This window comes from Ruegeria sp. BC5, from assembly GCF_056539205.1.
In genome coordinates this window covers 278,054-333,872 of sequence record NZ_JBQFUN010000003.1, presented here as the reverse complement: position 1 = coordinate 333,872, position 55,819 = coordinate 278,054, and the positions used below count along the sequence as shown (strand labels likewise).

Sequence of the window (55,819 nt, the reverse complement as noted above, 5' to 3'; positions counted from 1 at the left end):
TCGCCGTGCTTGAGATTTTGACCTCGGACCAGACTGACGTGATTGCAACGGCGCGGGTAAATTATGCCGTGAAGGCGACTCAGGTCCGATTCTATCACCCCAAGGACGCGCAAATTGCGGAACTGACAGCAAGTTTGCTTGGCGGTATCTCTCGGGACTTTACGAAGTCCGGTCCAAAAACGCGACCGGGTCATATTGAGGTTTATCTGGCCGGTAAGGGAGGTGGAAGAAAACGCCAACCAAATCGAGGGCCAGATTCAGTGGAACGGTTTGTTGCCCGAATTATTGAAGAGTTCCAATAAAAATGCGGGAAGGTTCCGACGATGCAGAACCTTCCCTACCCCCGCGTGCTCCCTACTCACCACACGCGTCTGGAAATCTTTGGCTCTGACCGTACTGGTCACTCTTAGATATTAGTAGAGTTCTGGTGGTCAGCACAAACACCAAGTGCTTAAAATTGAAAACGCCCGCCAGTGGCCTGACGGGCATCAAGGGATCAGCCGTAGACCGACTCTTTGCCGAAATGCTTGGTCAGCATGTAATAGACAACGGCGCGGTATTTGTTACGCTCAGACATGCCATAGGTTTCAAGCGCAGTGTTGATTGCGCCCGTCAACTCTGGCCCGTCTGACAGGCCCAGCTTCTTGATCAGAAAGTTGTTCTTGACCGTCTCGATCTCACCTTCCTGCGTGGCAGCCACGGTCGACGCGTCGGCGTCATAGATCGCCGGACCACATCCGATTGTGACCTTGGTCAGCAGGTCCATATCAGGGTCCATTCCGCATTTGTTTTTCAGATCATCTGCGTATTTTGCGATCAGCTCGTCGCGTTTTCCCATGTCCCAATCTCCCTAAGTTACAATGAAACGGCACCCTTACCGTCTTCATTAAGGTTAGCCGCGACGGATATTTTTCCGAAAGGAAAAAATTAAGGGATTTCTCCCCCTAATGCCGATAAGGGCGCAAAGCGGCCCGGCTAGCCTAGCGGCAAAAGCCCCAACCCGGACCCTGCAGGTGGAAATGGTCGGCGTGCAAGCGATTGTAATCTGGCCCTAAAACAACCCGGAACCAGTCACAAGCACCACGTCCAATCCGATGCAAAAAAGCGGCCTCGGGTCCGGGCGTGTCCCAATCTGTCAGCAGGATCAGGGATCGGCCATCCCCCAGTTGCAGACCGATTATATCAATCGCGTCCGCGGTGGCGTGGCTGCTCCAGCCGCTGTCCTGCCCCTGCGCAGTGCGCATCCGGCGGCAATTGTAGCTGCCCACGTGGCGTAAGGTGCGCACGTCGGTGCCCAAGATCTCGCGCGCGGCGGGCTGCACCACGTGATGTTCCCATAAGGCCAGCCGCAATGTTGTGGTGCAGCTGGTTTCGACCGCCTCGATCCGTGCGGTGGTCAAACCAGACAGCAGACCCCGACCGGCAATGCCACAGTTCCGATCCACCACCAGCTCGTCCATCGGCTCAAAAACCACTTCGGCTGCGGACAGGGCGGCCCGGCACTGTGCCTCGTCCCCCAAGGCGCGGCGCAGCTGATACGCGGTGACCGGCGTAACCGGTGCTGTCACGGTCAAGTCCCGCAGTGGGTTCCAATGTGGCGGCACCGGAGTTTGCGGATGCGACAACACCCACCACCCGCCGCCGCCCACGACGATCAGCAAGGCAACGAGTGTAAAAAACAAAGACGCCGCCAGATACAAAATCCGGCGGCGTCTTGTGCGTTTGGTCATCCCCGTTCCGCAATCAATAGCGGTAATGCTCGGGCTTATAGGGGCCTTCGGGTTTCACGCCGATATAAGCCGCCTGTTCACTGTCCATTTGGGTCAGCTTCACACCGATGCGATCCAGATGCAGGCGCGCGACCTTCTCATCCAGATGTTTGGGCAGGATGTAGACGTCGTTTTCATACTGATCACCCTTGGTGAACAGCTCGATCTGCGCCAGAACCTGGTTGGTGAACGAGGCCGACATCACGAATGAAGGATGCCCGGTGGCGTTGCCGAGGTTCAGCAAACGACCTTCGGACAGCAAAATGATGCGGTTGCCCGAGGGCAGCTCGATCATATCCACCTGTTCCTTGATGTTGGTCCATTTGTGGTTCTTCAGGCTGGCCACCTGAATTTCATTGTCGAAGTGACCGATGTTGCCAACGATGGCCATGTCCTTCATCTCGCGCATATGCTCGATGCGGATCACGTCCTTGTTGCCGGTGGTGGTGATGAAGATATCAGCGCTGGCGACTTCGTCTTCCAGCAGGGTGACCTCGAACCCGTCCATTGCGGCCTGCAGGGCGCAGATCGGGTCAACCTCGGTCACTTTTACACGGGCACCCGCACCGCGCAGCGACGCGGCCGAGCCTTTGCCCACGTCACCATAACCACAAACGACAGCAACTTTACCGGCCATCATGGTGTCGGTGGCACGGCGGATGCCGTCGACCAGCGATTCCTTACAACCGTATTTGTTGTCGAATTTCGACTTGGTGACACTGTCGTTCACGTTGATCGCCGGGAACGGCAGGTGGCCGTCCTTCACCAGCTGATACAGGCGGTTCACACCGGTGGTGGTTTCCTCGGACACGCCTTGGATCTGATCCCGCATCTTGGTGAACCAGCCAGGGCTTGCAGCCATTCGCTTGGCGATCTGGGCCTTAATGACTTCTTCCTCTTCCGAGCCCGGAACGGGGATGATGTCTTCGCCGGCTTCGGCACGTGCGCCCAGCAGGATATACAGCGTTGCGTCGCCGCCATCATCCAGAATCATGTTCGGGCCGTCTTCGAACAGGAAAGATTTGTCCAGATAATCCCAATGCTCTTCCAACGTCTGGCCTTTGATCGCAAAGACCGGAATACCAGCCTCGGCAATGGCTGCCGCCGCGTGATCCTGGGTTGAGAAGATGTTGCACGACGCCCAGCGCACATCCGCGCCCAACGCCACCAATGTTTCGATCAGAACAGCCGTCTGGATGGTCATGTGCAGCGAGCCGACGATCCGCGCACCTTTAAGGGGCTTTGCGTCACCGTATTCCGCGCGCAGGGCCATCAGGCCCGGCATCTCGGTTTCGGCGATGTCCAGCTCTTTGCGGCCAAACCCGGCCAGCGCAATGTCTTTGACGATATAGTCCCCGGCCATCATATACTCCATTCCGGTAAGCAGGTCCGGGCTGCCCCCTAGCATCCCTTGGGGCAGGTAGCAACGCAGATGGCCGAAAACAGATTATTTGGCAGCAAAAATCAGCTGGGCTCACCCTTTAGTGTAATCTTCGGGATCGCTTCAAAAAAATCGGTGCCAACGGCGACAATACAACTAATGCCGTTCGCTTGGGTCACCAGAACCGTGTAGCTTCCGGTTTCCTTCGAGGTCCAAACCTCCATAACCGCCTGCGCACCACGCGTTTTCTGCAATCCACCAAAGACCAGCTCTTCTGAATAGCTGTCTTGCAGCTTGGCGATCACATGCTCGCGTTGCGCACAACCTTGGGCAAATGCAGGGGGGGCAGTGGCGGCCATTCCAAAGGCCAGGGTAATTCCAAACAGTCGCTTAAACATAGTAGCTCCCTTCGATACGAGTTACGTTCCGAGAGGGGCACACCAGGAGGAGCATGCACCCCCCTCAGCACAGATGTCGGTATCACCACGCGCCAATTCAAAGCACGTCTGGTCAAGAAAAAGTTGGCAGCTGGTGATCTCGACAGGTACATCATAACACAAAAACCCAAAACTTACGTGAGCGACTTCACAGGGCATGGCATAATGGCAACACAAGCACGAGCGTGGCAAAGAATGCTGTCGGGGCGCAGGCTGGATCTGCTGGATCCGACCCCCGTGGACATCGAAATCGAAGATATCGCCCACGGATTAGCCTTTGTGGCCCGTTGGAACGGCCAAACTGCAGGTGATTTCGCCTATTCCGTGGCCGAACATTCCCTGCTGGTCGAAGAGCTTTTTGGCCGGATTGCACCCAAAGCACCGGTGAAATGGCGCCTCGCGGCTTTGTTACATGATGCGCCGGAATATGTGATCGGAGATATGATCTCGCCGGTCAAATCCGCCGTCGGCCCCGATTACGGCGCTTTGGATGATCGTCTGGCGGCCGCGATCCACATTCGGTTCGGGTTGCCTGCTGCAGTGCCGAAAACGGTGAAACGGCAGATCAAGAAAGCCGACAAGATCAGCGCCTGGATGGAGGCAACGCAAATCGCGGGGTTTTCCGAGGCCGAGGCGACGAAGTTCTTTGGTCGTCCGGATAAGTCGGTGATGGAAGGATTGACGATTACGTTACGCCCGCCGGTTGAGGCACGCGAGGCGTATATGGCGCGGCATGAGAATCTGATCCAGAAGATTTAACAAAGGATGGCGTGTTCTCGGATCAATTGGTCCAATCAATAGGAAATGTACAAAAATCCGATCACAGACAGACCGATCAGAGTCAACCAGCCGATAAGTTGATATAGAAACCTCAATTTCTCCGCATTCATCTCACCGGTATCAAAGGGCTCCAGAGATGAACGGGTTTGCTTGGCCCCAATAAGTTTGGGGAAAAGTGCCGACAAAGCATGGGCGATGCCGAAGAAGGTCAAAAGAGAACAAGTTGCTAGTCCAAAGACACTCGCCGTTAAGCCGGTCATAGTCCATGGTCCATTCCAAGTTTGAAAAACAATGGATCCCACAACGATCAGAGCTCCGAGGGAACAGACGCCAAAAACCAAAGCGCCTAGACGTTGCACCCAAGTTTCAGGCGCGGTTTTCGCCAATAGCTGCAACACCATTCGAACTGAGTCTGTAGCCTACCTCGGACTGCGCTTCGCCAAAATTCGCTGCAACGTTCGGCGGTGCATGTTCAGGCGACGGGCGGTCTCGGAGACATTCCGGTCGCACAGCTCATACACCCGCTGGATATGCTCCCAGCGCACGCGGTCCGCGCTCATGGGGTTTTCCGGCGGTGGCGGCAGTTCGTCACCTTTGGCCAGCAGCGCATTGGTGATGTCGGTGGCATCGGCGGGTTTTGACAGGTAGTCGGTCGCGCCGATCTTGACGGCGGCCACGGCGGTGGCAATCGCGCCATATCCGGTCAGAACCACAACCCGGCTGTCGGGGCGTTTTTCGCGCAAAACTTCGACCACATCCAGACCGTTGCCATCCTCAAGCCGCAGGTCGACAACGGCATATGCAGGGGGGCGGGCTGTAGAAATGGCGCGGCCTGCGGCGACGGAACCTGCGGTCTCAACTTCGAACCCGCGCTTCTCCATGGCTTTGGCCAGACGTCTCAGAAACGGCTCATCATCATCCACCAAAAGCAGGGATTTATCGGGGCCGATATCCAGGTCAGAGCTGTCCGCCATATTCTGTTCTTTCCGTAATTTTACGTCTTTGGCTTAAACATGAGTAATAGCAGCGCCATTTCAAAGGTCAAATCGACTGTGCGCCCTACATCTGATCCAGGAAGCACCCGACCTTGTCGGCCATCTGCTCCGCCGTGTCGTCGCGGTTGAAGAATTCCAGGAATCCACGCTCGGGCGTCATCAGGTAAGTAAAGGTGGAATGGTCGACCAGATAGAATTCGTCGCTTTTGTCATGAGCCTTGTAATAGGTCTTGTAGGTTTGGCTGGCGGCCTTGACCTGCTCGGGCGTGCCGGTCAGAGCGATGGTTTTGCCGCCCAGATTGAACGCATAATCAGCCATCACTTCGGGTGTGTCGCGATCCGGGTCGATCGAGATGAACAGCGGCGTCACAGACTGGCCACGCTCGGCCAGAATATCCACGGCCTCGGCATTGCGCGACATATCGAAAGGGCAGACATCGGGGCAGAAGGTATAGCCGAAATAAACCAGTGTCGGCTCGGTGATCACATCTTTGTCGGTAACGGTCTCACCCTTGCCGTTGATCAGCTCGAACGGGCCGCCAATCGCGGCTGAGCCACCGGCGATCTGGCCGGAACGGCATTGCGCGAACTGATCGTCCGACCGGCCCCCCAGCGTCAGCAGCCACATGGCGCCCAGGCCAACGGCCAGAACAACGGTTGCGAGGATGGCATAAAGGCGGGTCATGACATCAATCCTGAAATGAGAGGGGTTGTTGATCGTTTTCGCCGGGACACCTATCAAGATGAACAGCCGATGCAACAGGACATAATAGACCGATGGCAAATTCCAACATCACTTCGTGGACCGGTCAGGAAGGCAGCAACTGGATTCGGCTGCGCACGCTGATCCTATTGCGCTGGGTGGCCATCATTGGCCAGTTCACGGCCATCACTGTGGCACAGCGATATTATCACGTGCAGCTGGAACTGGCCCTGTGTTATCTGGCCATTGGTGTTTCGGTCATGGGCAACATGACGGCCATTCTTCTGTTCCCGCAAAACAAACGCCTGACCGAGTTCGAGAACTTCCTGATGGTTCTGTTCGATTTGCTGCAGCTGGCCATTTTACTTTATCTGACCGGTGGTCTGAACAACCCGTTTGCATTGCTGCTGCTTGGGCCGGTGACCATTTCGGCCAACGTAATGAGTACGCGTTCAACCCTGATCGTGGGGGGTGTTGCGATTGTTGTGGCATCCTTGCTGGCTGAGTTTCATCTGCCGCTGCGCACGGATCAGGGCGAGGCTTTGCTAATCCCCGACATGTTATTGTTCGGAAACTGGGCCGCGATCGTTATCGCAATTGTATTCATCGGTGCCTATTCGCACCGCGTCAGTTCCGAGGTCCGATCCATGTCCGAAGCGCTTGCAGCCACCCACATGGCCCTGGCGCGCGAACAGAAGCTGACCGATCTGGGCGGTGTGGTCGCCGCCGCCGCGCATGAGCTGGGAACGCCATTGGCCACGATCAAGCTGACCAGTTCCGAGCTGATCGAAGAGCTGGATGACCGCCCCGACCTGAAAGACGATGCCGCGCTGATCCGCGAACAGGCCAATCGCTGCCGCGATATCCTGCGCGATATGGGCCGTGCCGGCAAAGATGATCTGCATCTGCGGCAGGCTCCTCTGTCCACCGTGGTGCATGAAGCCGCCGAACCGCATATTCATCGCGGCAAGACGGTGCATTTTGACGAAGGGCCTGCCGGGGACGGTGATGTGCAGCAACCCTCGATCCTGCGCAAGCCCGAGATCATTCACGGATTGCGCAACCTGATCCAGAATGCGGTGGATTTCGCCCGCGCCAATGTCTGGGTCGAGGCCGAATGGACCACCGATCAGATCACCATCAATATCATGGATGACGGGCGCGGGTACCCTTCGCAGATGATTGGCCGTATCGGTGATCCCTTCATGCGCCGCCGCCGAGCCGAATCCGATCAGCGGACCCGCCCGGAGTATGAAGGCATGGGGCTGGGGTTATTCATTGCCAAAACCCTGCTGGAACGCAGCGGGGCAGAGCTTCAATTCGCCAACGGGTCAGATCCCTATCAGAACCTGAGCGACAAAAAAGACCGGCGGGGCGCAATCGTACAGGTTTCCTGGCCGCGAAATCTGATCGACGCGCAAACCGGCGACACGCCTGTCCCGTCGGGTGCGAACCAGCGTATCCAGGTCTGAGTTAAGACCCCGTTAACCATTAACGCGCATAGTTCCTTCTCGTGATATCAGTACCGAGGAGAGCATGGTCGACTGGATCATTCTGGCCGCTATCAGCCTGGTATCCGCTAGCCTGGCGGTGCAATGGCTTTTGCCCCGTCGTCGGCAGCGGGGCGATAGTTTCGGTCTGTCCTCACCCGCGTCGCTGTTCGATGCAGTGTTTCTGTTCGATGAGGACCGCCTTATCAGCCATTCCGATATTGCTCTGGAAGGGTTTCAGGCAGTCCGCGACTGGCCTGATCTGCGCCGCCTGCTGCAACGGGACTTTCCGACCTTTCCGGAAACACCAGACCGTATTCGACGCGAAGGTACCCTGATCATTCCTGCCATCGACTGCACCATCGAACGCGATGTCCTGTGTGAATGGATCGACGGGATCGTGCGGGTGCAACTGCGCGACAGTACCGACCGCCCCGACCCGGTGCAGCGCGACCCCCAAGACCCGATCCGGCTGGCGATGGAACAGGCCCCCTATCCGGTTTGGCTGCTGGATCATCAAGGTAACGTGCGCTGGTGCAATGCCGCCTATGTCTTACTTGTGCGCAAGGTCCGCGGTCAGGATACTGATTTGACCGCACCGATGTTCCCCGGCACTGATGAAGACGCACGGTTGGGGGCAAAAAGCCGCATCTCAATTTCGTCCGAAGGCAGCGGCAACAAGCTGTGGTTCGATCTCACTCTGGTGGATCACCCCGAGGGGCACCTGTGCTATGCCGTCGATATCAATGCCATCGTCGCCGCAGAGACCGCTCAGCGCAAGTTCGTCCAGACCATGACGAAAACCTTTGCTCAATTGTCTATCGGGCTGGCCATATTTGACCGCAACCGACAACTGGCCTTGTTCAACCCGGCGCTGATCGATTTGACCACCCTGCCCCCGGATTTCCTCAGTTGCCGCCCCAGTCTGTCCAGCTTTTTTGACCGACTGCGGGATCAACACATGATGCCGGAACCCAAGAATTATCGCGGGTGGCGCAACCAGATGAACGACCTGCTCGAAGCGGCCGAGGACGGGAATTACCAGGAAACCTGGTCGCTGCCCTCGGGGTCAGTATATTCGGTCAGCGGGCGGCCCCATCCCGACGGCGCCGTGGCTTTTCTGTTCGAAGATATCACGGCCGAGATTACCCTGACCCGGCGCTTCCGCTCGGAAATGGATCTGATGCAATCGGTTCTGGATAAGTTGGCCGATGCCATCGCGGTGTTTGGTGATGACGGAACACTGGCTTTTACCAACCGCGCCTATCAACAATTGTGGGGGGATTCTGGTGAGGCCGGGTTCGAACCGGATTCCGTGCTGGATGTGACGCGTGGCTGGCAGGAACAATGCGTTGCCTCACCGATCCTCGGCGAGATTCGCGATTTTGTGGAAATGCGCGACAACCGTGTTGAATGGTCCAACGACCTAAAGCTGCGGAACGGCACCCAACTGTCCTGTACGGTCAGTCCCATGCAGAACGGCGCAACGATTGTGCGGTTCTCGGTCGAGGATGCGCCGTCAACCCTGCCGATCCGTCAAATCAGCGCCTGAACCGGGTTGCAGCCGCCCGGGCGTAAGGTCATTGTGGCGCCATGACGTTGCACGCCCGTTCGATCACCCTGAATTCGCCCGAAGAAACCGCCGATCTGGCCGCACGGCTGGGTGCAAAATTGCGCCCTGGCGACATCTTGTTGCTTGAGGGTGAGATCGGCAGCGGTAAGACCCATTTTGCGCGCAGCCTGATCCAATCACTGATGTCTGTGCCCGAGGACGTGCCTTCGCCCACCTTCACGCTGGTACAAGCCTATGACACCCTACCTGGCGAGATCTGGCACTGCGATCTGTACCGGCTAAGCGCCTTGGAAGAGATCGAAGAACTGGGGCTGTCCGACGCTTTTGAAACTGCCATTTGCCTGATTGAATGGCCGGACAAGCTGGGTCCGCTGACCCCTGCCACCGCCCTGACCTTGCATTTGAAAACAGACCCTAACACGACGGGTTTGCGATATCTGACCCTTTCGTGGTCCGATCCGAAATGGCCCCAAATACTGGAGAGTGCCGCATGACGAACCGGGCTGTGCTGGCCGAGGCGCTGATTGCACAAACACCATGGTCCAACGCCACGCGCGCACCGCTGGCCGGGGATGCCTCGAACCGCCGGTACGAACGTTTGACCGATCCCGATACTGGCCGCACGGCTGTTTTCATGGACTCACCTCCGGGCAAGGCCGAACCGGTTGAGGCTTTTGTCCGCATGGCTAACTATCTGCGGGAAATCGGGCTTAGCGCACCCGAAATCTATGCCGAGGACACAGAATTCGGCTTTCTGTTGCTGGAGGATCTGGGCGATGATCTGTTCGCCCGCGTCCTCAGGCAAAACCCTCGGATGGAGCGCGAGCTGTATGAGGCTGCAACCGACGTTCTGATCGAGTTGCACAAGGCACCTACCCTGTCACTGCCGTCTTATGATCCGACGATGATGACCGAATTGGCTGCGTTGTCCTTCACCAAATACGCCCAAGCGGTATTGGGGGAACATGATGCAGACGCTCGGATACGGTTTGAAAACCGCTTTGCGGATATTTTGCACCAAGAAACCTCGGGCCGCAAAGTGGTGATCCAACGTGACTATCACGCGGAAAACATGATCTGGTTGCCGGACCGTGACGGGGTCAAGCGGGTGGGATTGCTGGATTTCCAGACCGCGATGCTGGGCCACCCGGCCTATGACCTCGTGTCGATGTTGCAAGATGTGCGCCGTGATGTGGCACCGGGGACCGAGATGCGGATGGTAAACCGATACATCGCCGCAACCGGCGAAAAGGATCATGACTTTCGCACTGCCTACGCCGTGTTAGGCGCGCAGCGAAACCTGCGCATTCTGGGCGTGTTCGCCCGATTAGCGGTGGACTATGGAAAACCGCAATACATCGATCTGATCCCGGCCACATGGGCGCATCTGATGCGCGATCTGGACCATCCTGCGCTGGTCTCTGTTGCTGATCTTCTGCGCGGCGCCCTGCCCGCCCCAACCCCGGAAAACCTGGACAGGCTCAGACAGACATGACCCGACACCCCGACGCCGTGATGTTGTTTGCCGCCGGGTTTGGCACCCGTATGGGCACTTTGACCAAAGACCGGCCCAAACCCCTGATCGAGGTCGCAGGCCGCCCGCTGATCGATCACGCGCTGGATTTGACGGACGATCTGCCCGCTGATCGAGTGGTTGCTAACCTGCATTATTTGCCCGACCAGCTTGCAGCGCATCTGACCCCCAAGGGCGTGCTGACCTCTTTGGAAGAGCCGGAAATTCTGGAAACAGGCGGTGGGCTGCGTGCTGCTCTGCCCCTACTGGGGCTGGATCCGGTATTTACCTTGAATACGGATGCAATCTGGTCTGGGCCGAACCCTCTGACCCTTTTGCGCAAAGCGTGGGACCCCAACCGAATGGATGCGCTGCTTATGTGTGTTCCCATCGCCCAGACCATCGGGCATGCCGGACCGGGCGATTTCACGGCAGATGCCGAGGGCCGGATCACCCGTGGCCCCGGATTAGTCTATGGCGGGGCGCAGATCATTAAGACCGAAGGGCTGGCAGCCATATCTGAACAAGCATTTTCGCTGAACTTGCTGTGGGATCAGATGCACAAACAGGGCCGTCTGTTCGCGGCCACCTACCTCGGTCGCTGGTGCGACGTGGGCCGCCCCGAGGGGATCGCCCTGGCCGAGGGGCTAATTGCCGATGTTTGAACCCAGCGCTGCGCCCCGTGTCTTTGCCGTGCCTCCGGGCGCAGATTTTCCAAAGGCTCTGGTGGATGGCCTGCGTCAACGCGCCAATGACCAACCGCCCGAGGCGCTGGCCCGGGTCCAATTGGTGGTCAACACGCGCCGTATGGCCCGGCGCGTACGCGATCTGTTCGATCAGGGCCCGGCCTGCCTGCTGCCGCGCCTGTCGCTGGTGACCGATCTGGGCGAAAGCGTCGATCTGGCGCAAATCCCGCCCGCCATCCCCGCATTGCGACGCAGGCTGGAGCTGACGCAGCTGATTGCCAAGCTCTTGGAGCAACAGCCTGATCTCGCTGCGCGATCCTCATTGTTCGATCTGTCCGACAGTCTGGCGGCGCTGATTGACGAAATGCAGGGCGAAGGTGTTTCGCCAGACGCGATCCGGCAGCTGGATGTCAGCGACATGTCTGGTCACTGGGCACGGGCCCAGGCTTTTATCGGGATTGCCGACCATTTCATTGACTCTGGCCCTGATGCGCTGGACGCACAGGCGCGGCAACGGCGTGTGGTGGAAAATCTGATTGATCGCTGGCAGGTGGCCCCTCCGCAGCATCCGGTAATCCTTGCGGGCTCTACCGGCTCGCGTGGCACCACATTGATGCTGATGGAGGCCGTCGCCCGCCTGCCGCAAGGGGCGTTGATCCTGCCTGGTTACGATTTCGATCAGCCTGACCATGTCTGGCAGGGATTGGACGATGCGCTAGCCTCAGAAGATCACCCGCAATACCGGTTCCGAAAACTGATGACCCGGCTTGAAATGCAGCCTGACCAGATAGGGCAATGGACCGGTAACCCTACCCCGTCCCCTGCCCGTAACCGTCTGATCTCACTTGCCTTACGACCCGCACCGATCACCGATGCCTGGATGTCCGAAGGCCCCAGATTGACCGATCTGGATGGCGCCACCAAGGACCTCACCCTGGTTGAGGCGCAATCCCCCCGCGCCGAGGCATTGGCCATTGCCCTGCGTCTGCGTGAAGCGGCAGAAACCGGCCAGACCGCCGCGTTGATCACGCCTGATCGGATGCTGACTCGTCAGGTCAGCGCCGCATTGGATCGGTGGAACATCCTGCCGGATGACAGTGCGGGTCTGCCATTGCAACTATCGCCTCCGGGCCGGTTTCTGCGCCATGTGGCTGGGCTGTTCGCCCGGAGGCTCGAGGGCGAGGCGCTGCTGACCCTGCTGAAACATCCGCTTTGCCACGATGGCGGCGATCGCGGTGCGCATCTGCTGCATACCCGTGATCTGGAACTGGATTTGCGGCGACACGGCCCTCCGTTCCCCGACAGCGCCAGCCTGGCCGCTTTTGCCATCCGCAAAGAGGTGCCAGAGCAGTGGATGCAATGGCTGGTGGCGCAGTTCTGCGACCAGCAAGTGACGGGTGAATTACCTCTATCCGAATGGGTGACCCGCCTGCGCAATCTCGCCGAGGCAATATCGGCCGGTAGTGAAGGCGACGCCGGAACGCTGTGGGACAAGAATGCGGGCCAAAAGGCGTTGTCAATTCTGACCGCGCTTGAGGACGAGGCCGAACATGGCGGCCCGATGACGGCCCATGATTTCGCCGACCTGCTGGGCGCGCTGCTGGCGGGGGAAGAGGTTCGCGACCGGGACGCGCCACACCCGCATATCATGATCTGGGGAACGCTTGAGGCCCGGGTTCAGGGCGCTGATCTGTTGATTCTGGGCGGCCTAAATGAAGGCAGCTGGCCCGAGGCCGCAGCACCTGACCCTTGGCTGAACCGACAGATGCGCGACAAGGCGGGGCTGTTGCTGCCCGAACGCCGCATTGGCCTGTCAGCGCATGATTTCCAACAAGCCGTCGGAGCGCCCGAGGTCTGGTTGACCCGCGCAACCCGATCCGATGACGCCGAAACCGTGCCATCGCGCTGGCTGAACCGGATGACGAACCTGTTGCAGGGCTTGCCGGGGCAGGGTGGTCCCGAAGCGCTGGCTTCAATGCGCGCTCGTGGCAAGCAATGGCTGCGTTGGTCGGAACAGCTTGAGGTCGCGCCGAAGATCGAACCGGCCGCGCGTCCATCGCCGCGCCCGCCGGTCGCCGCACGCCCACGCCGTCTGAGCGTGACCGAAATCAAACGCCTGATCCGCGATCCCTATGCGATCTACGCCAAACATGTGCTGCGCTTGCGGCCACTGGACCCCATGGTCCAGGCACCAGACGCTTTGCTGCGCGGGATCGTCATCCACGAAATCCTTGAACATTTCGTCAAGGACAGTGTTTTGGACAGCGCTTTGCTGACACGCGAGAATTTCCTGAAACGCGCTGAGACGCTGTTGGACCAGCATGTCGCGTGGCCGACCGCCCGCAAACTGTGGCTGGCACGGCTTGAGCGGATTGCCGATGACTTCCTTACCGCTGAAACCGCCCGACGTGGCGATGGCGGGCCAGTGGCGTTTGAGGCCGCGATGAAGCTGGTGCTATCGCCACTGGATTTCACCATCGCAGGACGAGCCGACCGAATCGATCACAACAGACGTGGCGCGCTGCGGATCGTGGATTACAAGACCGGCACGCCTCCGACCGAAAGCCAGCAAGCCAAGTTCGACAAACAATTGCTGATCGAGGCCGCCATGGCCGAGCAAGGCGCCATCGAAGGCATCGATCCGTTACCGGTTGCCGAGGCTGTATTCATCGGCATGGGCGGTACTTACAAAGAGGTCGCGGCCCCATTGGCCAAGGAGCCGCCTGACAAGGTTCTGACCGAGCTGAAAGAGCTGGTATCTGCCTATTTAGAGCCTGATCAAGGCTTCACCGCGCGCCGGATGCTGCACAAGGACACGGATGTTGGCGACTATGACCACCTCGCCCGGTTCGGCGAATGGGACCGCACTGACAAAACCACACCCGAGGTGCTGAAATGAACGCCCGCAATGATGCAACCGAGCGGCAGGTGCAGGCGGCGCGCCCAGATGCCTCGACCTGGTTGGCGGCCAATGCGGGGTCGGGCAAGACGCGGGTTCTGACCGACCGGGTGGCACGGTTGCTGCTGGGTGGCGTGCAGCCGCAACATATCCTCTGCCTGACATACACCAAAGCCGCCGCCAGCGAGATGCAGAACCGGTTGTTCAAACGGTTGGGTGAATGGGCGATGCTGGAGGATGACAGCTTGCTGGCGCAGCTGACCGATCTAGGCGTGCCGGGCGTGATCGACCCTGACAGGCTGGCGCAGGCCCGCACCCTGTTTGCCCGCGCCATCGAAACGCCGGGTGGACTAAAAATCCAAACGATCCACTCATTCTGCGCTTCGCTATTGCGGCGATTTCCTTTGGAGGCCGGGGTTAGTCCTCAGTTTTCCGAGATGGAGGACCGGGCCGCAGCGCTATTGCGCGAAGAGATCGTCGAAGATTTTGCCGATGGTCCGCAGGCCGCACTGATTGAGGACGTCGCCCGTTTCGTCACAGATACCGGCTTTGACAATCTAACCGCCGCCGTCACGCATAAACGCAACCTCTTCTCTCAGCCAATAGAGTGGCCTGATCTGCTGCAACGTTTCGATCTGCCCGACGGGTTCGACGAAAACGCCCTGCTGGCCCGCGTGTTTCTGGGTGGTGAGGTCGACTTGATCCGCGCGATCCTGCCTGCACTGACCGAAAGTGGCGGCAACAATGCCAAGGCTGCGGCCAAACTGGCGGCGTTTACCGAGGCGCGCATCAACAGCTTGCCGCTGTTGGAGGGCGTGTTTCTGACGGGCAAATCGGCCAAAGAACCTTTTACCGCCAAGATCAACAGTTTCCCCACCAAAGCCCTGCGGGAAGGCGTGTTGGCTGGTCATATGCCTCAGCTGGAAGCCCTCATGCTTCGGATCGAGGCCGCACGCGAACACCGGCTGGCGCTGGTCGCGGCACGCAAAACACATTTTCTGCACCGTTTTGCTGCTGCCTTTTTGCCAGAATACGAACGCCGCAAGCTGTTGCGCGGCTGGCTGGATTTCGACGACCTAATCCTGCGCGCACGGCAGGTGCTTAACGATCCGGCCGTGGCGGAATGGGTGCTGTACCGCCTTGATGGCGGTATCGACCACATTCTGGTGGATGAGGCGCAGGATACCAGCCCAGATCAATGGGATGTTGTTGAAAAGCTGGCTCAGGAATTCACCAGCGGGGAAGGGGCCCGATCCGGGGTCGAGCGGACTATTTTCGTGGTCGGCGACAAGAAACAGTCGATCTATTCCTTTCAGGGCGCCGACCCGCAGGCCTTTGACCGGATGCAACAGGAATTTGGGCGCAGATTGGAAGAATCAGGCTCTAAATTGTGGGATTCGACACTAGAATACTCATTCCGATCCTCTAGTGCGATCCTGTCTCTGGTCGATATCCTGTTCGAAAACCGTGCCGAGGCTGGGTTTCACAAGGATAGCCTGCACCGCGCATTTAAGGCCGATTTGCCGGGCCGCGTTGATTTGTGGCCGGTGGTTGAAAAGGTCGACGACGATGATGATGGCGACTGGACCGATCCGGTGGATCGACCCGGCGCGCGGCACCACACGGTCATTCTGGCCGAACAGGTAGCCCGCTCGATCAAGACCATGATCGACACCGGCGAGACGATCCCCGAGGATGGTGACCGGCCCGGCACTTTCGTTCGGCGCAAGGTGCAACCGGGGGATTTTCTGATCCTCGTCCAACGCCGTTCAGACCTGTTTGCCGAGATCATCCGCGCCTGCAAGGCCGAAGGCCTACCCATTGCCGGGGCCGACCGTTTGAAAGTGGGCGCGGAACTAGCGGTCAAGGATCTGGCGGCGCTGTTGAGCTTTCTGGCCACGCCCGAGGACAGCCTGTCACTGGCCACAGTGTTGAAATCGCCTTTGTTCGGGTGGGGTGAACAACAATTGTTCGACCTGGCGCATCGGCGGCAGGAACAGTTTCTGTGGGCCGCTTTGCGACAACGGGCCGAGGAGTTTCCCGAAACGCTAGGCATCCTCAACGATCTGCGCGGCCAGATCGACTTTCTGCGCCCTTATGACCTGATCGAACGCATTCTGACCCGGCATGACGGGCGGCGGAAACTATTGGGCCGATTGGGGGCCGAGGCCGAGGATGGTATCAACGCACTGCTGTCACAGGCACTGGCTTATGAGCGCACCGATATTCCCAGTTTGACCGGGTTTCTGGTCTGGATGCAGACCGACGATCTGGAAATCAAGCGGCAGATGAGCGGTGTCGGCAACATGATCCGCGTGATGACGGTGCATGGCTCCAAAGGGCTTGAGGCCCCGATCGTGATCCTGCCGGATACCGGCAAGCGACAAGCCCCGCGTGATGCCGAGATCATGGTGGGTGAGGGCACACCGCTGTGGAAAGTACCCGCGGATGCCTCGCCAGCCTTGATCGCCCAGGCACGAGCCGAGGCACGGACGCGGGAAGAAAATGAACGGCTTCGACTGCTATATGTGGCTCTAACGCGGGCCGAAAAGTGGCTAATCGTCGGCGCCGCCGGGGATGTCGGCAAAGACGGAACCAGTTGGTACCAGATGGTCGAGGCTGCGATGGCACGGGCAGGGGCCGCACAGGTCCCTGGCTCGGAAACCCTGCGTCTGTCACATGCAGATTGGGACGCGTTACCTCTTGTCGAACATGTGGAGCCTGAGATTGCCGCGACTCCGCTGCCCAACCAGTTCCTTTCCCCAGCGTCCGTGCCAGAACAGGCGCCCGAGACGCTCAGCCCGTCTGATTTAGGTGGGGCCAAAGCGTTGCCCGGAGATACCGGCCACGATGAGGAGGCGGCCAAACTGCGTGGCACGCGCCTACACTTGTTGTTGGAACACTTACCATCCGTTGCGCCAGAGAATTGGCCGCAGCTTTGCGCCCGGGTTCTACCTGATATGCAACAACCTGACCGGCAGGAACTGTTGGATGAGGCGCAGGCCGTTCTGGCGGCTGACCATCTGAAATTCGTGTTCGCCAAAAACACACTGGCCGAGGTCCCGGTGACCGCCGATCTGAACAGGCGGCGCATGCATGGAGTGATCGACCGTCTGATCGTGACCGAGGCGGATGTGCAGGTGATTGATTTCAAATCAAATACCACGGTTCCTGAAAGCGCATCAGCTTGCCCCGAAGGTCTGTTGCGACAGATGGGGGCCTATGCCCAAGCGTTGGCGCAGATCTATCCGGGTCGACAAGTTCGCACGGCGATCCTGTGGACGCGTACAGCCGATCTGATGTGGTTGCCACACGATCTTGTGACGGATGCATTGACCCGCACCCAGATATCTTGACCTTGGGCGGTGCCGACCCTACGTTCTGTTCCCGAGTTTACCCCATTCAGGAGACAGAATATGTCGACCGTAGCCGTGACCGACGATACCTTTGACGCCGAGGTTAAGAATTCCGACATCCCCGTTGTTGTCGATTTCTGGGCCGAATGGTGTGGCCCTTGTAAGCAGATCGGCCCCGCCCTGGAAGAGCTGGCCGCTGAATACGGCGACAAGGTGAAAATCGCCAAGGTTGACGTAGACAGCAACCCGAACGCCGCCGCCGCCATGGGCGTGCGCGGTATTCCGGCCCTGTTCATCTTCAAGGACGGTCAGGTCGTCTCGAACCGCGCAGGCGCGGCGCCGAAGGCGGCACTGCAAAGCTGGATCGACGAATCCATCTGATCCAACGTGATCAGCAAGTCATCAAAGGCGCCTTGAACCGGGCGCCTTTTTTATTGCCGGGAGGATCAGATGGCAAAAACACGGGTACTTGTGGAGTTCGGCATGGGGACGTCTTTGCGCCGCGAGGATTATACCGAGGCCGCGCTGCGGGCGATCAAAGATGCACTATGGCACAATTCGGTCAACATGGCCGAGCTGTTCGATTTTCCGAAAGAGGCGATGATCATCGACGCCGAAATTGGGGTTCAGCAGCCCGAAAAGGTGGATCGAGGCGCATTGACTGCCATTTTCCCTTATGGACAGCCCAATATCACCATCACTCAAGGTGGGTTGGATATTGAAAAGCCGCATACCGAAGGTCGGACAGTCATTGCCAATGCGGCCATCATCGTTTCTTTCGATATGGAGCCCGTGACATGACCGAAAAACGTATCATTCTGGAAATGGGTACCGGCAACGACCTGTATGGGCAGGATTACACCAAGGCCGCACGCCGGGCGGTGCAGGATGCACTGCATCATTCGTCGATCACGCTGTTCTCAAAGCTGGGTGTGGATCATACTGACATGCGCGTTTGCGTCACGATTGGGGTACAGGACCCTGACCAGGTGAATTGCGATCTTGTTGCCGCCGATCTTCCCCGCGGACGGGCCGAGGTGCGGGCTGTCAAAGGTGGGTTGGATATCGAAGATATTGAGGCTGGCACGAGACATGTGGTGGCAACCGCCGCGATCGAGGCTTTCCTGCCCGACCTATCCGGCCAATACAAACTGTCCTGACAAAGAAAAAGCCGCTCGGACGAGCGGCTTGCATTCTTTTTGCACTGGGCGCGGATCAGACGTTTCTGATGTCCGCGCGGCACAGGCCGATATCTTCCAGCTGTGCGTCGCTCAGCTCCGACAGGGCCTTGCGTGTCTTGCGGGATTCATTCCACGCGATTGCTTTGTCATAGGTTCCGTAGAACGCGTCCACTACGTGCAGAATGGTAGCTGCTCCGAGCGGCGCATGGGTTTTAGCGATGGTTGCCATTTGCGCAGTCCTTATATGTGAAACAGCCGACCCGTTGTCGGTTGTGAGGCTCATGTAGGACGTCAGGCTGAGACTCACAATTGCTAGTCCGGTAACCCCGCATTGCGATTCCTGCATATCTTTTAGGCAGTTCGTGACCTGTTGCGCTGCGGACAGGTCCGGCCCATATAGGACGGCAGTTGAAAACGGAGGCTTTTATGGCGGATAGCGATTTTCCCGGATGGCACGGCACAACCATCATTGGCGTCAAAAAGGGCGGTCAGGTGGTGATTGCCGGTGACGGACAGGTCAGCCTGGGCCAAACCGTGATCAAGGGAACAGCACGCAAGGTGCGCCGCCTGTCGCCCGGCGGGTTCGAGGTTGTCGCCGGTTTCGCCGGGTCAACCGCCGATGCCTTCACCCTGCTGGAGCGTCTGGAAGCCAAGCTTGAGGCCACACCCGGCCAGCTGGCGCGCGCCTCGGTCGAACTGGCCAAGGATTGGCGCACAGACAAGTATCTGCAAAAGCTTGAGGCGATGCTGATCGTCACCGACGGCAAGGACCTGCTGGTGATCACCGGGGCAGGGGATGTGCTGGAGCCCGAACACAACGTGGCCGCCATCGGCTCGGGTGGGAACTTTGCCCTCGCCGCAGCCCGCGCCATGATGGACAGCGACAAACCCGCCGAGGACGTGGCGCGCGAGGCAATGGCAATTGCTGCCGATATCTGCGTCTATACCAACGGCAACCTGACGGTCGAGACGATCTCAGGCTAACAGCGCCTTGATCTCTTTTCCTTTCCAGCGCAGGTGCATGCCGACCAGCCCCATCAGGGCCGTCGCGATGACGATGTAATAGGGCAGGCGGATATCAAAGCTCATCAATCCGCCGCCGATCAGAGACATGACACCGCCCGCCAGACAGAAGACAGCGGTGGTCACACCCATGACCCAACCCTGATCGGTCTCGGCAACGGCCGAAGAAAACAGCCCCAACAGAGTTGGGTATGAGACGCCGAAAAAGAAATAGAAGAAGAAGACCGGCACGTAACTCAGCACACCGCTGGGGCTGAAGGCAAAACCGAACCCGCAAATCACCATCACCACCAGCGAAGTGTAGATGATCTGGTGCTTGCTGAACCTCTCTTGCGCAGGCTTCACCAGGAAGGTGCTTGAGAACGCCAGCGCAAAACCGATCACCACCATCGCCATGCTACCGCCAATGACTCCGTATCCCCAGGCGCTGGTCAGGAAATTATCAACGAAGACATAGAAGGTGACATTGGCGATCATGAACAGCGCATAGACTGGCAGGATTTTCAGAACCATCGGGTGTTCTCGCACAGCAATCAGGCTGTCGGTCACGTCCCGCGGGCGGAACACAAAAGCCGTACGCTCGGTCCGGGTGTCCTTGAAAAAGGTCAGCACAAGGAAGATGGCGATCAACACCAGAATAAATGCGCCATAGAACGGGGTTTTCAGCGTAGCAAAGCTGCCCAGCAGGTTGGCATCGGACAGAACCGCGCCAATGATTGGACCGCCGACAAGGCCAAAGCTGACACCGGTTATGATGTAACCCATGTTGCGGTCGCGATCCGCCGCGTCGGTACTGCCGTCAATCATCGCCGCCTGCGCGATGGGCTGGTTCCCTGCGGTGAACCCGGTGATCGAACGGCCTATGATCAGCAACAGCAAGCTGTTCATATACAGCGCCGCAATGGTCAACGCATACCCTACCAGTGCCCCGCTCAGACAGACCAGCAGCGCATTCTTACGCCCGATGGAATCCGAGACCTTGGACACATAGACCACACCCAGAAACCACGACAAAAAGAAACAACCAATTACCAGCCCGTAATACAGATGGCGGCGACCATCGGGCGTACTCTCGGGCAGGAATCCCGATTTCGTCTCCATGATCAGCGAGTTGATGATGGGAAACACCAGTCCTTGCCCGATCAGGTCCACAAACACCACGAACAGCAAGGTGATCTTGGCAATTTTCGTCACTTTCACACTCCTGACCGTCAACACCTTGAAATCACTGTAACAGAGGGCGCGCGTTTCACCTATGGAAAGCGTTTGCAAACCGGATGGGCCATTGCTAACCAACGCTGCCAATGAAAAGGGCTTGGTTGTTTTCGCGATTGCGGTGATTACCTAAGCCCAAGACTAGCCATGCCGACCGAAAGGACTGCCCCTGTGACCGACCTGACCCCGCGCGAGATCGTCTCGGAACTGGACCGCTTTATCATCGGGCAGAAAGACGCCAAGCGCGCCGTGGCCGTGGCGCTGCGCAACCGCTGGCGGCGCAAGCAACTAACCGATGACATCCGGGATGAAGTCTATCCCAAGAACATCCTGATGATTGGCCCCACCGGTGTCGGCAAGACCGAGATCAGCCGCCGTCTGGCAAAACTGGCCCGCGCGCCCTTTATCAAGGTCGAGGCCACCAAGTTTACCGAGGTTGGCTATGTCGGGCGCGACGTGGAACAGATCGTGCGCGATCTGGCGGATGCCGCCATCATCCAGACCCGCGAATACATGCGCGAAGACGTCAAGGCCAAGGCTCATCAGGCCGCCGAAGACCGCGTAATCGAAGCCATCGCCGGCACCGATGCCCGCGAAGGCACGCGCGAGATGTTCCGCAAGAAACTGAAAGCCGGCGAACTGGACGATACGGTGATCGAGCTGGAACTGTCCGACACCTCGAACCCAATGCCGATGTTTGACATTCCCGGCCAGCCTGGCGGCCAGATGGGGATGATGAATCTGGGTGATATCTTCGGCAAAGCGTTTGGCGGGCGGACCGTCAAGAAACGTCTGACCGTTGCCGAAAGCTATGATGCGCTGATCGGGGAAGAGGCCGACAAGCTACTGGATGATGAAACCGTCAACCGGGTGGCGCTGGAATCGGTGGAACAGAACGGCATCGTGTTCCTGGATGAGATCGACAAGGTCTGTGCGCGGTCCGACGCCCGCGGTGGCGATGTCAGCCGCGAAGGGGTGCAGCGCGACCTGCTGCCTTTGATTGAGGGCACCACCGTGTCAACCAAGCATGGTGCGGTGAAAACCGACCATATCCTGTTCATCGCCTCGGGTGCGTTCCACATTGCCAAACCGTCGGACTTGCTGCCCGAATTGCAGGGCCGACTGCCGATCCGCGTAGAATTGCGCGCCCTCACCGAAGAGGATTTCGTTCGCATCCTGACCGAGACCGACAACGCCCTGACCCGCCAATACACCGCATTGATGGGCACTGAAGAGGTCACTGTCAGTTTTACCGAGGACGGCATCGCCGCCCTGGCCAAGATCGCAGCGGATGTGAACCAAAGCGTCGAAAATATCGGCGCGCGGCGGCTGTACACAGTGATGGAGCGGGTGTTCGAGGAGCTTTCGTTCACCGCACCTGACAAGGCCGGGTCCGAGATCACCGTCAACGCCGATTTTGTCAGCGAAAATTTGGGCGAATTGACCAAGTCGACGGATCTGAGCCGTTACGTTCTGTAACGTCTTCAGCCGGAAATTGCCGCTGATCCTGCCCCATGTCGCTGGACGTGGGGCAAGAATTCGATAGCTTAGCGCAAAAGGCCGTTAGGACCCCGTTTGATGCGCTACCTGATTTTTCTATTTATGTCTTTGTCTCTGAGCGCCTGTGTTGACAGGACGGTCTCTGAAATTGTGCCGTCGGCTGCGTCCATAGGAACGACGAAAACCGTATTTGCCAGCACGACCAGGGCCCGCGAAGCAGACGGATCATTTGGTTTCAGGCGCAGTGAAAAACTGCAGTTTCTGGAAACCACCGTGTCCATACCGCCAACACACACGCCGGGAACCCTGAAGTTCTCTTATGCAAATCCCAACCCGCAAAAAGAGTTCGTGCTGGCTGATGTGACCGAATTGAACGGGCCTCAGGGACTGCGGCACCATCTGCGTGGGCAGGACGAAGTGACGATCTTTGTGCATGGCTATAACTCGACCCAAACCGAAACCATTTTTCGCGCGGCGCAGCTGTCGCATGACATTGGTCTGCCCGGATCGATCCTGGTGTATTCCTGGCCCAGCCGTGCGACGGGATATGGGTACGCTTACGATCTGGACAGCATGCTTTTTGCCCGCGACGGTTTGGAACAGACCATTCGTGAATTGAAATCGATGGGCGTAAACCGGGTTCTGCTTGTGGCGCATTCCATGGGCAGTGCCCTGACGATGGAGATGATGCGACAAACCGAATTGCAGGAACCGGGTTGGGCCAAAAGAAATATCGAAGGTGTGGTTCTGATCTCTCCTGATCTGGACGTGGATTTGTTCCGTTCGCAGATGGACAGGATCGACAATCCACCCGACCCGTTCATTGTCATGGTCTCGCAAAAGGACAAAATCCTGAACATTTCAGCCCGTCTGCGAGGCACGGATGAGGGCGAACGGCTGGGCAATATCAGTTCGATCAAAACGCTTGAGGACTTTCCTATCAACGTGATCGACACGACCGCATTCAACAGCGATGCCGAATCTTCGCATTTCGTTGCTGCTACATCTCCGGCTTTGCTGGCGATCCTCAACTCGATCCGGCGGGTCAACAATACATTTGGCCCTGACGAGCGTCCGGCTATCGACATTCTGGTCCCCCCCAGCGAACGCAACCCCACAGGCGCGACCGGGATCGTTTTGACGGAAACTGGCCAGGCGCAGGTGTCCAACCCGTGACACGGGTTAAATTGCGTCATTTTCTTTTTCAAAATGCCTCTTGGTTGAGCGCCGGGGTTCTGCTGACGTTTTTGTCCAGCTTTGGGCAGACCTTTTTCATCTCGGTCTTTGCCGGTGAAATCCGTGCAGCGTATGGGCTGAGTCACGGGGCCTGGGGAGGGCTTTATTCTCTGGGTACCACCGTTGCGGCTGTCGTGATGATCTGGGCCGGCGGGTTGACCGATATCTTTCGTGTTCGGGTTCTGGGGCCGTTGGTGCTGGCTGGTTTGACGCTTGCGGCGCTGTCGATGGCGTTGAACAATAGACTGTTCCTTTTGCCTATCGTGATCTTTCTGTTGCGCCTTTTCGGGCAGGGGATGAGTACCCATCTGGCGCAAGTGGCCATGGCGCGCTGGTTCACCGCGACACGTGGCAAGGCGCTGTCGATCGCCTCGCTGGGATACGCGGTCGGAGAGGCGCTGTTGCCGGTGATTTTTGTCGCCGCGATGGTGTTTCTCGACTGGCGATTGTTGTGGGTGGTGGCCGCAGGTGTGACGGTATTGGGTATCCCGGTTCTGATGCGTCTGCTGCGTCTGGAGCGCACGCCGCAAAGCCTGTCAGGGGATCACATTGCCACTGGCATGCAGGATCATCACTGGACCCGGAGCGAGGCGCTGCGCAATTCGCTGTTTTGGTTCATGGTTCCCGCGATCCTTGCACCATCTGCCTTCATCACCGCGTTTTTCTTTCATCAGGTCCATCTGGCGCAGGTCAGGGACTGGCCGCATATTCAACTGGTGGCGCTGTTCCCTGTATTCACCGGCGTTTCGATCCTGTCGATGTTTGCCGCTGGTTGGGCGCTGGATAAATGGGGCACCGCGCGGATCATGCCGTATTATCAACTGCCGATCGGTGTGGGCTTTGCTATTCTCTCGGTCACCAACACCATAACCGGCGCCCTGATCGGCCTGATCTTTCTGGCTCTGACGGTCGGTGCGAACAACACATTGCCTAGCGCCTTTTGGGCTGAGTTTTACGGCACTCGCCATATCGGCGCGATCAAGGCACTGGCGACCGCGGTCATGGTGCTGGGTTCGGCCATTGGTCCAGCTCTAACCGGGGCGCTGATCGACTACAACGTCACGCTTGGTACTCAGTTTATGTGGATCGCTGCGTTCTTTGTTGTAGTCAGCAGTTTGGTCTGGACCGGCATTCACCGCGCGAAAACCGCGTTTTAACGACCCCGGCGCAGATACACGTAATAGGCCCCGTCGCCGCCGTGGCTGATATGGGCGGGTGTTACCTGTAACACAGCCTGCGCCAGCGGTGGGATCGACAGCCAGTGTGGCACCTGATTACGCAGTACGCCGCGTGGGGTCGGAATGGGGCCGGGTTCGTCACGGTCCTTACCCTTGCCCGTAATCACCAGCACCAGCCGCTTGCCCTGTGCCTGCGCCGTCAACACAAACCGCACTAGCGCCGGATGCGCCGTGTCGATCCGCATACCGTGCAGATCAATCCGACCTTCGGGTTTCAGCTTGCCGCGCTTCATCCGTCCAAAAGCCTTGGTGTCCATCTGCACCGGGCTGGCGCGCAGGCTGTCAGTGACCGAGGGCTTCAATGCATGACGCGCCACTTTGGCGGGCGCGGTCTGGCCGATCTCGAACCCGTCCAGCCGCATCTTTGGTGTTTTGGTTGGTTTCGGTTTGGGCAGGGTGGTGGGATGAACCGATTGCGGCAGCTCAGGATGCAGACGTTCAGCCTGTTTGGTGACTTTGCGCCACAGCTCGATCTCTTCTTCGGTCAGTTTGCGCCGGGTCATCAGAACTCATCCGGGATCAGGGCATAGGCGCGTTGGATCGGCAACAGGATCACCATGCGGCCCGGATCTTTCAGACGCCCTGCTGCCTGCCCAGCGGCATCACCGGTGCCAAAGAAGATATCCGCCCGCTGAGCACCCTTGATGGCAGCACCCGTATCTTGCGCGATCATCAATCGGCGCATCGGGTCCTTGCCGTCTTTTTCCACCCAGACCGGAGACCCCAGCGGCGTATATTCAGGATCCGCGGCAATGCTGCGCATAGTGGTGACAGATCGGTTCATCGCTCCCAGCGGGCCAAGTTCGGGCGCAACGCGGGTGACTTCACGAAAGAACACGTAGGAAGGGTTGTGAAGTAACAGTTCAGACCCGGCCTCGGGGTTTTTGCGCACCCAGGCGCGGATCATCTGCGCGCTCACCTCATGCGCGCCTAACGCACCGCGGCGGATCAATTCGGCCCCGATCGACCGATACGGATGCCCGTTCGCGCCGCCATAGCCCACGCGTAAGCCACCACCATCGGGCAGACGAATACGGCCCGAGCCTTGGATCTGCAAAAAGAACAGCTCGACCGGGTCATCAACCCAGGCGATCTCAAGCCCCCGGCCAGTCATAGCATCCCCGGTAAGGATGTCCCGGCGGCTCAGCCAAGGCCCTTCGGCGCGTGCTTCGGGTGGCATTTTGTAGATAGGGTATTTGAACCGGTCGGTCCGGCTGCGCGATCCATCCAGTTCGGGCTCAAAATAGCCGGTGAACAGCGCATCTTTACCGTCTTCAACCAAAACCGGACGGAAGAACAGCTCGAAAAACGCCTGCGCTGCATCCCCTTCATAGGTTCGGGCCACAGCGCAAAGGGCACGCCAATCCGGATCATTCAGATCGCCGCACGTATTCAGAAATACCGAAAGGGCCGCCCCGTGATCGTCAGCGGCCCAGCCCTCAAGGTCATCAAACGACAGGATCGAGCGCGTCGCCTCAGCTCCGGCGGCGCTAGCGGTGGTCATCGCACCCACCAGAAAAAGCGACCGGAGTGCGGCAATCATGCGTCCGTGGCGACAAGCAGCCAGTTCGGATCGTCCGCGCCCATGACACGGGCAAAGGTCCAGCTGTCCTTTTGGCGTTTGACGGTGTTCGGGTTACCTTCGATGATATCGCCGCCGCGATCACGCACAACCGAGGTCAGCTCACCCACGAATTTCATGGTGATCTCGGCCTGATTGGTATCTTTGTCGAATTTCACGTCGGCCAATGTGGTTTCACGCACGCCGATAAACTCGGCCTCGATGGTCAGGCCCTGATCTTCACGCGCGGCCACAACGGACACGAACGTGTCGAACACCTCTTCGGACAGGAAGGGTTGGATTTCGTCCAGATTACCCTTTTCGAAACCCATGACGATCATCTCATAGGCACCGCGCGCGCCCTGCACGAATTCGGTGACGGAAAAGCTGGGCTCGATCCGCTTCATCGCGGCAAGCGTCTGTGCCTGTTCGCTGTCTTCGGCAACATGGTCTGTGATGTCGTAATCAGGACCACCTTCAATCACCTCAAACCCGCGGCGGGCACTGTGCCCGTCGGGTTGTTCCTGAACAGGAGGTTTCTCAAAACCTTCACGCGTACCCAGCACGCTTTTCAGGCGCAGGATCAGGAAAACGGCTATTCCGGCCAGGACCAGCAACTGGATCATCGGTTCGTTCATTTCATCCTCTTTTCAGACCGCGACTTTGTATACGCGGCCTCATGCCACTATGTAGGTGACAGTTCGTGGCAAGTCCACTGCCCGACCACTGGTAAAGGATAACGCATATGTACCTGTTCTTGGCATTTTTATTGGTTCCGATCATCGAGATTGCCCTGTTCATTCAGGTGGGTGGTCTGATCGGCCTTTGGCCAACCCTTGCAATAGTGGTGCTGACCGCTGTTCTGGGCACTGCGTTGGTCAGGACACAAGGTCGCATGGCGCTGGCGAACCTGCAGCGATCCTTTGCCGAGTTGGACGATCCGACAGAACCCCTGGCCCATGGGGCGATGATCCTGTTGTCCGGCGTTCTGTTGCTGACGCCTGGTTTTTTCACCGATGCGGTCGGTTTTGCCCTGCTTGTTCCGGGCATTCGCGTGGCCGTGTTCCGGTACCTGAAATCGAAGGTGACGATCACCCAGTTCCAGATGGGCAATGGGGCACAGTTCCGGTCTGGTCCTGCACCATTCGAGCAAGATGACGTGATTGACGGCGAATTCACCGAAGTTCGGCCCCGTCAGGACCCTTCGAAACCATCGAAATGGGTTGAAGGACCGTGACCTGCATTGAGGTGCCGCGCCCAACTTGCTAAGCAGTGTCGAATTTCATTTTTGGAGTAGATCCATGGCCGAAGAAAACGCTGCAGAAAACACGGCAGCCCAAGCCGCCCCCCAGGTACAAATGCGAGTGCTGGGGCAATTCATCCGCGATTTGTCCTTTGAAAACGTGATGGCACAAAAAGGTGTGTCCGGTGACGTTCAGCCCGAAATCGCCGTTCAGGTGAATCTGGATGCAAAAAAGCGGGCGACGGAACATCAGTACGAAGTTGCAGTCAAACTGAACCTCAAGTCGAAAGCCAAAGGACTGGAAGACGTTCTGTTCCTGTGCGAAATCGACTATTGCGGCCTGTTCCACATCGAAGGCGTGGCCGAGGACCAGTTGCATCCGTTCCTGATGATCGAATGCCCGCGCATGTTGTTCCCGTTCCTGCGCCGCATCGTCAGCGATATCACCCGTGACGGTGGCTATCCGCCGGTCAATCTGGACAATATCGATTTTGTCGCGCTGTACCGCAACGAACTATTGCGTCGTCAAGCAGAAGCGCAGAAGGCGAACGCCTAATCGATTTGACCCGCGCCGTGTTTCACCTCAGGCGCGGGTCCACAAGGCGTTTTCGCCCAGTTTCTCTACAAATGCTTTATGCGCCGCGCGTTCTTCGTCGGTGATCTTTGATGCCAATGGTGTCGGACGCGCCGCTGGGCGCCAATCGTCCTGACCGCCTGCGGCCGAGGAAGCAGTCGCGGTCAAGCCGAAGTCCGGCTGCCGCCCCCCGATCAGTTCCAGATAGACCTCGGCCAGAATTTCCGAGTCGAGCAACGCCCCGTGTAGCACCCGGTTCGTGTTGTCGATATTGAACCGACGGCACAGCGCATCCAGTGACGCAGGTGAGCCCGGAAACCGTTTGCGCGCAATTGCCAATGTATCCAGCGCCTGATCCATCGGAATCGACGGCAAACCCATCCATTTGAGCTCTGCATTCAGGAATTTCATATCGAAGGATGCGTTGTGGATCACCAGTTTCGAATCCTGGATGAAATCAACAAACCCCTGACCAACCTTGGCAAAGACCGGCTTGTCCTTCAGCGTCACCTCACCCTTTTCCGGCGGGCGCGGATTTTCCAGCAGGTCGGGGCCAATCCCATGCACGCCAAACGCCTCTTCCGGCATGGATCGTTCAGGATTGATATAGACGTGATAGGTCTCGCCCGTGGCCACGTGGTTCCATAGCTCGACCGCGCCGATCTCGACAATCCGGTCGCCGCTTTCGGGATCAAACCCCGTGGTTTCGGTATCGAGTACAATCTCACGCATCTGCTATCCCCGCCCGTATTTGCCTGACCACATCCTGCACCTGCGCGCGGGCGTGGTCCAGTGTATCGGTCACGATCACATAATCTGACCGCGCGCATTTTTCGTCATTCGGCATTTGCTTGGCGCGGATCTGTTCAAACTGTGCCTCAGTCATCGTCCCGCGCGCTATCACGCGACGCATTTGCTCATCCGCCGGGATCGAGACACAGGCCACCGCATCCATCGCTGCATCACCACCGGTTTCAAACAACAGGGGGATGTCGAACACCAGAATATCCGCGGTCGCGTATTCCCGAAAAGTAGCGCGATCTGCGGCAACAAGCGGATGTACGATGGCCTCAATCTGTTTCAGCGCGGCTGGGTGCTGCGCGATGACTTGTTTCAGGGCGTCACGACTGACAGACCCATCGATGATGGCATCTGGAAAAACAGCGCGCATCGGCGCGACGGCCGCTCCTTCCCTTGAATAGAGTCTATGTACGGCCGCATCCGCATCCCACAGCGCACAGCCTTCTTCGACGAACATCTGCGCCGTGGTGCTTTTGCCCATCCCGATCGAACCGGTTAAACCAAGCGCGAAACTCATCCCAAAACCGCCGCGCGCAGGTCATCGGTCACCTCGGGGCGGGTGCCGAACCAGCGTTCAAAACCGGGCACCGCCTGATGCAGCAACATGCCCAGACCATCGACCGTGGTACAACCTGCTTCCTCAGCCGATTTCAGAAGATGCGTTTGCAAAGGTGCATAGACCAAATCAGTCACAACCGCACCCGCTTGCAACCCATCCAAGGGCACCCGCAGTTCCGGTTGTCCCTGCATGCCCAATGAGGTCGTGTTGACCACCAGTTCAGCTTCTTCAATGACATTGCCGGCCTGTAACCAATCCACAACGGTGATGCGGTCGCCAAATTCATCTTTCAACTGATCCGCCCGGGCGCGCGTGCGGTTGGTCAGCATGATCTTGGGCACGCCCGCGTCCAACAAACCCTGCAACACCGCCCGTGCTGCGCCACCCGCACCAAACACCACCGCCGGGCCATCCGACGGAACCCAATCCGGCGCGCCGCTGCGCAGGTTCTGCATAAACCCATAGCCATCGGTGTTGTCCGCGTAGATTGTGCCATCATCCTGAAACACCAAGGTATTTGCCGCCCCGATGACCGATGCGCGTTCCGATACGTGATCAGCGATACGCAACGCCGCTTCTTTGTGGGGCACGGTCACATTCGCCCCGACAAACCCCGCCTTCGGCAGGGTGCGCAAAACCGTCTCAAGATCCTCGGGCGCCACGTCCACGGGAATGTAATGCCCGGCCAGCCCATATTTCTTTAACCAATGGCCATGCAGTTGGGGTGACTTGGAATGCGCAATCGGGTGTCCGATTACTCCGGCCAGCGGTATTCGGTTATGTCTCATTGGTCGATCACCCCTTTGACGGCCAGAAAATTGAGCAGTTCCAACAGGGGCATACCCAAGACATTAAAATAGTCGCCGTCAATGGTGGCGAACAGGCGCACGCCTTCTTCTTCCAGCTTATAAACCCCCACCGCGTGCCGGATACTGTCCCAATTGCGGTCGATATAGTCGCGCAGGTACGCGTCCGAACTCATCCGCATGCGCAAACGCACCTGCCCGACATGGCGCCAGATCGGCTCGCCATCCTGATAGATCACCGCCGCCGACAACAGCATGTGCCGCTTGCCCCGCATCGCCTTGAGCTGCGCCAGCGCCTCCTGGGGCGTTTCCGGTTTCGACAACAGCTTCCCGTCGAAATCCAACACCTGATCGCACCCCAGAACCATCGCACCTGGGTTTTTGTCGCTGACCTTGCGCGCCTTCATCTCAGCCAGTGCATCGGCGATGTCCCGAGGGGATGCTTCTTCAGCCAGCAACGCGCGTTTCATGGTATCCTCATCCACGCGCGCGACCTGAACGGAAAACGGCACGCCTGCGTTTTCCAGCAGCTGCGCACGTATGGATGAGCCTGAGGCCAGGATGATGGGGACAGACATGTGGACAACCCCGTGTGCAAATCGTTGAGCGTTCTTGAATGGTTTGTATGGTTTTCCGATTGACACGCAACCCCGGGATATTCGCGCAGATCTTCCCTGAGTCGCTCGAACGCTGTCCTTCCGGGACAAGGATAAGTCGGAATGACGGGATAAGCGGGAACTCCACATATACTCAGAAACTTATCCCCAGAGCATCTTTTGCAGACATACCTTAACAAACTGATTTAATTATATTATTTTTACTATTAACAGAATCATCGCTTTGACGCGTAGAAATGTCCACCTGGGGAAAACACATGTGTAAAAAAGTAATCCACGAATTTTGTTCGCCCTACAAAACCATCTTCCTTTTTCTTTTCTTATTTTTTTATTAGGGAGAGTTCCGAGCAACCCCCGGAGACAGGATGACCGATCTTCTTTTCACGATTTACCCGTGGGTGAAGTCTTTACATATCATGGCCGTGATCTCGTGGATGGCCGGTTTATTCTATTTGCCCAGACTGTTCGTCTATCACGTAGAAAAGGCGCAAGCCGTCGATGGTGCCGAAACCATTTTCTTTGAAATGGAAGAAAAACTGCTGCGCGTGATTATGCGCCCGGCAATGATCGTGGCGTGGGTGTGTGGCCTGATCATGGTATTCACACCAGGCATTGTCGGTTGGGATTTTGCATGGCCCTGGGTTAAAGGTTCTGCCGTGATCGGCATGACCTGGTTCCATCACTGGCTGATGGCGCGGCGCAAAGACTTCTTAGAGGGCCGAAATACGCTCACTGGGCGCCAGTACCGCATGATGAATGAGGTTCCCACCATTTTGATGGTTGCCATCGTTCTGGCGGTCATTTTGAAATTCTGAGGGCCTGTTTGACTCCGCAGTCAGCCGCGCTTATGTAGAGATCAACACGCCCGTCCGGGCGGCGTATCTTCCGTACTGAAATTCCACTTCGTGCCGCGATGCCTGCGGCGAAGGTATATATCATGACAACTGACACCCTGAATCTGGCTGACCTTAAGGCCAAAAGCCCCAAAGACCTTCTGGCGATGGCCGAAGAGCTGGAAATCGAAAACGCCTCGACCATGCGTAAGGGCGAGATGATGTTCCAGATTCTGCGTGAACGCGCCGATGAAGGCTGGACCGTTGGCGGTGATGGCGTGCTTGAAGTGCTGCAGGACGGCTTTGGTTTTCTACGTTCACCCGAAGCGAACTATCTGCCGGGCCCAGATGACATCTACGTTTCACCGGATATGATCCGTCAGCATTCGCTGCGCACCGGGGATACGGTCGAAGGTGATATCAAGGCACCGGATGAGAACGAGCGGTACTTTGCGCTGATCAAAGTCACCAAGATCAACTTTGAAGAGCCTGAAAAAGCCAAACACAAGATCCTGTTTGACAACTTGACGCCTTTGTATCCCGATGAACGTCTGAAGATGGAGATCGAAGATCCCACCATCAAAGATAAGTCGGCCCGGGTGATTGATCTGGTCTCACCTATCGGTAAAGGACAGCGGTCTTTGATCGTGGCGCCGCCGCGGACTGGTAAGACGGTGATCTTGCAAAACATCGCGCATTCTATCGAACAGAACCACCCGGAGTGCTATTTGATCGTTCTGCTGATCGATGAACGCCCCGAAGAGGTGACCGACATGCAGCGCTCAGTAAAGGGTGAGGTTGTGTCCTCGACCTTCGACGAGCCGGCAACGCGTCACGTCGCCGTATCCGAGATGGTGATCGAAAAAGCCAAACGTTTGGTCGAGCATAAACGAGATGTTGTTATTCTTCTCGATTCGATCACAAGACTTGGTAGAGCGTTTAACACTGTGGTCCCCTCATCCGGTAAAGTTCTGACCGGTGGTGTGGATGCAAACGCTCTGCAACGGCCCAAGCGCTTCTTTGGTGCTGCGCGGAATATCGAAGAGGGCGGATCGCTGACCATCATCGCCACCGCGCTGATCGATACCGGCAGCCGGATGGACGAAGTGATCTTTGAAGAATTCAAAGGCACGGGTAACTCGGAAATCGTTCTGGATCGTAAGATCGCAGACAAGCGCGTGTTCCCGGCGATCGACATCCTCAAATCCGGCACCCGGAAAGAGGACCTGCTGGTCGACAAAGGTGATCTGGCCAAGACCTTTGTTCTGCGCCGTATCTTGAACCCGATGGGCACCACTGATGCGATCGAGTTCCTGTTGTCTAAGTTGAAGCAGACCAAGACCAACGGTGAGTTCTTCGACTCGATGAATACCTGATACAGGTCTTAACCGACGCGAGGCCTTCGAATGGATACGATATTCGCCTTGGCCAGCGCCCAGGGTAAAGCAGGGGTGGCGGTCATCCGCCTCTCGGGCCCTTTGGCGCATTCAGCCGCAACCGAGCTGACCGGCAGCCCGCTACCGCCCCGCGGTATGCGGGTTCGGTCTTTGTGTGCAGCTGATGGGTCGCGCTTGGATGATGGTTTAGTTCTGACCTTCCAGGCCCCGGCGAGCTTTACCGGTGAAGACGTCGCAGAGTTGCAGATACACGGCAGCACGGCTTCGGTTAATGCGGTAATGCGCACTTTGTCCGATACGGTTGGGTTGCGGCTTGCGGAACCCGGGGAATTCACGCGCCGTGCATTGGAAAACGGCAAGATGGACCTGACGCAGGTCGAAGGTCTGGCCGATCTGATCGATGCCGAAACCGAGGCGCAGCGTAAACAGGCCCAGACCATTTTGGCCGGAGAGCTGGGTGGCTTGGCCGAACGCTGGCGCCGTGACCTGATCCGGGCGGCGTCTCTGCTGGAAGCCGTGATAGATTTCGCCGATGAAGAGGTTCCAACCGACGTGACACCTGAGGTCTGCACATTGGTGACCGGAGTCATGCAAGACCTGCATCGCGAAGCTGACGGTGTAAAAATTGCCGAACGTATCCGGACCGGGTTCGAAGTTGCCATTGTTGGCCTTCCAAATGCAGGCAAGTCGACCTTGCTGAATGCGTTGGCGGGTCGAGAGGCCGCGATCACGTCGGAATATGCCGGCACAACTCGTGATGTTATTGAAGTTCGCATGGATCTCGGTGGTTTGCCTGTGACTTTGCTGGACACCGCAGGGTTGCGCGAAACCGAAGATCACGTTGAAAACCTTGGGATTAAGCTGGCCCGTAAACGTGCGGACGCGGCTGATTTGCGGGTATTTCTGACCGAAGACCCGTCAGACCTTGGTGTTCCCATGGTCGAAGGTGACATTCAGCTTTTTCCGAAATCTGACCTGCGCGGAGACGATAAGGGCGGGATTTCCGGGAAAACCGGTCATGGAATTGATCAGCTAATTTCCCATATATCGTGTGTATTGGGTGAGAGATCCACAAGCCATGGTATTGCAACCCGTGAACGCCACCGAGTCGCACTGAATGAATCCAAGGCAGCTTTGGTCGCGGCGATGACAGTTCTGGAATCAGGCCCGGACCTGTATGATATCGCGGCAGAAGAGTTGCGGACGGCTATCCGCGCCCTTGAAACATTGGTCGGCAGAATAGGGGTCGAAGACCTTTTGGATGAGATATTCTCCAGTTTCTGCCTGGGTAAGTAAGGAGTGTTTCACGTGAAACATTCAAAGTTCGATGTTGTTGTGATTGGCGCCGGACATGCCGGAACCGAGGCCGCCCATGCCGCTGCACGCATGGGGGTTGAGACGGCATTGGTGACGCTGTCTGCGTCCGATATTGGAGTAATGTCCTGCAATCCTGCCATTGGGGGGTTGGGGAAAGGCCACCTGGTTCGCGAAATCGACGCGATGGATGGTGTCATGGGCCGCGTTGCGGACCAGGCCGGTATTCAATTTAGATTGCTGAATCGCCGCAAAGGCCCTGCTGTGCAGGGCCCTAGGACTCAGGCAGACAGGGCACTGTATCGTGATGCCATGCAGAAAGTGACACAGGCGCAAGAGCATTTATCCGTGGTGGTCGGGGAGGTCACAGATTTTCTGACAGATGGACCTCGTGTCGTCGGAATACAATTGGCAGATGGGTCCGAGATTCATGCCTCGGCCGTGATACTTACATCCGGGACCTTTCTGCGTGGTGTGATTCATATCGGAGACGTTTCCCGACCCGGCGGGCGAATGGGGGACCGACCTTCTGTCAAACTGGCAGAGCGATTGGACAGCTTAAACCTTCCAATGGGGCGATTGAAAACAGGTACACCACCCCGGTTGGACGGTCGAACCATTGATTGGTCAGATCTAGAGCGGCAGGATGGAGACGAAGATCCGACGCTATTCTCGTTTTTATCTGAGTCAGCTGTCGCACCCCAAATCTCGTGCGGAATAACGCATACGAATGCGCGTACACATGAGATAATTGAAAAAAATCTGTCACGGTCGGCAATGTATGGCGGTCATATTGATGGGGTCGGGCCCAGATATTGCCCTTCGATTGAGGATAAGATTGTTCGGTTTGCCGAGAAAGAATCCCATCAGATTTTCCTTGAGCCTGAAGGGATCCATGATCACACGATCTATCCAAACGGGATCTCAACTTCGCTTCCGCAGGACGTCCAGCATGATTATGTGCGGTCGATCAAAGGTCTGGAAAAGGCGGAGATCCTGCAACCGGGCTATGCAATTGAATATGACTATATTGATCCCCGTGTTCTGACGTCGTCCTTGTCCTTGCCTGATGCCCCGGGGCTATATCTTGCCGGACAAATTAACGGGACTACAGGATATGAAGAAGCAGCCGCACAAGGGCTTGTTGCTGGTCTGAATGCAGCACTCGCTGTCCTGGATCGGGAACCCGTTCATTTCACGCGTGCTGACAGCTATATAGGCGTTATGATCGATGACTTGACTACGCGAGGGGTTGCAGAACCTTATCGGATGTTCACCTCTCGGGCAGAGTTCAGGTTGTCTCTTCGGGCTGATAACGCTGATCAGCGATTAACACCTCTTGGAATTGACCTTGGATGTGTTGGTGATACGCGGGCTGAAAGATTTGATGAAAAGATAGAGAAACTTACAGCTGCCAAGTCAATACTGACAGACCGGACTTATACACCAAAGGAGGTCCGTGCAGTTGGAATCAATGTCAATCAGGACGGAAATCGCCGAGATGGCATGGCTTTGCTGGCTTTTCCTGATGTTACGTTCAATGATCTGATTCCGCTTGAGGCGGGTTTGCAAGATATTGAGGAAGATATCCGAAGCCAGGTCGAACGGGATGCGCTTTATGCAAATTATATTGCGCGCCAGAAAAAAGACGTTGAAGCCATGAAACGCGATGAATCCTATGAAATACCACGCGATTTCGATTATTCGGCGTTGGAAGGCCTGTCCTCTGAGATGAAACAAAAACTGTCTGAGGCAAAGCCTATCAATATTGCTCAGGCCGGGCGGGTAGAGGGCGTGACGCCCGCCGCTTTGACCTTACTGCTGGCCAAGTTGAGGCGAGAGCAAAAGGTCCGAAAGGCATGAGCTATGAGGTATTTAAAGGTTTAGATGTTTCACGTGAAACATTTAGCCGTCTTGAAACCTATGTAGAACTGGTTCGGCGCTGGAATCCCAAGATAAATCTGGTGTCGCGCAACAGCCTGAATGACATCTGGTCACGGCATATTCTGGATTCAGTGCAGGTATACCGGTGTTCGGATGTGTTCCATAATTGGGTAGATTTGGGCAGCGGCGGTGGTTTCCCTGGCATGGTTTGCGCGATCATGGCTATAGAGGAAGCGCCAGAGGCGCGATTTACATTTGTAGAAAGCGATCAGCGTAAATCTGCCTTTCTGCGTAGCGTTGCACGGGAATGCGGGGCAAACTGTTCTATTGTTTCAAAAAGGATCGAATCCGTAGACTCTCTGAATGCGGATATTTTGTCTGCCCGTGCCCTTGCGGATTTGTCCACGTTATTGTCCTTTTGTGACAGGCATTTAAAAGAGTCCGGTACGGCGCTGTTGCCGAAAGGCGCAAGCTGGAAAAAAGAGTTGAATGACGCGCGCAAGGAATGGAATTTCGACTGTGAGCCGATTACAAGTTTAACTGAGCCCCAAGCTGTTATTCTAAGGATCAAAGGAGTATCGCGTGGTTGATCTGTCTCGTCCCTCAGGGCCCCGGATAATTGCGGTCGCCAATCAAAAGGGTGGGGTGGGAAAAACAACAACTGCGATCAACCTTGCGGCCGGTTTGGCAGAAGCAGGAAGCAGGGTTCTTGTGGTGGATCTGGATCCACAGGGGAACGCGTCAACCGGTTTGGGTGTTGAGGACAGGGATTGGACCACATACGATTTGATCCTGGACGATGCACCGCTTGAAGCTGTGGTACAAGAGACAGAAATTGGCGGGTTGCTGGTAATACCGGCAACCGTTGATCTAAGCTCGGCGGATATCGAACTGATTTCCAATGAAAAACGCAGCTATTTGTTGCATGACGCCCTGCGTCAGACCTCGATCGACCAGTTTGAGCTTGATTTTGTGCTGATCGACTGCCCGCCATCTCTGAACTTGCTTACCGTGAATGCGATGGTAGCCGCCCATTCCGTTCTGGTTCCCCTGCAAAGTGAATTCTTTGCGCTGGAAGGGCTATCGCAGTTGATGTTGACGATCCGAGAGGTTCGGCAAACTGCGAATCCGGACCTGAGAATCGAAGGTGTTGTGTTGACCATGTATGACAACCGCAACAACTTGTCCCGTCAGGTTGAAAAGGATGCACGTGACAATCTGGGTGAGATGGTATTTAAAACCAAGATACCCAGAAATGTGCGGGTCAGTGAGGCGCCGTCATACGCCTTGCCGGTGTTGCAGTATGACTCGGGATCGTTGGGTGCGATGGCGTATCGACATTTGGCGCGTGAAGTCATTCACAAGAACAAAAATGCCGCTGCCTGAGCGGCAGTGAGGAGGGCGCAGTGGCCGTCAAAAAATCAAAACCCAGAGGTTTGGGCCGGGGACTATCTGCCCTGATGGCAGATGTAACGCAGGAAGCCGAAGGTCTGGTGACTACAGAACCGCGTCGTCCGGACATGAAAGTTCCGATTGAAAAGCTGCAGGCCAATCCAAACCAGCCGCGCCGTACATTCTCAGCGGATCAATTGGATGAACTGGCAGCCTCGGTCAAAGAAAAGGGCATTATTCAACCGTTGATTGTGCGGGAAATCAGCAATGGCGGATATGAAATCGTAGCCGGGGAACGGCGTTGGCGCGCTGCTCAGATGGCGCAGTTGCATGATATTCCGGTTATTGTGCGTGAGTTTGACGACACAGAGGTGTTGGAAGTCGCCATTATAGAAAACATACAGCGGGCTGACCTGAATGCGGTCGAAGAAGCTGCTGGCTATAAGCAGTTGATGGACCGTTTCGGGCATACTCAAGAGAAGTTGGCCGAAGCCTTGGGGAAAAGCCGCAGTCATATTGCGAACCTATTGCGCTTGCTGTCGTTGCCCTTGGACGTTCAGACGCTGGTCATCGAAGGTAAGCTGTCTGCTGGGCACGCACGAGCGTTGATAACGGCCGAAAACCCATCAGAACTGGCGAAAATCGTAGTACGGGATGGGCTTTCGGTTCGCGCAACCGAAGCGCTGGTGAAAAAACAACAGGTAGATCCGGCGAAAGCTGCCCCGCGTTCCCGAAACCTGGATGCGGGTAAAGACGCTGATACGCGAGCCTTGGAAAAAGATCTGTCGGCAATTCTGGCGATGAAAGTTGCGATCAATCACAAGGCTGGAACAGAAACCGGGCAAGTAGTGCTGACCTATGAAAACCTGGATCAGTTGGACGATCTGTGCGCCAAGCTTAGCCGTTAGGCCGGGTCCAGATAAACAGCATCACCGCGCCCAAAACCACGGCCTGAATGATCAGGACATGAGACGGCAGGGACAACAGAACCGATAGCCCGAACACGGCGGCAACCGAAATGGTAGCCGCCTTTTTTGCCCCGGGTCGGATAGCGCCGGACGTTTGCCAGTCAACGATCAACGGGCCGAAAGTGCGATGTGTAATCAACCAGTTGTGCAGGCGAGAAGACGACCGTGCAAAGAAAAACGCGGCCAGCAGCAAAAAAGGAACAGTAGGCAATAAGGGCAGAACGATGCCGACCACCGCGAAGCCAACGCAAATCAAACCCAGGGTGGCCCAAACATATTGCATCATTTACCCCAAAAGTTCCCGGATCACCGCATTCAAAACGGCGCGCCCATCTTTGGTGGCAATCAATCGGCCATTTGTCTGTTTGATCATCCCAAATTCCGTTAGATCGGCCAATTTGTCCTGCGGCAAGGGGTGATCTGCCAGGGCATTATACCTGTCAATATCTAGACCCTCCACAACTCTTAACCCCATCATAAGGTATTCCTTGGCCTGTTCTTGCGCTGTTAGGGGCGAGCGTTCTTTTTCTCCGCTGCCTATTCCGACAGCAGTTAGCCAAGCGTTTGGGGACAGGTAGGTTTCTGTAGCCAGTTTTTGACCATTCAAGGTGACGCGCCCATGGGCACCAGGCCCGATGCCGACATAGTCGCCATAGCGCCAATAGATCAGGTTGTGCTGTGATTCAGCGCTGGGGCGTGCGTGGTTGGAAATCTCATAGGCCAGCAGGCCATGTGCCTCGCAGATGTCCTGTGTTTCTAAATACATGTCGGCAGCGCTGTCATCTTCGGGTAGGCCACGCAGTTTACCAACGGCATAGCGATCCCCAAAGGCGGTTCCGTTCTCGATGGTCAGTTGGTACAGCGACAGGTGGTCGACAGCCATCGAAAGGGCTTCGGTCAGTTCGACTCGCCAGTCTTCGGGGGTTTGGTGTTGGCGGGCGTAGATCAGGTCAAAACTGACCCTATCAAAGCAATTTCTGGCAATATCAAAGGCAGAACGTGCCTCAGCCACAGTGTGAATGCGACCCAATCGACGCAAATCTTCGTCATTAAGCGCCTGAACCCCCATCGAGATGCGGTTCACCCCGGCGTCCCGATATGCGGCAAAACGGCCAGCCTCGACCGAGCCCGGATTGGCCTCAAGCGTGATTTCCATGTCATTGGCCGGATGCCAGAGGGCGCGGGCCTGATCGATCACAGCGGCGACAGTGTCTGGGTCCATTAACGACGGCGTGCCGCCGCCGAAAAAGATCGTGTTTAAAACCCGGCCTGGTGTTTCGGCAGCCGTGCGGCGCAGCTCATCCAAATATGCATTAAGCCATTGTTTTTGATCGATATTACGCGAAACATGGCTATTGAAGTCGCAATAGGGGCACTTGGCCTCGCAAAAAGGCCAATGCACGTACAGGCCGAAGCCCCCGTTGCGCCAATCATCCGCCAAAGCAGCCCTTCACGAACATTTCCACAGCGCGGCCGCGATGGCTGATCTTGTTCTTTTCCCAGCGATCCATCTCGGCAAAGGTAATGTCGTACCCGTCCGGGACAAACATTGGATCATAGCCGAACCCGTCCTTGCCGCGGATGGGCCAGACCAAGTGACCGGGGGCGATGCCTTCGAACACCTCGTCATGCCCATCGGGCCAGGCCAGTACCAGAGTGCATCGAAACTGCGCCGTGCGGGGATGGGCGGCGCCTTTAGCCTCTAGCTCATCATGGGCGCGGGTCATGGCCATCAGGAAATCTCGACCATCACCGGTTTCGGCCCAATCAGCGGTGTAAACGCCCGGAGCGCCATCCAGCGCATCAATGGTAATCCCGGAATCGTCCGACAGGGCAGGCAGGCCAGTGGCTTGGGCGGCAGCATGGGCCTTGATCCGGGCATTTCCGACGAACGTGTCCTCGGTTTCTTCCGGTTCGGGCAGGTCCATCTCAGCCGCGCCAACAATGGTCACGCCGAAGGGTTCAAGGAGATGTTTCATCTCCTCAAGCTTGCCCTTGTTATGCGTGGCCACCAGCAGCCTGTCGCCGTCGAACTTACGGGTCATGCGGTTGCGGCTTTCTGGGCTGCGGCCAGCTCGGCCACACCTTTTTCGGCCAGATCCATCAGCTGATCCATCTGGGCGCGGCTAAAGACGGACCCTTCGGCGCTCATTTGCACTTCGATCAATTTGCCCGAACCGGTCATGATGAAATTGCCATCCACGCCTGCTTCGCTGTCCTCTGGGTAGTCCAGATCCAGAACGGGCTGGCCGGCATAAATACCGCAAGAAACCGCTGCAACAGGGTCTATCAACGGATCCGAGATTACGTCCCCGGCCTTCATCAGCTTGTTCACCGCCAGCCGCAGTGCAACCCAACCACCAGTGATCGAAGCACAACGAGTGCCCCCATCGGCTTGGATCACATCACAGTCCACAGTGATCTGACGCTCGCCCAGGGCTACCCGGTCCACACCGGCGCGCAGGGCACGACCGATCAGGCGCTGGATTTCAACGGTGCGCCCACCTTGCTTGCCCGACGCCGCCTCGCGCCGCATCCGAGTGTTAGTGGCGCGGGGCAGCATGCCATATTCAGCCGTGACCCAACCCAGACCCGAGCCTTTGATGAAGGGGGGTACGCGATCCTCGATCGTGGCGGTGCACAGTACATGGGTGTCACCCATTTTGATCAGGCAGGAACCTTCGGCATGTTTGGTGAACTCCGTTTCGATTGAAACGGCGCGCATTTCGCTTAAATCTCGTCCTGAGGGTCGCATGGAAAATCCTTTGTTTGCTGGGTTGGGGATAACGCCCTCATGGCTTACGATGCAACCCCGATTGACCTTTCATATGCCTGCGATTTAATGACGGCCCAGCAGGGGACCGCTGATGAGCGAAGCGAGCAAAATTCTGAACGAGATGAACGACCGGTCACGTGAGGTGTTCCGGCTGATCGTCGAAAGCTATTTGGACAGCGGTGAGCCTGTTGGCAGCCGCTCCCTGACCCGCACATTGTCGGAAAAAGTCAGCGCTGCCACCGTGCGCAACGTGATGCAGGATCTGGAGTTTCTGGGCTTGCTCGACAGCCCCCATGTCAGTGCGGGGCGCATTCCGACGCAGCAAGGCTTGCGTATGTTTGTCGATGGTTTGCTTGAGGTTGGCGATCTGGGCGCCGCTGATCGGCAGAAGCTGGACGAAACATTAGGGTCTAACGCAGGCGATGTGGGCGGGATGCTGGATCGCGTGGGTTCGGCCTTGTCACACGTGACACATGGTGCCTCCTTAGTTTTGACCCCCAAGCAAGAATCCGAAATCAAGCATATCGAATTTGTTTCGTTAGCTCATGACCGCGCATTGGTGGTGCTGGTTTTTGCTGACGGGCACGTTGAAAACCGCCTGTTTACACCGCCACCGGGGCAGACACCCAGTTCGATGCGCGAAGCGGCGAATTTTCTAAACGCACTGATCGAAGGCCGCACGCTTGGCGAAGTGCGCCGTCAGATGCAGGCGCAGATTGACGCGCGTAAACAAGAGATTGACGTGCTGGCACGGGAAATGGTCGAAAGCGGCATGGCGGCTTGGGACGGGGATGGAGGCGACTCGGCCCGTCTGATTGTGCGCGGGCGGGCGAATCTGCTGGGTGAACCGGGTGAAGTTGAGGAGCTGGACCGAATCCGCTCCCTGTTTGATGATCTGGAACGCAAACGAGACATCGCGGAATTCCTTGAATTGACCGAAGAAGGCGAGGGTGTGCGCATTTTTATCGGCTCTGAGAACAAACTTTTCTCACTTTCGGGTTCCTCTTTGGTGGTGTCTCCATATATGAACGCTGATCGAAAGATAATCGGCGCGGTCGGGGTCATCGGGCCCACGCGTTTGAATTATGGACGGATCGTACCGATCGTGGATTATACGGCGCAACTGGTCGGCAAGCTGATATCCGACCGGAGCTAGAGGGTAAGAGATGGCAGAGCCCAAGGACGAAGATTTTCTGGACAATATCGCAATGGCTGAAGCTGAAGAGCTGGCTGAAGAAATCGCTGAGTTCAGCGACGAAGCGCTAGAGCTGGATGAGTTGCGCGCTGAGCGCGACGATTACAAAGATAAGTTTATGCGTGCGCTGGCAGATGCCGAAAACGCCCGTAAGCGTGGCGACAAAGCGCGGCGCGATGCTGAGCAATACGGCGGTTCGAAACTGGCGCGTGATATGCTGCCGGTCTACGACAACATGAAGCGCGCACTCGAAGCCGCGACCGATGAGCAGAAAGAAGTGGCCGCCGGTCTGCTGGAAGGGATCGAGCTGACCATGCGGGCGCTGAAGGATGTATTCCAAAAACACGGGATCGAGGTGATCACGCCCGAGGTTGGCGATCGATTTGATCCAAACGTGCATGAGGCGATGTTCGAAGCGCCGGTTCCTGGAACCCGCGCCGGTGACATCATTCAGGTATCGGCCGAAGGCTTCATGCTGCATGATCGTCTACTGCGACCGGCGCAAGTGGGTGTGTCGTCGACACCTGCAAGCTAAGCGGCTTTAAAACCAAAATTTTTTTGAGGCGGTCAGGATCTGGCCGCCTCTTTCAGTTTATAAATCAGGTCCAGTGCCTCGCGCGGGGTCAGCTCATCAGGCAGCACGTCGTCCAGCATATCCGTGACCGGCGATGCCTTGGATGCAGGTGGCGGGGGCGGCGGAGCGGCGGAAAATAGCGGCAGATCGTCGATCAGCGCCTTTTGTTTGCCGCCTTCGCGTTCGGTTTTTTCCAACTGGTCCAGTACGACGCGGGCTCGATCCACCACCGATGCGGGCAGACCGGCAAGCTGCGCGACTTGCACCCCATAGGAGCGGTCGGCGGCCCCCTTGTGGACTTCGTGCAGGAAAATGACCTCACCTTCCCACTCCTTGACTGCCACGGTGGCGCTGCCGACACCCTCCAACTTGCCGGCCAGGGCGGTGAGTTCGTGGTAGTGGGTGGCGAACAGCGCGCGGCATTGGTTGGCGGCGTGCAGATGTTCCAGCGTGGCCCAGGCGATGGACAGGCCGTCATAGGTGGCCGTGCCACGGCCAATTTCATCGAGAATCACCAGCGCGCGGTCGTCGGCCTGATTCAGGATGGCGGCCGTCTCGACCATTTCCACCATAAAGGTCGAACGGCCCCGGGCCAGATCGTCGGATGCGCCGACGCGGCTGAACAATTGGCTGACCACACCGATATGCGCCTGTTCAGCGGGAACATAACTGCCCATCTGGGCCAGCAGGGCAATCAGGGCGTTCTGACGCAGGAAGGTCGATTTACCTGCCATGTTGGGACCGGTCAGCAGCCAGATAGCCGCGCCCTGATCCGCGCTGAGATCGCAATCATTGGCAATGAAGGCATCGCCGCTTTGTTGGCGCAGCGCGTGTTCCACAACCGGATGACGTCCACCCTGCACGTGGAAGGCGCGCGATGTGTCGACCTGGGGACGGCACCAATTTTCTCCGCGCGCCAGATCGGCCAATGCGGTGGTCAAATCCAGCTCGGCGAGCCCCCGGGCGGCTTGGTTGAGACGCGCGGCGCGGTCCAGAATCTCGTCAGAAAGCCTTTGATAGAGCCTCTTTTCTATTTCCAATGCCAAATTACCGGCGTTCAGGATGCGGGTTTCGATCTCGGACAGTTCGACGGTTGTAAACCGCACCTGATTGGCAGTGGTCTGGCGGTGGATATAGGTCTCAGAAAATGGCGGGTTCAGCATCTTCTCGGCATGGGTGGCCGTGGTTTCGATGAAATAACCCAGCACGTTGTTATGCTTGATCTTCAGCGAAGCAATGCCGGTGTGTTCTGCGTATTTCTGTTGAAATCCCGCAATGACGGATCGGCCTTCGTCGCGCAGTTTGCGGGCTTCATCCAGTTCCGTGTCAAAACCCGGAGCGATGAAACCGCCGTCACGGGCCAGCAGGGGTGGTTCTGCCACAAGGGCCTCATCCAACAAGGTCAAAAGATCGTCAAACCCGATCAAGTTCTGCACTGCGGTGGCCAGCAGAACCGGCAAATTCTGTGTGTCACAGATACCTGCAATAGCAGCTGCCTGCGTCATTCCGTTGCGGATGGCGGCCAGATCACGAGGGCCACCCCGTTCCAGCGACAGGCGCGACAGGGCGCGGTCCAGATCAGGGGTTTTGCGCAGGGCATCGCGCAGGTCTGAGGCGGTCAGACTGTCCTCAGCTGCAAAACTCACAGCATCCAGCCGGGCATGGATCACGTCCAGATTGCGCGAGGGGCTGGACAGGCGCTGTTCCAGCAACCTTGCCCCGCCCGGAGTGACGGTGCGATCGACCACCGACAATAGGGATCCGGCGCGACCACCCGACAAGGAACGGGTCAGTTCAAGATTGCGGCGTGTGGCGGCGTCGATCTGGACAACGCGATCCTCTGATTCCTTCAAGGGGGTCTGCAGCAGGGGCAGTTTGCCCTTTTGCGTGATCTCAAGATAGTCGATCAAGGCACCCATTGCCGAAACCTCGGCCCGACCGAAATTTCCAAACGCATCCAAAGCGCCCACGTGGAACAATCCGCAAATACGTTTTTCGGCGGCCGTGCTGTCAAAACTGGCGCGGCCGATGGGGGTTAGCGAAATTCCCAAATCACGGACTGGTTCCTGCAAAGCCTGTTCCGATCCGTCGGCAACGATCAGTTCGGACGGGGCAAGCCGTGCCAGTTCGGGGCTCAGCCGCACGGTTGTCAAAGGCATCACGTGAAACGCCCCGGTAGAGATATCAGCCCAGGCCAAGGCGGCCTCATCCCGCACTTCGGCATAGGCGGCCAGAAAGTTGTGGCGGCGGGCTTCCAAAAGGGCATCTTCGGTCAGTGTGCCGGGTGTCACCAGACGCACGACATCGCGCTTTACTACTGATTTAGAGCCTCTTTTCTTCGCCTCGGCCGGGCTTTCCATCTGCTCGCAGACTGCCACGCGAAAGCCCTTGCGGATCAGGGTCAGCAAATAACCTTCGGCGGAATGAACAGGTACACCGCACATCGGGATGTCGGTGCCGTTATGCTTGCCGCGTTTGGTCAGGGCGATATCCAACGCCTCGGCTGCGTTGACGGCATCTTCGAAGAACATCTCGTAGAAATCGCCCATACGGTAGAACAGCAGGGCATCGGCGTGGGCCTCTTTGATTTCGAGATATTGCGCCATCATCGGCGTGACTGTGGACAAGGCTGACCCCTTTTGGCGTGTTCCGGGCGCGACCTTACAAATCCCGCATCTTCTGTAAAAGCCGAAAACTCATTCTCGTTGAGGCGCGCGTTTTCCTGCGCTATGAGGCGACAGCCCAACAGATGTAAAGAAACGACATATCAGATGCCCAAAGCGAAAATTACCGACGAAGAAGCCCTGGCCTTTCACCTGGACCCCACTCCCGGCAAGTGGGAGGTGCAGGCCACGGTTCCAATGACAACCCAGCGTGATCTGTCGCTGGCCTATAGTCCCGGTGTTGCTGTTCCATGTGAAGCAATCGCGGAAAACCCCGAAACGGCCTATGACTATACCAACAAGGGCAATCTGGTCGCGGTAATCTCGAACGGCACGGCGGTTCTGGGTCTTGGAAATCTGGGCGCGTTGGGCTCAAAACCGGTGATGGAGGGGAAGTCGGTCCTGTTCAAACGGTTTGCCGATGTGAACTCGATCGATATCGAGTTGGACACTGAAGACCCAGATGAATTCTGCCGCGCAGTGAAGCTGATGGGGCCGACCTTTGGCGGCATCAATCTGGAAGACATCAAGGCACCCGAGTGTTTCATCATCGAACAGCGCCTGAAGGAAGAGATGGACATTCCCGTCTTTCACGATGATCAACACGGCACGGCGGTGATCTGCGCGGCAGGTCTGCTGAACGCGCTGCATATCTCGGGCAAAAAGATCGAGGATGTGAGGATTGTTCTGAACGGTGCGGGTGCGGCGGGTATCGCCTGTATCGAACTGCTCAAGGCGATGGGCGCGCGGCATGAAAACTGCATCGTCTGCGACACCAAGGGCGTAATCTATCAGGGCCGGACCGAGGGTATGAACCAGTGGAAATCGGCCCATGCGGTCACCACTGAACTGCGCTCGCTGGAAGACGCCATGAACGGCGCGGATGTGTTCCTGGGCGTTTCAGTCAAAGGCGCGGTCACGCAGGACATGGTCGCCAGCATGGCGGATAACCCGGTGATTTTCGCCATGGCCAATCCAGATCCTGAAATCACACCAGAAGAGGCGCATGAGGTGCGTGTGGATGCCATCGTCGCCACGGGGCGCAGCGATTACCCGAACCAGGTCAACAACGTGCTGGGCTTCCCCTATCTGTTTCGGGGTGCGCTGGACATTCATGCCCGTGCCATCAATGACGAGATGAAAATTGCCTGTGCCCATGCGCTGGCCCGTCTGGCGCGCGAGGATGTGCCGGATGAGGTTGCGATGGCTTATGGCAAATCGCTGACCTTCGGTCGCGATTATATCATCCCGACACCGTTTGATCCCCGACTGATCCATCGTATCCCACCTGCCGTGGCCAAGGCGGGCATGGATACCGGCGCAGCGCGGCGTCCGATCATCGACATGGACGCCTATGAGCTGAGCCTCAAATCCCGCATGGACCCGACCGCCAGCATCCTGCGCGGTCTGAACGCCCGTGCGCGCCAAGCGCAAAGCCGCATGATCTTCGCCGAAGGTGACGATCCACGCGTGTTGCGCGCAGCTGTAACCTATCAGCGGTCTGGATTCGGCAAGGCCCTGGTTGTCGGTCGCCCCGATGACGTAAAACAAAAGCTGGAAGAGGCCGGGCTGGGCGATGCCGTGCGCGAGTTAGAGGTGGTGAATGCCGCCAACACCACACATCTCGAGACCTATACCGATTTCCTGTACAAGCGCCTGCAGCGCAAAGGTTTTGATAGCAAGGATATTTACCGCCTGGCGGCACGTGACCGGCATGTGTTCTCATCCCTGATGCTGGCGCATGGGCATGGTGATGGCCTGGTAACCGGGGCCACGCGCAAATCGGCGCATGTGCTGGACCGGATCAATCACGTGTTCGACGCGGACAAGGCGCATGGTGCGGTAGGTGTGACCGCGCTGCTGCACAAGGGGCGGATCGTGCTGATCGGTGATACGCTGGTGCATGAATGGCCGGACGAGAATGACCTGGCCAATATCGCCGAACGCTCGGCCGCAGTGGCCCGTCATATGGGGCTTGAGCCGCGCGTGGCCTTCGTCAGTTTCTCGACCTTTGGGTATCCGGTGTCGGAACGGGCCGAAAAGATGCACCGCGCGCCTGTCGTGCTGGATAAGCGCAAAGTGGATTTCGAATACGAGGGCGAGATGACCGTGGACGTTGCCCTGAACGAGGATCAGCAGGCAGGCTATCCGTTCCAGCGCCTGACCGGCCCGGCGAATATCCTGATCGTTCCCGCTCGACATTCGGCGTCGATCTCGACCAAGCTGATGCAGGAAATGGGCGGGTCCACGGTGATTGGCCCGATCCTGTCTGGTGTCGACAAGCCGATTCAGATCTGTTCGACCGGGTCAACGGCGAATGATATCCTGAACATGGCCATCCTGGCCTCGTGCGATATCGCTTAAGCCATGACGATCTGGAACCTCGGCTCGATCAACGCGGACATGATTTATGACGTGCCGCACCTGCCCGGACCGGGAGAGACGCTTTCAGCCAATCGGCTGGATCGGTATCTGGGTGGCAAAGGGGCAAATATGTCTGTGGCGGCCGCACGGGCCGGGGCGCAAGTGGCGCATATCGGGGCCGTGGGGCCGGATGGGCGCTGGGCGCTGGATCGTCTGACCGAATATGGCGTGGACACGCGCCATATCACTGGAGTCGAGGTTCCGACCGGTCATGCCATCATTGCGGTGGACGCACAGGGTGAGAACAACATCATTCTGTTCCCCGGTTCAAACCACGCGATCACTCAGGGTCAGTTGGGGCAAGCGCTGTCCTCGGCCCTGCAAGGTGATGTGCTGGTGATGCAGAACGAAACCAACCTACAGGTCGAAGCCGCAAAGATGGGGCGCGATCAGGGGCTGACTGTCTGCTATGCCGCCGCACCGTTCCAGGCTGACGCGGTTCAGGCCGTGTTGCCGTATCTGGATTTTCTGATCCTGAATGAGATCGAGGCTGAACAACTACAGCAGGCAACCGGGCAATCCGTTACCGACCTTGAGGTCGAGCATGTGATCGTCACTTTGGGGTCAAAAGGAGCGCGGTATTACCATCGCGGCGCCGCTACGGATTTTCCGGCGCACAAGGTAAAGGCCGTGGATACCACTGGCGCAGGGGATACTTTCACCGGCTATGTTCTGGCAGGAATGGATCGCGGGATGCCAATGGCACAGGTGATTTCACAAGCAAACCGTGCCGCGGCCTTGATGGTCACGCGGCACGGCACAGCTGATGTTATTCCCGATCTCAAAGAGGTGCGCGAAGCGCGGCTCGATTAAGACCCCGCGAACGGTGCGTCACTGCCCCAAAGCTGCTTGACCCGGTCATCACGGCCGCAGGCTTTGCGATAGGCTTTGTACGCGCTGTGCTGGCGTTTGGGGCCAAAGCGGGTCAGGACCAGCTTGTTCCCCTTATAGTAATCCTGATGATAGGCCTCAGCCGGGTAGAATGCCCCTTGCTGCAGGATTGGCGTCACGATCTGTTGCCCCAGCGCGTTCTGGGCACTTGTCTTGGCTTGCTGAGCCAGGGCTTTTTCCCCAGCGTTAGAGACGAAAATCGCCGTGCGATAGCTGTCACCCCGGTCACAGAACTGACCGCCCGCATCCGTTGGGTCGACTGATCGGAAGAACATGCTCAGCAGGGTTTCACGGGAAACGCGGGCCGGGTCAAAGGTGATCTGAACCGCCTCGTAATGGCCGGTTCCGCCTTTGGTGACCTGATCATAGGTTGGATTGGCGGTACTGCCACCGGTGAAACCCGACACGGCGCCAGTCACGCCCGGAACGGATTCGAAATCGGACTCGACGCACCAGAAACAGCCCCCTGCAACCGTCAGGGTTTCGGACCCGGCGGCGGGTGCCGGGGCGGCACGCAGCAGGGCGACAAGAGCGATCAGCGTGAACTGAAGCGTAGGTTTGAAAAAATTGAGATTGGCGATGCGGGTCATGGCAGGTCTCCTTTTCGGGATAAGGCTGCCCTGACTTATGCGTTGGCGCAATCCGCTGACATGGTTTGTCACGGGGTGGTGAGACGAGTTTATCGTCTTAACCTAGCAGTTGTCCCAACTTCATCGCCACACCCATATTGCCCGAAATCTTGAGCTTGCCCAATGCTACGCCGGTCATCGGGTTCAGCTTGCCCGTCAGTAATTTGGTCAGGTTGTCCTGCGAAATGCGGATGGTGCAATCGGTGTCGCGATCCTGTGTGCTAGCCCGATTGTCGGCTAGAACGATGACACCATCCTCGCCACAATCGAATTTCAGCGAGCCCTCAAAGCTTTTGCCATCCAAGCCTTGCTGAATGCCGTTGGCGATGTCCTGCAGCATCTTTGTCCCCTTCACAATTTGCCTATGCGTAAAGAGAATGGGCGTTCTTGTGCAAGGGTGACCCAACTGGACCCTGTAGTCACGACATTTGCAGGATTTGCCGGGTCCGCTCACAGGGTTGCCCATCATAAAAGGCATCAAGAACAGTCTGGAACTCTGACGGAGCTCCGGGCACGGATGCAAACAACGTCATCGAGGATCGCAGTTTCTTTGCGTCAATCCCACCTAGAATGTCACTGGCATCGCGCCCCTTGTGCTGCAACATCAACCCAGCAACCTTGGTCAGGCGCTGGCGGAGGTCTGGATGATCCAGATAGGCTGTGGCCTCATCCAAATCCTCGATCCCGTACAGCTGCGCCATGTGAGACCGACCAAGTTCGGCCAATTGCGGAAATACAAACCACATCCAGTGGCTGGTTTTCTGCCCTTGTTCCAATTCGCGCAGGACGTCGGACCAGACCGCGTCCTGCGCTTCGATGAACAGATCGAGTTCGTCGTTGATGTCGTCGTCGTCGATCACTTGGACAGGCGCTTATCCCGCGCCGCCAGCAATTTCAGGCGCAGCGCGTTCAACTGGATAAATCCGGCCGCGTCTTTTTGGTCATAGGCGCCGGCGTCATCTTCGAACGTCACATGCTCTTCAGAATACAGCGAATGATCCGACCAGCGACCCACGGTTGAGGCCAAGCCTTTGTACAGTTTCACGCGGACGGTGCCAGTGACATGTTCCTGAGACTTGTCGATGGCGGCTTGCAGCATTTCCCGCTCAGGGCTGTACCAGAAGCCGTTATAGATCAGCTCGGCATATTGCGGCATCAGCTGGTCTTTCAGGTGCATCGCGCCGCGGTCCATGGTTATGGACTCGATACCACGGTGCGCTTCCAGCAGGATGGTGCCGCCGGGCGTTTCGTAGATGCCGCGCGATTTCATGCCCACGAACCGGCCTTCGACCAGATCCAGGCGGCCAATGCCGTGCTTGCCGCCATATTCGTTCAGTTTGGTCAGGATCGTGGCCGGGCTCATCGCCTCGCCATTGATGCTGACCGCGTCGCCTTTTTCAAAGCCGATCTCAATGAACTCGGGCTCGTTCGGTGCGTCCTCGGGGTGGACGGTACGCTGATAGACATAGTCTGGCGCCTGATCTGCGGGGTCTTCCAAAACCTTACCTTCGGACGAGGTGTGCAGCAGGTTGGCATCGACCGAGAACGGCGCCTCACCGCGTTTGTCCTTGGCAATTGGGATTTGGTTCGCTTCGGCAAATTCCAACAGCTTGGTGCGGCTGGTCAGGTCCCATTCACGCCAGGGTGCAATGACCTTGATGTCAGGGTTCAGGGCATAGGCGGCCAGTTCGAACCGCACCTGATCGTTGCCTTTGCCGGTCGCGCCATGTGCAACGGCGTCGGCACCGGTGGCCTCGGCAATCTCGACCAGACGCTTCGAGATCAGCGGACGCGCGATTGAGGTGCCCAACAGATACAGGCCTTCGTATTGCGCATTGGCGCGGAACATCGGGAAGACGAAGTCGCGAACAAACTCTTCGCGGATGTCCTCGATATAGATGTTTTCGGGCTTGATCCCCAGCAGCTCGGCCTTTTGGCGGGCGGGCTCCAGCTCTTCACCCTGACCCAGATCGGCGGTGAAGGTCACGACCTCACAGCCATACTCGGTCTGCAACCATTTCAGGATGATCGAGGTATCAAGGCCACCGGAATAGGCCAGAACAACTTTCTTGGGCGCGGACATCTGACTTCCCCTTATTCGTAAGACGATTGGCCCCTAACGGGTTTTGGACGCGGGGGCAAGTTATGAGGATTGACGCAGGGTGGGAATTGCGGTGAAACGGGCGGATTGAGAACAAGGAATGGTTGAGAGGGCAGAGTATATGCTGGGATTGGCGATTTTCGTACATTCGGTAAAGATGGTTCTGAGGAACCTGAAGCAAGCGCTTCAGATTTCCGTTGTACCTGCGCTCATTGGCGGCTTTTTGGCCATTGGCTTGTTCTTTCTTTTCGACGCCCCACACAAACAATTCGAAGGTGCCACTGCTACAACCCCTGACCCAACTGCTGTGATGACGTTACTCGGATTCCTATTTTGCATCGTGATCGTAGTGTTCGTCGTAATGCTCTGGATTGTAGTATCATGGCACAGGTTTGTTTTGCTCGAAGAGTATCCGTCGGGGCTAGTTCCACCTTTCCGATTTGACCGCGTTCTGGCCTATTTCGGGCGTCTTTTGATGCTGTTCTTGTTGGCTTTCATCCTTATGATCCCTGCGGCGTTGATCATGAGTATGTTGGCGCAATCCTCGGCGGTTTTGGGGTCCATTTTCTGGGTGGGTTTGATCGTATGTCTTACGATCGGATTCTATCGTGCCTCACCAATTCTGCCCGGTGCAGCTATTGGAAAGCCCATAAAGCTGTCTGAAGCGTGGCAGGCGACCTCGGGCGCAAGCGGAGCCATCGCACTTCTGGTCGTCTTGTCCATCCTCTTCCAAATATTGCTTCAGCTACTGGCGTCATTGCTGCTTTTCATCCCGATCATCGGGATATTGATAGTTTTGTTTGCGAGCATGCTGATCGTCCCATTGATCAATGTCAGCATTCTGACGACGATCTATGGCGTGTTCATCGAGAAACGCGAACTCACCTAAGCTGAGTACACATATGTATTCCTTGCCCTTTCAACGGTGATCGGGCAGGGAAACCGGCATGACTGATTTCATGACCCGCGCCCGCGTCGCTGAACAGGCGATGCGCACCGTGTTTCCGCCAACCCCGTTGCAGCGGAACGCTCACCTTTCCGACCGCTATGGCGCCGATATCTGGCTCAAGCGCGAGGACCTCAGCCCGGTGCGGTCCTACAAGATCCGCGGTGCGTTCAACGCGATGCGCAAGCAGCAGGGGCAAGAGCTTTTCGTCTGCGCCAGCGCGGGCAACCATGCGCAGGGCGTGGCCTATATGTGCAAGCATCTGGGTGTGAAGGGCGTAATATTCATGCCGGTAACGACGCCGCAGCAGAAAATCCAGAAGACCCGTATATTCGGTGGCGACAATATCGAGGTTCATCTGACCGGCGATTATTTTGACGACACACTGGCTGCTGCGCAAGCGTGGTGTGCGCAACAGGGCGGGCATTTTCTGTCGCCCTTTGACGATGAGGATGTGATCGAGGGGCAGGCGTCTCTGGCTGTCGAGGTTGAGGCGCAGCTGGGTAGCGTCCCTGATCACGTGATCCTGCCGGTTGGCGGGGGCGGCATGTCCTCGGGCGTGGCGACATGGTTCGGGGATCGGACCCATTGCCTGTTTGTCGAGCCCAAAGGCGGGGCCTGTTTGCATGCGGCCATGGCGGCGGGGCATCCGGTGGCGTTGGATCATATCGACAACTTTGTCGATGGGGCAGCGGTCGGGAAGATCGGGGCGAAACCGTTTGAACTGCTCAAGGATCGCCATCTGTCCGACGTGCTGGTCCTGTCCGAAGACCGTATCTGCACCACCATGATCGAAATGCTGAATGTCGAAGGCATCGTGCTTGAGCCCGCAGGCGCCCTGGCGATCGAGGCAGTGACCGATGTGCAAAGCTTTATCCGCGGCAAAACCGTTGTCTGCGTCACCTCGGGCGGCAATTTCGATTTCGAACGTCTACCCGAGGTCAAGGAACGGGCGCAGCGTTATTCCGGCGTCAAAAAGTACTTTATCCTGCGCCTGCCGCAGCGCCCCGGCGCGTTGAAAGAGTTTCTGGGCATATTAGGGCCGGAAGACGATATCGCCCGGTTCGAATACATGAAGAAGTCGGCGCGCAATTTCGGTTCGGTCCTGATCGGCATCGAAACCCGTAAGCCCGAGAATTTCGCACGCCTGTTCGCGCATCTGGACGAGGCTGGCTTTACCTATACCGACATCACCGAAGACGAGACGCTGGCCCAGTTCGTGATCTAGGACAGGTTCGCGGCTTTCTCGGCAAAGAACACAGTTTTTGAGTCGTCATAGACTGTCAGGATGGCAGGCAGATCGACGTCACTAGCCTTGCCAGCGGCGGCGTTGCGCTCTGCGTCCTGACACAGCTTGAAAAACCGGTCGAACCCCAGACTCAGCGCGCTGCCCTTGAGGAAATGCATGTTCTGTTCGAATTCAGCCCGGCCGGTGTCCTGATGCAGCCGGTCGATGGTTTCCTGAACCTCGTCCAGAAAGATCTGCACCACCTCTTTGAATTCGTTGGCACCCACCTCATCCTGCAGTTGTCTGACTCTGGACCAGTCGATCATGTTCGGCCTCTCCACACATATCGCGACCTGACTTGCGTAGCTCACGGCGAGTAAAGAGCGGGTTAAGCAACAAGACAAAGACGCCTTCACCGGATGTTAAACCGCCCCGCGCTAGGGTCGCTGCGTTCCGTAAAGGTCACAGTGCAGAGGGTTCAGGTGGCAGAGGGCAGTCAGGCAGAGGCCAGGTCCGATCAGGATTTTGGCGCGATCCAAAAGGTGCTGGTCGTCGATGACAGCCGGCTGCAACGTCGTATTCTGGTGGCCTCGCTGAAAAAGTGGGGCTTTGCGGTGCTAGAGGCCGATAACGGCGACGCCGCGATCGAGATGTGCGCCACCGACCCGCCGGATCTGGTTCTCAGCGATTGGGTGATGCCGGGAATGAGCGGGCTGGAATTCTGCCGTGCCTTCCGGGCGCTGGAAAGTGATCAATACAGTTACTTCATCCTGTTGACCTCAAAAAGTGAAAAGCAAGAGGTGGCGCGCGGGCTGGATGCTGGTGCGGACGATTTCCTGATCAAACCGCTTGAGGCGGATGAGCTGCGCGCAAGGATCTCGGCCGGGGCGCGGATTCTGGATATGCAGCGCGAACTGTCCGAGAAGAACCGGATGATCGAATCCGCGTTAGAAGACCTGCGCGTGGCGCATGATGCCATCGACAAAGACCTGATTCAGGCCCGGAAAATTCAGGAATCCCTTGTCCCCGAACTGACGCGGGATTTCGGGAAATCGCGGGTCAGCATGCTGCTGAAACCCTGCGGGCATATTGGCGGTGATCTGGTGGGGATGTTCTCGCCCGGAGTCAATCGGCTGGGGTTTTACAGCATTGACGTGTCGGGCCACGGTATCACCTCGGCGATGATGACGGCGCGATTGGGCGGCTATCTGTCCAGCAATCATTTCGATCAGAACGTGGCGATGGAAAAACGCTTTGACAAGTTCTATGCTCTGCTGCCACCCGAACAGGTGGCCGAGATGCTCAATTGCCGCCTGATGGCCGATGCCGGCGTCGAAGAATATTTCACCATGGTTTATGCTATTGTCGACCTGCGCAACGGGCATCTTAAGATGGTGCAGGCCGGGCACCCGCATCCACTTGTATTGCGCCAAGACGGCAGTGCCGAATTTCTGGGCGAGGGTGGCTT

The 55,819-nt window shown here is 57.4% G+C and carries 58 protein-coding genes (2 of these 58 cut by a window edge); 32 read left to right on the top strand and 26 right to left on the bottom strand.

Going from position 1 to position 55,819, the window contains the following annotated elements; translation table 11 throughout:
* Positions 1-302: the 3' end of a hypothetical protein gene (locus tag ACR0LY_RS11365; protein WP_170349520.1), read on the top strand. It extends 820 nt beyond the left edge of the window; only the last 302 of its 1,122 coding nucleotides appear in the window; its start codon lies off the left edge, out of view; the stop codon is at positions 300-302.
* Positions 303-496: 194 nt separating this feature from the next.
* Here the strand turns inward: ACR0LY_RS11365 and ACR0LY_RS11360 are convergent, their stop codons facing one another.
* The 4 genes from ACR0LY_RS11360 to ACR0LY_RS11345 all read right to left on the bottom strand — a co-directional run bounded on the left by ACR0LY_RS11360 (position 497) and on the right by ACR0LY_RS11345 (position 3,548).
* Positions 497-838, bottom strand: a complete 342-nt coding sequence (locus ACR0LY_RS11360; RefSeq protein ID WP_170349521.1) for a DUF2853 family protein — start codon at positions 836-838, stop codon at positions 497-499.
* 142 nt (positions 839-980) lie between these two features.
* Positions 981-1,730 carry an extensin-like domain-containing protein gene (locus tag ACR0LY_RS11355; protein WP_170349522.1) on the bottom strand — a complete coding sequence of 250 codons (750 nt, stop codon included), beginning with the start codon at positions 1,728-1,730 and terminating at the stop codon, positions 981-983.
* 13 nt (positions 1,731-1,743) lie between these two features.
* Positions 1,744-3,132 carry an adenosylhomocysteinase gene (ahcY, locus tag ACR0LY_RS11350; RefSeq protein ID WP_170349523.1) on the bottom strand — a complete coding sequence of 463 codons (1,389 nt, stop codon included), beginning with the start codon at positions 3,130-3,132 and terminating at the stop codon, positions 1,744-1,746.
* A 101-nt stretch (positions 3,133-3,233) separates the two neighbouring features.
* Positions 3,234-3,548 (bottom strand): hypothetical protein, encoded by a 315-nt coding sequence (locus ACR0LY_RS11345; protein WP_170349524.1) that lies wholly within the window; start codon positions 3,546-3,548, stop codon positions 3,234-3,236.
* Between the two features lie 204 nt (positions 3,549-3,752).
* Here ACR0LY_RS11345 and ACR0LY_RS11340 point away from each other — a divergent pair, with 204 nt between their 5' ends.
* A complete protein-coding gene (locus ACR0LY_RS11340) occupies positions 3,753-4,346 on the top strand; it encodes an HD domain-containing protein (protein WP_170349525.1) in 594 nt (197 codons plus the stop codon).
* A gap of 35 nt (positions 4,347-4,381) precedes the next feature.
* Here ACR0LY_RS11340 and ACR0LY_RS11335 read toward each other — a convergent pair whose 3' ends face one another.
* From ACR0LY_RS11335 to ACR0LY_RS11325, 3 genes are all read right to left on the bottom strand, one after another.
* A complete protein-coding gene (locus ACR0LY_RS11335; protein WP_170349526.1) occupies positions 4,382-4,768 on the bottom strand; it encodes a hypothetical protein in 387 nt (128 codons plus the stop codon).
* An 18-nt stretch (positions 4,769-4,786) separates the two neighbouring features.
* The gene (locus tag ACR0LY_RS11330) at positions 4,787-5,341 is read right to left on the bottom strand and encodes an ActR/PrrA/RegA family redox response regulator transcription factor (protein ID WP_142637470.1); all 555 of its coding nucleotides are present in this window, start codon (positions 5,339-5,341) and stop codon (positions 4,787-4,789) included.
* 85 nt (positions 5,342-5,426) lie between these two features.
* Positions 5,427-6,047, bottom strand: coding sequence for an SCO family protein (locus ACR0LY_RS11325; RefSeq protein WP_170349527.1), 621 nt, complete (start codon positions 6,045-6,047; stop codon positions 5,427-5,429).
* A 92-nt stretch (positions 6,048-6,139) separates the two neighbouring features.
* Here ACR0LY_RS11325 and regB point away from each other — a divergent pair, with 92 nt between their 5' ends.
* From regB to ACR0LY_RS11275, 10 genes are all read left to right on the top strand, one after another.
* A complete protein-coding gene (gene regB / locus ACR0LY_RS11320) occupies positions 6,140-7,537 on the top strand; it encodes a sensor histidine kinase RegB (RefSeq protein ID WP_170349528.1) in 1,398 nt (465 codons plus the stop codon).
* A 64-nt stretch (positions 7,538-7,601) separates the two neighbouring features.
* Entirely contained in the window at positions 7,602-9,107 is a 1,506-nt protein-coding gene (locus tag ACR0LY_RS11315; RefSeq protein ID WP_170349529.1) for a PAS-domain containing protein, read from the top strand.
* Positions 9,108-9,148: 41 nt separating this feature from the next.
* Entirely contained in the window at positions 9,149-9,622 is a 474-nt protein-coding gene (tsaE, locus tag ACR0LY_RS11310) for a tRNA (adenosine(37)-N6)-threonylcarbamoyltransferase complex ATPase subunit type 1 TsaE (RefSeq protein ID WP_170349530.1), read from the top strand.
* Complete coding sequence (locus tag ACR0LY_RS11305; protein ID WP_170349531.1) at positions 9,619-10,623, top strand: aminoglycoside phosphotransferase family protein; 1,005 nt, start codon at positions 9,619-9,621, stop codon at positions 10,621-10,623. Before tsaE ends, ACR0LY_RS11305 begins: the two co-directional genes overlap by 4 nt.
* Positions 10,620-11,306 (top strand): nucleotidyltransferase family protein, encoded by a 687-nt coding sequence (locus tag ACR0LY_RS11300; RefSeq protein ID WP_170349532.1) that lies wholly within the window; start codon positions 10,620-10,622, stop codon positions 11,304-11,306. Before ACR0LY_RS11305 ends, ACR0LY_RS11300 begins: the two co-directional genes overlap by 4 nt.
* Positions 11,299-14,226 carry a double-strand break repair protein AddB gene (gene addB / locus ACR0LY_RS11295; RefSeq protein ID WP_170349533.1) on the top strand — a complete coding sequence of 976 codons (2,928 nt, stop codon included), beginning with the start codon at positions 11,299-11,301 and terminating at the stop codon, positions 14,224-14,226. Before ACR0LY_RS11300 ends, addB begins: the two co-directional genes overlap by 8 nt.
* Positions 14,223-17,582, top strand: a complete 3,360-nt coding sequence (gene addA, locus ACR0LY_RS11290) for a double-strand break repair helicase AddA (RefSeq protein WP_170349534.1) — start codon at positions 14,223-14,225, stop codon at positions 17,580-17,582. The genes addB and addA overlap by 4 nt, the downstream gene beginning before the upstream one ends.
* A gap of 9 nt (positions 17,583-17,591) precedes the next feature.
* Positions 17,592-17,963 (top strand): thioredoxin, encoded by a 372-nt coding sequence (gene trxA, locus ACR0LY_RS11285; protein ID WP_226689009.1) that lies wholly within the window; start codon positions 17,592-17,594, stop codon positions 17,961-17,963.
* Positions 17,964-18,032: 69 nt separating this feature from the next.
* Entirely contained in the window at positions 18,033-18,383 is a 351-nt protein-coding gene (locus ACR0LY_RS11280; RefSeq protein ID WP_170349535.1) for a Lin0512 family protein, read from the top strand.
* Positions 18,380-18,742, top strand: a complete 363-nt coding sequence (locus ACR0LY_RS11275; RefSeq protein ID WP_170349536.1) for a Lin0512 family protein — start codon at positions 18,380-18,382, stop codon at positions 18,740-18,742. Before ACR0LY_RS11280 ends, ACR0LY_RS11275 begins: the two co-directional genes overlap by 4 nt.
* 55 nt (positions 18,743-18,797) lie before the next feature.
* Here ACR0LY_RS11275 and ACR0LY_RS11270 read toward each other — a convergent pair whose 3' ends face one another.
* Positions 18,798-18,992: a DUF1127 domain-containing protein gene (locus ACR0LY_RS11270; RefSeq protein ID WP_170349537.1), complete on the bottom strand. Its 195-nt coding sequence runs from the start codon at positions 18,990-18,992 to the stop codon at positions 18,798-18,800.
* 197 nt (positions 18,993-19,189) lie between these two features.
* Here ACR0LY_RS11270 and hslV point away from each other — a divergent pair, with 197 nt between their 5' ends.
* Positions 19,190-19,747: an ATP-dependent protease subunit HslV gene (hslV, locus tag ACR0LY_RS11265; protein WP_058283350.1), complete on the top strand. Its 558-nt coding sequence runs from the start codon at positions 19,190-19,192 to the stop codon at positions 19,745-19,747.
* On the opposite strand, the gene ACR0LY_RS11260 is transcribed toward hslV, so the two are convergent.
* On the bottom strand, positions 19,739-20,980 hold the full coding sequence (locus tag ACR0LY_RS11260; protein ID WP_170349538.1) for an MFS transporter: 1,242 nt from the start codon (positions 20,978-20,980) through the stop codon (positions 19,739-19,741). The genes hslV and ACR0LY_RS11260 overlap by 9 nt on opposite strands.
* A gap of 192 nt (positions 20,981-21,172) precedes the next feature.
* Between ACR0LY_RS11260 and hslU the strand changes: the two genes are divergently transcribed.
* The 3 genes from hslU (at position 21,173) to ACR0LY_RS11245 (ending at position 24,894) form a co-directional block, all read left to right on the top strand.
* The gene (gene hslU / locus ACR0LY_RS11255) at positions 21,173-22,480 is read left to right on the top strand and encodes an ATP-dependent protease ATPase subunit HslU (protein ID WP_170349539.1); all 1,308 of its coding nucleotides are present in this window, start codon (positions 21,173-21,175) and stop codon (positions 22,478-22,480) included.
* A gap of 294 nt (positions 22,481-22,774) precedes the next feature.
* Positions 22,775-23,677, top strand: a complete 903-nt coding sequence (locus ACR0LY_RS11250; protein ID WP_480567170.1) for an alpha/beta hydrolase — start codon at positions 22,775-22,777, stop codon at positions 23,675-23,677.
* A 44-nt stretch (positions 23,678-23,721) separates the two neighbouring features.
* On the top strand, positions 23,722-24,894 hold the full coding sequence (locus tag ACR0LY_RS11245) for an MFS transporter (protein WP_480640909.1): 1,173 nt from the start codon (positions 23,722-23,724) through the stop codon (positions 24,892-24,894).
* Here the strand turns inward: ACR0LY_RS11245 and ACR0LY_RS11240 are convergent.
* The 3 genes from ACR0LY_RS11240 to ACR0LY_RS11230 are packed head-to-tail and all read right to left on the bottom strand — an operon-like array spanning position 24,891 to position 27,174.
* Entirely contained in the window at positions 24,891-25,478 is a 588-nt protein-coding gene (locus tag ACR0LY_RS11240; protein WP_170349542.1) for a Smr/MutS family protein, read from the bottom strand. The two genes, ACR0LY_RS11245 and ACR0LY_RS11240, sit on opposite strands and share 4 nt — an antisense overlap.
* Positions 25,478-26,518 carry a murein transglycosylase A gene (gene mltA / locus ACR0LY_RS11235; RefSeq protein ID WP_170349543.1) on the bottom strand — a complete coding sequence of 347 codons (1,041 nt, stop codon included), beginning with the start codon at positions 26,516-26,518 and terminating at the stop codon, positions 25,478-25,480. Before mltA ends, ACR0LY_RS11240 begins: the two co-directional genes overlap by 1 nt.
* Complete coding sequence (locus ACR0LY_RS11230) at positions 26,515-27,174, bottom strand: Tim44/TimA family putative adaptor protein (RefSeq protein WP_170349544.1); 660 nt, start codon at positions 27,172-27,174, stop codon at positions 26,515-26,517. Before ACR0LY_RS11230 ends, mltA begins: the two co-directional genes overlap by 4 nt.
* A gap of 107 nt (positions 27,175-27,281) precedes the next feature.
* On the opposite strand from ACR0LY_RS11230, the gene ACR0LY_RS11225 reads away from it, so the two are divergent.
* The gene (locus ACR0LY_RS11225) at positions 27,282-27,773 is read left to right on the top strand and encodes an FxsA family protein (RefSeq protein WP_170349545.1); all 492 of its coding nucleotides are present in this window, start codon (positions 27,282-27,284) and stop codon (positions 27,771-27,773) included.
* A 64-nt stretch (positions 27,774-27,837) separates the two neighbouring features.
* Positions 27,838-28,335, top strand: coding sequence for a protein-export chaperone SecB (gene secB, locus ACR0LY_RS11220; RefSeq protein WP_170349546.1), 498 nt, complete (start codon positions 27,838-27,840; stop codon positions 28,333-28,335).
* A gap of 27 nt (positions 28,336-28,362) precedes the next feature.
* On the opposite strand, the gene dnaQ is transcribed toward secB, so the two are convergent.
* The 4 genes from dnaQ to ACR0LY_RS11200 are packed head-to-tail and all read right to left on the bottom strand — an operon-like array spanning position 28,363 to position 31,097.
* A complete protein-coding gene (dnaQ, locus tag ACR0LY_RS11215; RefSeq protein ID WP_170349547.1) occupies positions 28,363-29,085 on the bottom strand; it encodes a DNA polymerase III subunit epsilon in 723 nt (240 codons plus the stop codon).
* The gene (gene coaE / locus ACR0LY_RS11210) at positions 29,078-29,671 is read right to left on the bottom strand and encodes a dephospho-CoA kinase (RefSeq protein ID WP_170349548.1); all 594 of its coding nucleotides are present in this window, start codon (positions 29,669-29,671) and stop codon (positions 29,078-29,080) included. The genes dnaQ and coaE overlap by 8 nt, the downstream gene beginning before the upstream one ends.
* Positions 29,668-30,501 carry a shikimate dehydrogenase gene (locus ACR0LY_RS11205; RefSeq protein WP_170349549.1) on the bottom strand — a complete coding sequence of 278 codons (834 nt, stop codon included), beginning with the start codon at positions 30,499-30,501 and terminating at the stop codon, positions 29,668-29,670. The genes coaE and ACR0LY_RS11205 overlap by 4 nt, the downstream gene beginning before the upstream one ends.
* Positions 30,498-31,097 carry a Maf family protein gene (locus tag ACR0LY_RS11200; protein ID WP_170349550.1) on the bottom strand — a complete coding sequence of 200 codons (600 nt, stop codon included), beginning with the start codon at positions 31,095-31,097 and terminating at the stop codon, positions 30,498-30,500. Before ACR0LY_RS11200 ends, ACR0LY_RS11205 begins: the two co-directional genes overlap by 4 nt.
* Before the next feature lie 404 nt (positions 31,098-31,501).
* On the opposite strand from ACR0LY_RS11200, the gene ACR0LY_RS11195 reads away from it, so the two are divergent.
* The 7 genes from ACR0LY_RS11195 (at position 31,502) to ACR0LY_RS11165 (ending at position 38,864) form a co-directional block, all read left to right on the top strand.
* The gene (locus ACR0LY_RS11195) at positions 31,502-31,951 is read left to right on the top strand and encodes a CopD family protein (RefSeq protein WP_170349551.1); all 450 of its coding nucleotides are present in this window, start codon (positions 31,502-31,504) and stop codon (positions 31,949-31,951) included.
* A gap of 122 nt (positions 31,952-32,073) precedes the next feature.
* Positions 32,074-33,345: a transcription termination factor Rho gene (gene rho / locus ACR0LY_RS11190; RefSeq protein WP_170349552.1), complete on the top strand. Its 1,272-nt coding sequence runs from the start codon at positions 32,074-32,076 to the stop codon at positions 33,343-33,345.
* A gap of 30 nt (positions 33,346-33,375) precedes the next feature.
* Positions 33,376-34,662, top strand: a complete 1,287-nt coding sequence (gene mnmE, locus ACR0LY_RS11185) for a tRNA uridine-5-carboxymethylaminomethyl(34) synthesis GTPase MnmE (RefSeq protein ID WP_170349553.1) — start codon at positions 33,376-33,378, stop codon at positions 34,660-34,662.
* Between the two features lie 12 nt (positions 34,663-34,674).
* The gene (mnmG, locus tag ACR0LY_RS11180; RefSeq protein ID WP_170349554.1) at positions 34,675-36,543 is read left to right on the top strand and encodes a tRNA uridine-5-carboxymethylaminomethyl(34) synthesis enzyme MnmG; all 1,869 of its coding nucleotides are present in this window, start codon (positions 34,675-34,677) and stop codon (positions 36,541-36,543) included.
* Entirely contained in the window at positions 36,540-37,154 is a 615-nt protein-coding gene (gene rsmG, locus ACR0LY_RS11175) for a 16S rRNA (guanine(527)-N(7))-methyltransferase RsmG (protein ID WP_170349555.1), read from the top strand. The genes mnmG and rsmG overlap by 4 nt, the downstream gene beginning before the upstream one ends.
* Positions 37,147-37,950: a ParA family protein gene (locus ACR0LY_RS11170; RefSeq protein WP_170349556.1), complete on the top strand. Its 804-nt coding sequence runs from the start codon at positions 37,147-37,149 to the stop codon at positions 37,948-37,950. The genes rsmG and ACR0LY_RS11170 overlap by 8 nt, the downstream gene beginning before the upstream one ends.
* Before the next feature lie 20 nt (positions 37,951-37,970).
* Positions 37,971-38,864, top strand: a complete 894-nt coding sequence (locus ACR0LY_RS11165) for a ParB/RepB/Spo0J family partition protein (RefSeq protein WP_170349557.1) — start codon at positions 37,971-37,973, stop codon at positions 38,862-38,864.
* On the opposite strand, the gene ACR0LY_RS11160 is transcribed toward ACR0LY_RS11165, so the two are convergent.
* The 4 genes from ACR0LY_RS11160 to rph are packed head-to-tail and all read right to left on the bottom strand — an operon-like array spanning position 38,854 to position 41,679.
* The gene (locus ACR0LY_RS11160; RefSeq protein WP_170349840.1) at positions 38,854-39,207 is read right to left on the bottom strand and encodes a YbaN family protein; all 354 of its coding nucleotides are present in this window, start codon (positions 39,205-39,207) and stop codon (positions 38,854-38,856) included. The two genes, ACR0LY_RS11165 and ACR0LY_RS11160, sit on opposite strands and share 11 nt — an antisense overlap.
* A 3-nt stretch (positions 39,208-39,210) precedes the next feature.
* Positions 39,211-40,365, bottom strand: coding sequence for a radical SAM family heme chaperone HemW (gene hemW, locus ACR0LY_RS11155; protein WP_170349558.1), 1,155 nt, complete (start codon positions 40,363-40,365; stop codon positions 39,211-39,213).
* Positions 40,355-40,969 (bottom strand): RdgB/HAM1 family non-canonical purine NTP pyrophosphatase, encoded by a 615-nt coding sequence (rdgB, locus tag ACR0LY_RS11150; RefSeq protein ID WP_170349559.1) that lies wholly within the window; start codon positions 40,967-40,969, stop codon positions 40,355-40,357. Before rdgB ends, hemW begins: the two co-directional genes overlap by 11 nt.
* Positions 40,966-41,679 carry a ribonuclease PH gene (gene rph / locus ACR0LY_RS11145; protein ID WP_170349560.1) on the bottom strand — a complete coding sequence of 238 codons (714 nt, stop codon included), beginning with the start codon at positions 41,677-41,679 and terminating at the stop codon, positions 40,966-40,968. Before rph ends, rdgB begins: the two co-directional genes overlap by 4 nt.
* 112 nt (positions 41,680-41,791) lie before the next feature.
* Between rph and hrcA the strand changes: the two genes are divergently transcribed.
* Entirely contained in the window at positions 41,792-42,856 is a 1,065-nt protein-coding gene (hrcA, locus tag ACR0LY_RS11140; protein WP_170349561.1) for a heat-inducible transcriptional repressor HrcA, read from the top strand.
* A gap of 10 nt (positions 42,857-42,866) precedes the next feature.
* Positions 42,867-43,430, top strand: coding sequence for a nucleotide exchange factor GrpE (locus ACR0LY_RS11135; protein ID WP_170349562.1), 564 nt, complete (start codon positions 42,867-42,869; stop codon positions 43,428-43,430).
* A gap of 32 nt (positions 43,431-43,462) precedes the next feature.
* Here ACR0LY_RS11135 and mutS read toward each other — a convergent pair whose 3' ends face one another.
* A complete protein-coding gene (gene mutS / locus ACR0LY_RS11130) occupies positions 43,463-46,078 on the bottom strand; it encodes a DNA mismatch repair protein MutS (RefSeq protein WP_170349841.1) in 2,616 nt (871 codons plus the stop codon).
* 162 nt (positions 46,079-46,240) lie between these two features.
* Here mutS and ACR0LY_RS11125 point away from each other — a divergent pair, with 162 nt between their 5' ends.
* Both ACR0LY_RS11125 and ACR0LY_RS11120 read left to right on the top strand, forming a co-directional pair.
* A complete protein-coding gene (locus tag ACR0LY_RS11125; protein WP_170349563.1) occupies positions 46,241-48,496 on the top strand; it encodes an NADP-dependent malic enzyme in 2,256 nt (751 codons plus the stop codon).
* A gap of 3 nt (positions 48,497-48,499) precedes the next feature.
* Positions 48,500-49,369 (top strand): ribokinase, encoded by an 870-nt coding sequence (locus ACR0LY_RS11120; protein ID WP_170349564.1) that lies wholly within the window; start codon positions 48,500-48,502, stop codon positions 49,367-49,369.
* On the opposite strand, the gene msrA is transcribed toward ACR0LY_RS11120, so the two are convergent.
* The 4 genes from msrA to ACR0LY_RS11100 all read right to left on the bottom strand — a co-directional run bounded on the left by msrA (position 49,366) and on the right by ACR0LY_RS11100 (position 52,159).
* The gene (msrA, locus tag ACR0LY_RS11115) at positions 49,366-50,037 is read right to left on the bottom strand and encodes a peptide-methionine (S)-S-oxide reductase MsrA (protein ID WP_170349565.1); all 672 of its coding nucleotides are present in this window, start codon (positions 50,035-50,037) and stop codon (positions 49,366-49,368) included. The two genes, ACR0LY_RS11120 and msrA, sit on opposite strands and share 4 nt — an antisense overlap.
* Positions 50,038-50,134: 97 nt before the next feature.
* Complete coding sequence (locus tag ACR0LY_RS11110; RefSeq protein ID WP_170349566.1) at positions 50,135-50,416, bottom strand: SCP2 sterol-binding domain-containing protein; 282 nt, start codon at positions 50,414-50,416, stop codon at positions 50,135-50,137.
* Positions 50,417-50,495: 79 nt separating this feature from the next.
* A complete protein-coding gene (locus ACR0LY_RS11105) occupies positions 50,496-50,936 on the bottom strand; it encodes a DUF1810 domain-containing protein (protein ID WP_170349567.1) in 441 nt (146 codons plus the stop codon).
* Complete coding sequence (locus tag ACR0LY_RS11100; RefSeq protein WP_170349568.1) at positions 50,933-52,159, bottom strand: argininosuccinate synthase; 1,227 nt, start codon at positions 52,157-52,159, stop codon at positions 50,933-50,935. Before ACR0LY_RS11100 ends, ACR0LY_RS11105 begins: the two co-directional genes overlap by 4 nt.
* Before the next feature lie 118 nt (positions 52,160-52,277).
* On the opposite strand from ACR0LY_RS11100, the gene ACR0LY_RS11095 reads away from it, so the two are divergent.
* Together ACR0LY_RS11095 and ilvA are read left to right on the top strand one after the other, a co-directional pair.
* Positions 52,278-53,066 carry a hypothetical protein gene (locus ACR0LY_RS11095; RefSeq protein ID WP_254440201.1) on the top strand — a complete coding sequence of 263 codons (789 nt, stop codon included), beginning with the start codon at positions 52,278-52,280 and terminating at the stop codon, positions 53,064-53,066.
* A 58-nt stretch (positions 53,067-53,124) separates the two neighbouring features.
* Complete coding sequence (gene ilvA / locus ACR0LY_RS11090; RefSeq protein WP_170349569.1) at positions 53,125-54,351, top strand: threonine ammonia-lyase IlvA; 1,227 nt, start codon at positions 53,125-53,127, stop codon at positions 54,349-54,351.
* Here ilvA and ACR0LY_RS11085 read toward each other — a convergent pair.
* Positions 54,348-54,677: an Hpt domain-containing protein gene (locus ACR0LY_RS11085; protein ID WP_170349570.1), complete on the bottom strand. Its 330-nt coding sequence runs from the start codon at positions 54,675-54,677 to the stop codon at positions 54,348-54,350. The genes ilvA and ACR0LY_RS11085 overlap by 4 nt on opposite strands.
* A gap of 156 nt (positions 54,678-54,833) precedes the next feature.
* Between ACR0LY_RS11085 and ACR0LY_RS11080 the strand changes: the two genes are divergently transcribed.
* Positions 54,834-55,819, top strand: partial view of a PP2C family protein-serine/threonine phosphatase gene (locus ACR0LY_RS11080; RefSeq protein WP_368040137.1) — the 5' portion only. 286 nt of this gene lie beyond the right edge of the window; 986 of the gene's 1,272 nt are visible here — the first part of the coding sequence; its start codon is at positions 54,834-54,836; the stop codon falls past the right edge of the window.

Bases quoted from the DNA above. Each gene is read 5' to 3' on its own strand.
- ACR0LY_RS11360 (WP_170349521.1), bottom strand. From the start codon at position 838: ATGGGAAAACGCGACGAGCTGATCGCAAAATACGCAGATGATCTGAAA.
- ACR0LY_RS11355 (WP_170349522.1), bottom strand. From the start codon at position 1,730: ATGACCAAACGCACAAGACGCCGCCGGATTTTGTATCTGGCGGCGTCT.
- ahcY (WP_170349523.1), bottom strand. From the start codon at position 3,132: ATGGCCGGGGACTATATCGTCAAAGACATTGCGCTGGCCGGGTTTGGC.
- ACR0LY_RS11345 (WP_170349524.1), bottom strand. From the start codon at position 3,548: ATGTTTAAGCGACTGTTTGGAATTACCCTGGCCTTTGGAATGGCCGCC.
- ACR0LY_RS11340 (WP_170349525.1), top strand. From the start codon at position 3,753: ATGGCAACACAAGCACGAGCGTGGCAAAGAATGCTGTCGGGGCGCAGG.
- ACR0LY_RS11335 (WP_170349526.1), bottom strand. From the start codon at position 4,768: ATGGTGTTGCAGCTATTGGCGAAAACCGCGCCTGAAACTTGGGTGCAA.
- ACR0LY_RS11330 (WP_142637470.1), bottom strand. From the start codon at position 5,341: ATGGCGGACAGCTCTGACCTGGATATCGGCCCCGATAAATCCCTGCTT.
- ACR0LY_RS11325 (WP_170349527.1), bottom strand. From the start codon at position 6,047: ATGACCCGCCTTTATGCCATCCTCGCAACCGTTGTTCTGGCCGTTGGC.
- regB (WP_170349528.1), top strand. From the start codon at position 6,140: ATGGCAAATTCCAACATCACTTCGTGGACCGGTCAGGAAGGCAGCAAC.
- ACR0LY_RS11315 (WP_170349529.1), top strand. From the start codon at position 7,602: ATGGTCGACTGGATCATTCTGGCCGCTATCAGCCTGGTATCCGCTAGC.
- tsaE (WP_170349530.1), top strand. From the start codon at position 9,149: ATGACGTTGCACGCCCGTTCGATCACCCTGAATTCGCCCGAAGAAACC.
- ACR0LY_RS11305 (WP_170349531.1), top strand. From the start codon at position 9,619: ATGACGAACCGGGCTGTGCTGGCCGAGGCGCTGATTGCACAAACACCA.
- ACR0LY_RS11300 (WP_170349532.1), top strand. From the start codon at position 10,620: ATGACCCGACACCCCGACGCCGTGATGTTGTTTGCCGCCGGGTTTGGC.
- addB (WP_170349533.1), top strand. From the start codon at position 11,299: ATGTTTGAACCCAGCGCTGCGCCCCGTGTCTTTGCCGTGCCTCCGGGC.
- addA (WP_170349534.1), top strand. From the start codon at position 14,223: ATGAACGCCCGCAATGATGCAACCGAGCGGCAGGTGCAGGCGGCGCGC.
- ACR0LY_RS11280 (WP_170349535.1), top strand. From the start codon at position 18,033: ATGGCAAAAACACGGGTACTTGTGGAGTTCGGCATGGGGACGTCTTTG.
- ACR0LY_RS11275 (WP_170349536.1), top strand. From the start codon at position 18,380: ATGACCGAAAAACGTATCATTCTGGAAATGGGTACCGGCAACGACCTG.
- ACR0LY_RS11270 (WP_170349537.1), bottom strand. From the start codon at position 18,992: ATGGCAACCATCGCTAAAACCCATGCGCCGCTCGGAGCAGCTACCATT.
- hslV (WP_058283350.1), top strand. From the start codon at position 19,190: ATGGCGGATAGCGATTTTCCCGGATGGCACGGCACAACCATCATTGGC.
- ACR0LY_RS11240 (WP_170349542.1), bottom strand. From the start codon at position 25,478: ATGACCCGGCGCAAACTGACCGAAGAAGAGATCGAGCTGTGGCGCAAA.
- mltA (WP_170349543.1), bottom strand. From the start codon at position 26,518: ATGATTGCCGCACTCCGGTCGCTTTTTCTGGTGGGTGCGATGACCACC.
- ACR0LY_RS11230 (WP_170349544.1), bottom strand. From the start codon at position 27,174: ATGAACGAACCGATGATCCAGTTGCTGGTCCTGGCCGGAATAGCCGTT.
- ACR0LY_RS11225 (WP_170349545.1), top strand. From the start codon at position 27,282: ATGTACCTGTTCTTGGCATTTTTATTGGTTCCGATCATCGAGATTGCC.
- secB (WP_170349546.1), top strand. From the start codon at position 27,838: ATGGCCGAAGAAAACGCTGCAGAAAACACGGCAGCCCAAGCCGCCCCC.
- dnaQ (WP_170349547.1), bottom strand. From the start codon at position 29,085: ATGCGTGAGATTGTACTCGATACCGAAACCACGGGGTTTGATCCCGAA.
- coaE (WP_170349548.1), bottom strand. From the start codon at position 29,671: ATGAGTTTCGCGCTTGGTTTAACCGGTTCGATCGGGATGGGCAAAAGC.
- ACR0LY_RS11205 (WP_170349549.1), bottom strand. From the start codon at position 30,501: ATGAGACATAACCGAATACCGCTGGCCGGAGTAATCGGACACCCGATT.
- ACR0LY_RS11200 (WP_170349550.1), bottom strand. From the start codon at position 31,097: ATGTCTGTCCCCATCATCCTGGCCTCAGGCTCATCCATACGTGCGCAG.
- ACR0LY_RS11195 (WP_170349551.1), top strand. From the start codon at position 31,502: ATGACCGATCTTCTTTTCACGATTTACCCGTGGGTGAAGTCTTTACAT.
- rho (WP_170349552.1), top strand. From the start codon at position 32,074: ATGACAACTGACACCCTGAATCTGGCTGACCTTAAGGCCAAAAGCCCC.
- mnmE (WP_170349553.1), top strand. From the start codon at position 33,376: ATGGATACGATATTCGCCTTGGCCAGCGCCCAGGGTAAAGCAGGGGTG.
- rsmG (WP_170349555.1), top strand. From the start codon at position 36,540: ATGAGCTATGAGGTATTTAAAGGTTTAGATGTTTCACGTGAAACATTT.
- ACR0LY_RS11160 (WP_170349840.1), bottom strand. From the start codon at position 39,207: ATGCAATATGTTTGGGCCACCCTGGGTTTGATTTGCGTTGGCTTCGCG.
- rdgB (WP_170349559.1), bottom strand. From the start codon at position 40,969: ATGACCCGTAAGTTCGACGGCGACAGGCTGCTGGTGGCCACGCATAAC.
- rph (WP_170349560.1), bottom strand. From the start codon at position 41,679: ATGCGACCCTCAGGACGAGATTTAAGCGAAATGCGCGCCGTTTCAATC.
- hrcA (WP_170349561.1), top strand. From the start codon at position 41,792: ATGAGCGAAGCGAGCAAAATTCTGAACGAGATGAACGACCGGTCACGT.
- ACR0LY_RS11135 (WP_170349562.1), top strand. From the start codon at position 42,867: ATGGCAGAGCCCAAGGACGAAGATTTTCTGGACAATATCGCAATGGCT.
- mutS (WP_170349841.1), bottom strand. From the start codon at position 46,078: ATGATGGCGCAATATCTCGAAATCAAAGAGGCCCACGCCGATGCCCTG.
- ACR0LY_RS11125 (WP_170349563.1), top strand. From the start codon at position 46,241: ATGCCCAAAGCGAAAATTACCGACGAAGAAGCCCTGGCCTTTCACCTG.
- ACR0LY_RS11120 (WP_170349564.1), top strand. From the start codon at position 48,500: ATGACGATCTGGAACCTCGGCTCGATCAACGCGGACATGATTTATGAC.
- msrA (WP_170349565.1), bottom strand. From the start codon at position 50,037: ATGACCCGCATCGCCAATCTCAATTTTTTCAAACCTACGCTTCAGTTC.
- ACR0LY_RS11110 (WP_170349566.1), bottom strand. From the start codon at position 50,416: ATGCTGCAGGACATCGCCAACGGCATTCAGCAAGGCTTGGATGGCAAA.
- ACR0LY_RS11100 (WP_170349568.1), bottom strand. From the start codon at position 52,159: ATGTCCGCGCCCAAGAAAGTTGTTCTGGCCTATTCCGGTGGCCTTGAT.
- ACR0LY_RS11095 (WP_254440201.1), top strand. From the start codon at position 52,278: ATGGTTGAGAGGGCAGAGTATATGCTGGGATTGGCGATTTTCGTACAT.
- ilvA (WP_170349569.1), top strand. From the start codon at position 53,125: ATGACTGATTTCATGACCCGCGCCCGCGTCGCTGAACAGGCGATGCGC.
- ACR0LY_RS11085 (WP_170349570.1), bottom strand. From the start codon at position 54,677: ATGATCGACTGGTCCAGAGTCAGACAACTGCAGGATGAGGTGGGTGCC.